The organism is Mesorhizobium sp. WSM4313 (genome assembly GCF_002294725.1).
Taxonomy (GTDB): Bacteria; Pseudomonadota; Alphaproteobacteria; order Rhizobiales; family Rhizobiaceae; genus Mesorhizobium.
In genome coordinates this window covers 113,359-157,914 of sequence record NZ_NSFT01000011.1, presented here as the reverse complement: position 1 = coordinate 157,914, position 44,556 = coordinate 113,359, and the positions used below count along the sequence as shown (strand labels likewise).

Annotated in this window: 40 protein-coding genes (1 of these 40 only partly in view); 8 read left to right on the top strand and 32 right to left on the bottom strand. The window is 64.8% G+C overall.

All coding sequences use genetic code 11. The annotated features are described in order from the left end of the window. The first annotated feature begins 376 nt into the window (after positions 1–376). Positions 377–1,849: an esterase-like activity of phytase family protein gene (locus CK219_RS22940; protein ID WP_095769023.1), complete on the top strand. Its 1,473-nt coding sequence runs from the start codon at positions 377–379 to the stop codon at positions 1,847–1,849. A 117-nt stretch (positions 1,850–1,966) separates the two neighbouring features. Beyond that, positions 1,967–3,439, top strand: coding sequence for an MATE family efflux transporter (locus CK219_RS22935; protein WP_095769038.1), 1,473 nt, complete (start codon positions 1,967–1,969; stop codon positions 3,437–3,439). A 31-nt stretch (positions 3,440–3,470) separates the two neighbouring features. Here CK219_RS22935 and CK219_RS22930 read toward each other — a convergent pair whose 3' ends face one another. Further along, complete coding sequence (locus tag CK219_RS22930; RefSeq protein ID WP_095769022.1) at positions 3,471–4,679, bottom strand: MFS transporter; 1,209 nt, start codon at positions 4,677–4,679, stop codon at positions 3,471–3,473. Positions 4,680–4,816: 137 nt separating this feature from the next. Here CK219_RS22930 and CK219_RS22925 point away from each other — a divergent pair, with 137 nt between their 5' ends. Continuing rightward, a complete protein-coding gene (locus CK219_RS22925; protein ID WP_095769021.1) occupies positions 4,817–5,392 on the top strand; it encodes a TMEM175 family protein in 576 nt (191 codons plus the stop codon). 3 nt (positions 5,393–5,395) lie between these two features. Here the strand turns inward: CK219_RS22925 and CK219_RS22920 are convergent, their stop codons facing one another. Further along, the gene (locus CK219_RS22920) at positions 5,396–5,677 is read right to left on the bottom strand and encodes a hypothetical protein (RefSeq protein WP_095769037.1); all 282 of its coding nucleotides are present in this window, start codon (positions 5,675–5,677) and stop codon (positions 5,396–5,398) included. A gap of 171 nt (positions 5,678–5,848) precedes the next feature. Here CK219_RS22920 and CK219_RS22915 point away from each other — a divergent pair, with 171 nt between their 5' ends. Further along, positions 5,849–6,715, top strand: a complete 867-nt coding sequence (locus tag CK219_RS22915; protein ID WP_095769036.1) for an SDR family NAD(P)-dependent oxidoreductase — start codon at positions 5,849–5,851, stop codon at positions 6,713–6,715. A gap of 8 nt (positions 6,716–6,723) precedes the next feature. Here CK219_RS22915 and CK219_RS22910 read toward each other — a convergent pair whose 3' ends face one another. The 3 genes from CK219_RS22910 to CK219_RS22900 all read right to left on the bottom strand — a co-directional run bounded on the left by CK219_RS22910 (position 6,724) and on the right by CK219_RS22900 (position 8,678). Continuing rightward, the gene (locus CK219_RS22910) at positions 6,724–7,218 is read right to left on the bottom strand and encodes a low affinity iron permease family protein (RefSeq protein WP_176477125.1); all 495 of its coding nucleotides are present in this window, start codon (positions 7,216–7,218) and stop codon (positions 6,724–6,726) included. Between the two features lie 298 nt (positions 7,219–7,516). Then, on the bottom strand, positions 7,517–8,185 hold the full coding sequence (locus tag CK219_RS22905; protein WP_095769020.1) for a DapH/DapD/GlmU-related protein: 669 nt from the start codon (positions 8,183–8,185) through the stop codon (positions 7,517–7,519). 64 nt (positions 8,186–8,249) lie between these two features. Next, positions 8,250–8,678, bottom strand: a complete 429-nt coding sequence (locus CK219_RS22900) for a CreA family protein (RefSeq protein ID WP_224600994.1) — start codon at positions 8,676–8,678, stop codon at positions 8,250–8,252. Between the two features lie 230 nt (positions 8,679–8,908). On the opposite strand from CK219_RS22900, the gene CK219_RS22895 reads away from it, so the two are divergent. The 3 genes from CK219_RS22895 (at position 8,909) to CK219_RS22885 (ending at position 12,308) form a co-directional block, all read left to right on the top strand. Then, positions 8,909–9,493 (top strand): SCO family protein, encoded by a 585-nt coding sequence (locus CK219_RS22895; protein ID WP_095769018.1) that lies wholly within the window; start codon positions 8,909–8,911, stop codon positions 9,491–9,493. After that, on the top strand, positions 9,493–10,365 hold the full coding sequence (locus CK219_RS22890; RefSeq protein ID WP_095769017.1) for a 50S ribosomal protein L11 methyltransferase: 873 nt from the start codon (positions 9,493–9,495) through the stop codon (positions 10,363–10,365). Before CK219_RS22895 ends, CK219_RS22890 begins: the two co-directional genes overlap by 1 nt. Before the next feature lie 98 nt (positions 10,366–10,463). After that, positions 10,464–12,308, top strand: a complete 1,845-nt coding sequence (locus CK219_RS22885) for an aminopeptidase P family protein (RefSeq protein ID WP_095769016.1) — start codon at positions 10,464–10,466, stop codon at positions 12,306–12,308. Positions 12,309–12,755: 447 nt separating this feature from the next. Here CK219_RS22885 and CK219_RS22880 read toward each other — a convergent pair whose 3' ends face one another. The 11 genes from CK219_RS22880 to CK219_RS22830 all read right to left on the bottom strand — a co-directional run bounded on the left by CK219_RS22880 (position 12,756) and on the right by CK219_RS22830 (position 23,101). Further along, entirely contained in the window at positions 12,756–13,052 is a 297-nt protein-coding gene (locus CK219_RS22880; protein ID WP_095769015.1) for an AzlD family protein, read from the bottom strand. Next, entirely contained in the window at positions 13,049–13,777 is a 729-nt protein-coding gene (locus CK219_RS22875) for an AzlC family ABC transporter permease (protein ID WP_095769034.1), read from the bottom strand. Before CK219_RS22875 ends, CK219_RS22880 begins: the two co-directional genes overlap by 4 nt. A gap of 224 nt (positions 13,778–14,001) precedes the next feature. Continuing rightward, positions 14,002–15,396 carry a glutamine synthetase family protein gene (locus CK219_RS22870; protein WP_095769014.1) on the bottom strand — a complete coding sequence of 465 codons (1,395 nt, stop codon included), beginning with the start codon at positions 15,394–15,396 and terminating at the stop codon, positions 14,002–14,004. A 22-nt stretch (positions 15,397–15,418) separates the two neighbouring features. After that, entirely contained in the window at positions 15,419–16,414 is a 996-nt protein-coding gene (locus tag CK219_RS22865; RefSeq protein WP_245340585.1) for a branched-chain amino acid ABC transporter permease, read from the bottom strand. A 117-nt stretch (positions 16,415–16,531) separates the two neighbouring features. Next, complete coding sequence (locus tag CK219_RS22860) at positions 16,532–17,431, bottom strand: branched-chain amino acid ABC transporter permease (protein WP_095769012.1); 900 nt, start codon at positions 17,429–17,431, stop codon at positions 16,532–16,534. A gap of 6 nt (positions 17,432–17,437) precedes the next feature. Beyond that, a complete protein-coding gene (locus tag CK219_RS22855) occupies positions 17,438–18,142 on the bottom strand; it encodes an ABC transporter ATP-binding protein (protein ID WP_095769011.1) in 705 nt (234 codons plus the stop codon). A gap of 16 nt (positions 18,143–18,158) precedes the next feature. After that, the gene (locus tag CK219_RS22850; RefSeq protein WP_095769010.1) at positions 18,159–19,313 is read right to left on the bottom strand and encodes an ABC transporter substrate-binding protein; all 1,155 of its coding nucleotides are present in this window, start codon (positions 19,311–19,313) and stop codon (positions 18,159–18,161) included. A gap of 41 nt (positions 19,314–19,354) precedes the next feature. After that, positions 19,355–20,080 (bottom strand): ABC transporter ATP-binding protein, encoded by a 726-nt coding sequence (locus CK219_RS22845; protein WP_095769009.1) that lies wholly within the window; start codon positions 20,078–20,080, stop codon positions 19,355–19,357. 138 nt (positions 20,081–20,218) lie between these two features. Continuing rightward, positions 20,219–20,803, bottom strand: coding sequence for an XRE family transcriptional regulator (locus CK219_RS22840; RefSeq protein ID WP_095769008.1), 585 nt, complete (start codon positions 20,801–20,803; stop codon positions 20,219–20,221). A gap of 71 nt (positions 20,804–20,874) precedes the next feature. Continuing rightward, positions 20,875–21,714 (bottom strand): N-formylglutamate amidohydrolase, encoded by an 840-nt coding sequence (locus CK219_RS22835; RefSeq protein WP_095769007.1) that lies wholly within the window; start codon positions 21,712–21,714, stop codon positions 20,875–20,877. Beyond that, positions 21,692–23,101, bottom strand: a complete 1,410-nt coding sequence (locus tag CK219_RS22830) for an aldehyde dehydrogenase family protein (RefSeq protein ID WP_095769033.1) — start codon at positions 23,099–23,101, stop codon at positions 21,692–21,694. Before CK219_RS22830 ends, CK219_RS22835 begins: the two co-directional genes overlap by 23 nt. Positions 23,102–23,279: 178 nt before the next feature. Between CK219_RS22830 and CK219_RS22825 the strand changes: the two genes are divergently transcribed. Continuing rightward, a complete protein-coding gene (locus tag CK219_RS22825) occupies positions 23,280–24,038 on the top strand; it encodes an SDR family oxidoreductase (RefSeq protein ID WP_095769006.1) in 759 nt (252 codons plus the stop codon). Positions 24,039–24,062: 24 nt separating this feature from the next. Here CK219_RS22825 and CK219_RS22820 read toward each other — a convergent pair whose 3' ends face one another. The 16 genes from CK219_RS22820 to CK219_RS22745 form a co-directional block, all read right to left on the bottom strand. Beyond that, positions 24,063–24,755, bottom strand: a complete 693-nt coding sequence (locus CK219_RS22820) for a TIGR02453 family protein (RefSeq protein ID WP_095769005.1) — start codon at positions 24,753–24,755, stop codon at positions 24,063–24,065. Beyond that, the gene (gene ligA / locus CK219_RS22815) at positions 24,755–26,962 is read right to left on the bottom strand and encodes an NAD-dependent DNA ligase LigA (protein WP_095769004.1); all 2,208 of its coding nucleotides are present in this window, start codon (positions 26,960–26,962) and stop codon (positions 24,755–24,757) included. Before ligA ends, CK219_RS22820 begins: the two co-directional genes overlap by 1 nt. 137 nt (positions 26,963–27,099) lie before the next feature. Continuing rightward, a complete protein-coding gene (recN, locus tag CK219_RS22810) occupies positions 27,100–28,773 on the bottom strand; it encodes a DNA repair protein RecN (protein ID WP_095769003.1) in 1,674 nt (557 codons plus the stop codon). A gap of 8 nt (positions 28,774–28,781) precedes the next feature. Beyond that, complete coding sequence (locus tag CK219_RS22805; protein ID WP_095769002.1) at positions 28,782–29,651, bottom strand: outer membrane protein assembly factor BamD; 870 nt, start codon at positions 29,649–29,651, stop codon at positions 28,782–28,784. A 202-nt stretch (positions 29,652–29,853) separates the two neighbouring features. Next, on the bottom strand, positions 29,854–30,801 hold the full coding sequence (lpxC, locus tag CK219_RS22800) for a UDP-3-O-acyl-N-acetylglucosamine deacetylase (protein ID WP_095769001.1): 948 nt from the start codon (positions 30,799–30,801) through the stop codon (positions 29,854–29,856). 356 nt (positions 30,802–31,157) lie between these two features. After that, on the bottom strand, positions 31,158–32,819 hold the full coding sequence (gene ftsZ / locus CK219_RS22795; RefSeq protein WP_095769000.1) for a cell division protein FtsZ: 1,662 nt from the start codon (positions 32,817–32,819) through the stop codon (positions 31,158–31,160). Between the two features lie 66 nt (positions 32,820–32,885). Further along, a complete protein-coding gene (gene ftsA / locus CK219_RS22790; protein WP_095768999.1) occupies positions 32,886–34,193 on the bottom strand; it encodes a cell division protein FtsA in 1,308 nt (435 codons plus the stop codon). After that, positions 34,190–35,134 carry a cell division protein FtsQ/DivIB gene (locus CK219_RS22785; protein WP_095768998.1) on the bottom strand — a complete coding sequence of 315 codons (945 nt, stop codon included), beginning with the start codon at positions 35,132–35,134 and terminating at the stop codon, positions 34,190–34,192. Before CK219_RS22785 ends, ftsA begins: the two co-directional genes overlap by 4 nt. Further along, a complete protein-coding gene (locus CK219_RS22780; RefSeq protein WP_095768997.1) occupies positions 35,122–36,048 on the bottom strand; it encodes a D-alanine--D-alanine ligase in 927 nt (308 codons plus the stop codon). Before CK219_RS22780 ends, CK219_RS22785 begins: the two co-directional genes overlap by 13 nt. A gap of 311 nt (positions 36,049–36,359) precedes the next feature. Further along, complete coding sequence (gene murB / locus CK219_RS22775) at positions 36,360–37,325, bottom strand: UDP-N-acetylmuramate dehydrogenase (RefSeq protein ID WP_095768996.1); 966 nt, start codon at positions 37,323–37,325, stop codon at positions 36,360–36,362. Next, positions 37,322–38,728 (bottom strand): UDP-N-acetylmuramate--L-alanine ligase, encoded by a 1,407-nt coding sequence (gene murC / locus CK219_RS22770; protein ID WP_095768995.1) that lies wholly within the window; start codon positions 38,726–38,728, stop codon positions 37,322–37,324. The genes murB and murC overlap by 4 nt, the downstream gene beginning before the upstream one ends. After that, positions 38,725–39,849: an undecaprenyldiphospho-muramoylpentapeptide beta-N-acetylglucosaminyltransferase gene (murG, locus tag CK219_RS22765; RefSeq protein WP_095768994.1), complete on the bottom strand. Its 1,125-nt coding sequence runs from the start codon at positions 39,847–39,849 to the stop codon at positions 38,725–38,727. Before murG ends, murC begins: the two co-directional genes overlap by 4 nt. Before the next feature lie 6 nt (positions 39,850–39,855). Beyond that, entirely contained in the window at positions 39,856–41,007 is a 1,152-nt protein-coding gene (gene ftsW / locus CK219_RS22760; protein ID WP_095768993.1) for a putative lipid II flippase FtsW, read from the bottom strand. Beyond that, positions 41,007–42,407 (bottom strand): UDP-N-acetylmuramoyl-L-alanine--D-glutamate ligase, encoded by a 1,401-nt coding sequence (murD, locus tag CK219_RS22755; RefSeq protein ID WP_095768992.1) that lies wholly within the window; start codon positions 42,405–42,407, stop codon positions 41,007–41,009. Before murD ends, ftsW begins: the two co-directional genes overlap by 1 nt. Positions 42,408–42,417: 10 nt before the next feature. Continuing rightward, on the bottom strand, positions 42,418–43,500 hold the full coding sequence (gene mraY, locus CK219_RS22750; RefSeq protein WP_095768991.1) for a phospho-N-acetylmuramoyl-pentapeptide-transferase: 1,083 nt from the start codon (positions 43,498–43,500) through the stop codon (positions 42,418–42,420). A gap of 26 nt (positions 43,501–43,526) precedes the next feature. After that, a protein-coding gene (locus tag CK219_RS22745; RefSeq protein WP_095768990.1) for a UDP-N-acetylmuramoylalanyl-D-glutamyl-2,6-diaminopimelate--D-alanyl-D-alanine ligase crosses the window boundary here: on the bottom strand, positions 43,527–44,556 show its 3' portion. The gene runs 404 nt beyond the window's last position; 1,030 of the gene's 1,434 nt are visible here — the last part of the coding sequence; its start codon lies beyond the right edge, outside the window; it ends in the stop codon at positions 43,527–43,529.

The following is a 44,556-nucleotide window of genomic DNA, read 5'->3' as shown; positions in this document are numbered from 1 at the left end:
TACCGGCCTAGGGGCCGCACCGCCACCATCAAACTCAACCCCAAGGCCAAATCGCCCACCAAGCACAACACACTTCGCGGTCAAAACCCCTCTGCGAGCCTGTTCTCGCTAACTGCGCAACAGGCCCCTTGTGGGAGAAGGTGTCGCCGAAGGCGACGGATGAGGGGTGCTCCAGACGGCACCAGCGTCTCACTCCGCTGGAGCACCCCTCATCCGTCTCGGCGCTACGCGCCGATCCACCTTCTCCCACAAGGGGAGAAGGAAACTGTCATGCAACCATCACGTTCACGTCCTAGACCGCTCGACGGGACCGGCTCGCCGCATCGCCGATGCGCGTTCCTTCCAGGCCGCTCTGCTCGTCAAGAAGGGGATATCGATGAAACATCTCAACCGAACCGTCGCGCTCGGCGCGGCACTTGCCTTGTTCACTTCCCTGACCCCGGCGCTCGCCGACGGCGTCGCTTACGTCAACAAGGGACTCGTCGGCATCGGCCGCATTCCGGCCAACCAGAAGGATAAGTTCGGCGAGACCTTCGGTTCAGGTTCCGGCATGGCGATCGACACCAAATCCTGGACGCGTGAAGGGGCCGCCTACAAGGGTTCGCTCTGGCTGCTGCCGGACCGCGGCTACAATGTCGTCGGAACCACAGATTATCGCCCGCGCCTCAACACCATCTCGGTCGAGCTGGCCCCGACCGCTCCTGGCGCGGCGCCCGCCGCCGGACAGGAACAGTCGGGCGTTAAGGCGACGCTCGCCGACACGATGCTTCTGACCGACGACAAGGGCGCCGACGCCACCGGCCTCGATCCGTTGAACGGCGTGCGCGCCGCCGCCGGCGACATGCCGATGCTGCCTGAGGCCAATGGCAAGCTGGCGCTCGATGACGAAGCGATCGTGCGGCTGCCGGACGGCACGATGTTCATCTCAGACGAATATGGTCCCAACATCTACCGCTTTTCGGCCGAAGGCCGTCTGATGTCGGCGACCCAACCGCCCGCGGCGCTGGTGCCGATGCGCCACGGCAAGCCGAACTTCGCGTCCGACAACCCGGGTCCGGGCGCTGCCGAGCCCGATCCGAAGGATCCCGAAACCGGCCGCCAGAACAACCAGGGCCTCGAAGGCATGTCGATGACGCCGGACGGCAGGTTCCTGATCGCCGTGCTGCAGTCGGCGCCCCGCCAGGACGGCGGCGATTCCGGCTCGACCCGCCAGAACACCCGCGCGCTGGTTTACGACGCTTCCGATCTCGCCCATCTCAAACTGGCGCATGAATATGTCGTGCCGCTGCCGGTATTCAAGGATGCCAAGGGCAAGACCAAGGTGGCCGCTCAGAGCGAGATCGTCGCACTCTCCGACAAGAGCTTTCTGATGCTGGCGCGCGACTCAGGCAACGGCCAGGGCGTTAAGGGCGACGAGTCGCTCTACCGCAAGATCGAGATCGTCGACCTCTCCGCCGCCACCGATATCGCCAACGGCCCGTTCGACGCCGCCGACAAGCCGGTCGCGCCGAAGGGCATGCTCGATGCGTCGGTGACGCCGGCCAAGCTGACGCCGTTCATCGACATCAACGACAAGGGCGAGCTCGGCCGTTTCGGCCTGCACAATGGCGCGCCGAACGACAGGGACAACCTCTCGGAGAAGTGGGAGGCGATGTCGCTGGCGCCGGTGCTCGATCCGAAGCTGCCCGACGACTATTTCCTGTTCGTCGCCAACGACAACGACTTCCTCACCCAGGACGGCTTCCAGGTCGGCGCTTCGTACAAAGCCGAGGACGGCGCCGATGTCGACACCACCTTCCTGGTCTATCAGGTCACACTCCCCGGCCTTTCTGGAAACACCACTCAGTAATGGGAGGCGGTCGGCTGCCCCGGCAGCCGACGCTTTCTGAAGGGATGCATGAGAATCAGGCCTGCGATAGCATCGCGGGCCTGATTCAGTTTCGGCCCCACCACCATGGATAACAACATGGATGACAAACAGCCCACCCGCCGGCGGACTCACGACCTGACCAGCGGCCCAATTCCGCGCACGCTGCTTTTGTTCGCCCTGCCGGTGCTGGGCTCCAACGTGCTGCAGTCGCTCAACGGCTCGATCAACGCGGTCTGGGTCGGCCGCTTCCTCGGCGAGGCGGCGCTGACGGCGACCTCCAACGCCAATCTGGTGCTGTTCCTCATCCTCGGCACCGTCTTCGGCATCGGCATGGCGGCGACCATTCTGGTGGCGCAGTCCGTCGGCGCCCGCGACCTCCCCGAGGCGAAGCGCATTGTCGGCACCAGCGCCACCTTCTTCTTCCTCGTCTCGGTCGTGTTCGCCGTCTGCGGCTGGATCTGGGTCGACGTCATCCTGACCGGGCTCGGCACGCCGGCCGATGCCTTGCCTTTGGCGCGCGCCTATTTGCGCATCATCTTCGTCGCGGTGCCGATGATGAACCTTTTGTCCTTTGTCATGACCGTGCTGCGCGGCGCCGGCGATTCGCGCACGCCGTTCGTCTTCATGGCGCTGGCGGTCGTGCTCGACGTCGTGCTCAATCCGCTGCTGATCCGCGGCATCGGCCCCTTCCCCGAGCTCGGCATTGCCGGTTCGGCAACGTCGACGCTCATAGGCCAGACGGTGAGCGTGATTGCCATCCTGATCGTGCTTTATGTGCGCAAACACCCGCTGCGGCTGGCGGGCAGAGATCTCTCGCTGCTGCGGCCCGATCCGAAATTGCTGCGCATCGTCGTCTTCAAGGGCATTCCGATGGGGCTGCAGATGATCGTCATCTCGGCCGCCGCGCTCACCGTGATGGGTATCGTCAATTCCTACGGCTCCCAGGTCGCCGCCGCTTACGGCATCGCCGCGCAGCTCTGGACCTACATCCAGATGCCGGCTCTGGCGATCGGCGCCGCCGTCTCCTCGATGGCGGCGCAGAATGTCGGCGCCGGGCGCTGGGACCGCATCGGCAGGGTCGCGGCGTCGGGCGTCGGCTTTAACCTGGTGCTGACCGGCGCGCTGGTGGCGCTGCTTTTCGTTTTCGACCGCGCAGTGCTCAGCCTCTTCCTCAGCACCGACAGCGCCGCGATCGACATCGCCGCCCACATCAACAAGGTGGCGTCCTGGTCGTTCATCCTGTTCGGCGTCACGATCGTGCTGTTCGCCACGGTGCGCGCCACCGGCGCTGTCATGCCGCCGCTGATCGTCCTGATCATCTCGGTGTTGATCATTCGCACCGGCTTTGCCTATTCCATGCGCAGCGTCATCGGCCAGGAGGCTCTGTGGTGGAGCTTTCCGGCAGGTTCGATCGCCTCGCTGGCGCTCGCCGCCGCCTATTACCGCTTCGGCCGCTGGCGCACGATGCACATGATCGAGGACCGGCCGGCCGCGGGCGAGCCGCCCGACACGGGCCTCGGCGTGCCGCGCCAGCGCGCGCAGCTCCTGCCGGAGACGCCGAACGGCTAAAATCCGCGACGACAGGAAACGTGAAAATCCGCTACCGCGCGTATTTGGCGCCGAAGCCAAGCGCCACCAGCGAGAAGACGACGATCATGCCGGCAAAGGCCAGGCTTGCGATGGTTGCGTTCGCCAAGCTCGACAGGATGCCGATGCCGATCACCGGCAGCGCGTTGCCGCAGAAGCAACAGATGAAGAAGGCCGAGACCACCTCGGCACGGCGGTCGGCGGGCGCGATCTGATTCACCACTTGCAGGCCGCCGCGATAGCCGAGCGCCGCCGCCACGCCGCAGACCGCCGTCGCAATGATCATCAGGACCATCGAGGCATAGACCTGCGCCGCCACGATCAGCGCCACGGTCGGGATCATCAGCACCAGCGCGGCAAGCATGGTGGAGCGGCTGGAGAGCCATGTGGTGGCGACGATGGTGATGGCCGCCACAATCGACAGCTCGAAGAAAAGCCCGCCGGCTTCGGCATGATTGGTCACATGCAGCTGCTGCGCCAGGATGCTGGGCGCCAGCGCCGCGTAGAAGCCGACCAGTGCCATGGCGCCGAAGCCGGTCACCGCCGGCGCCACGAATTGCGCGCGGATGTTGTCCGGCACCGAAAGCCGCGGCCTCAGCGAGACGTCGGAGAACCGTCCGGGCCTGGAGACGGTTTCCCGCGTGCGCCAGATCAGCAGTGTCACCAGCGCAAGCAGGACGAGATAGACGGCGAATGTCAGCCTGAGCGGCCAGGGCGCATATTGGGCGAGCAGCCCCGACATGAGCGCGCCGGCCCCGAGGCCGACAAAGTTGGTGCTGGTGGCGATGACGGCGGCGCGTGACTTGTCCTTGCCCTCGATCAGCTCGGCCAGCCAGGCGGTGCCCGCCCCCGCGCCGACACCGATGCCGAGCCCGCTGAGAATACGGGCGATGTCGAGCCAGGCGAGGTTTTCGGCGAAGAGGAAAAACAACGCGCTGACCACGGCAACGCCCATCGCCGCTAGCGCGGCGGGGCGGCGGCCGACGACATCCGACAGGCGGCCGAAAAACAGCAACGCCGCCAGATTGCCGACCACATAGACGGCGTAAACCAGCGTCAGCGTGACCTGCGAGAAGCCGAAGGCCTGCTTGTAGATCACATAAAGCGGCGTCAGCGCGGTGCTGCCGGCAAAAAGCGCTGCGATCATGGCGGCGACGACGGCCATTGCGGCGCCGCCGCCAAGCTCATTGTCACGCGTCATGGTTTGAGCGTAGCTGGTCATGGCAACCTCCGGGGGTTGCAAGCCCAACGCCTATATAATGGCGCTGTTCCAGCCACCGAACGTCCTCCTGACAATCCTGACAGGATGGTCTTGTGCGAAATCCTCGCGTAGCTTTTGTCGGCCGACGAGGAGGAACCATGGGCAAGGGACGGGTCGAGGCATTCACCGATGGCGTCGTCGCCATCATCATCACCATCATGGTGCTGGAGCTGAAAGTGCCGCATGGCGAAGATTTCTCAGCGCTTCTGCGGCTGTGGCCGGTCTTCTTCTGCTATGTGCTGTCCTTCATCAATGTCGGCATCTACTGGAACAACCTGCACAACATGTTCCACACCGTGCAGCGGGTCGATGGACGCGTGCTGTGGGCCAACCTGAACCTTTTGTTCTGGCTGTCGCTGATGCCGGTGACCACCGCGTTCATGGGAGAGAACCACTTCGCGCCCGTGCCGGTCGCCGTCTATGGCATCGACCTCGCGCTTTGCGCCGTCGCCTACACCATCCTGGTCCTCAAGCTGCGCCATCTGCACGGCGCCGACACGACCTTCGCCAAGGCCGTCGGCCGTGACAACAAAGGCAAGATCTCGCTGGCGCTCTATATCGCCGCAGTCCTGCTCAGCTTCCTCAACCAGTGGATCAGCGTGGCGATCTATGTGCTTGTAGCGACCATCTGGTTTGTGCCGGACAAGCGCTTCGAACGGTTGGTAGAGAAATAACGCTTACTTCCGCATGGTTTTCAGCTTTTCCGCCGCCGAAGCGGCAAGGTCGGCATAGCGCTCCTCCAGCCTCTCGGCCGCCTTGATGATCGGAAAGTCATGGCCGAATTTCTCCAGCGCCAGCGTTAGCTTCTCGGCGAAATCCGCCTGCTTCTCCAGCGCCGCAAACAGCGTCTTCACCTGCGTCTCGCTGATGTCGGGATTGGCGAGCATCTTCGGCACCTCGCGGCTCATCTGGTCGCCGTTGACGGTTTGCTCCTTCAGGATTCCGATCCAGTCGGTCAAATGCCGAACTCCTTTTTTGGACAACATGCGCGGCGTGCGCTGCGATGGTCAACCCGTTGCGGCCTTCGCCGTCAACCCGTTGCGGCTATTGCCGTAATCACCGGACGAACCGGCCTTGCCCCGGCGGCGCCTGGCGTTAAGTTCGGCCGGACCCGAACAAGGATGGAACTCATGACCAGCGACGCCCAGATCCAGACCGCCCTGCCCGCCTTCGCCTCCGGCAATGTCGCCGTCATCACCGGCGGCGCCAGCGGCATCGGCCTTGCCGCCGCAAAACGGTTCGTGGCAATGGGCATGAAGGTGGTGCTTGCCGACATCGGCGGCATGCGCCTCGACCAGGCGAAGCAGGCGGTCGCCGCGATCGGCGGCGAGGATGCCGTCCTCCCGATCCCGACCGATGTCTCCAGGGCGGAAGACGTCGACCGGCTCGCGGAGCTCGCTTACGGTGCCTTCGGTGCGGTGTCGGTGCTGATGAACAATGCCGGCGTCGGCAACAATCCGGGCAAGCCGTGGGAGAACCGCGACGCCTGGAAGCGGCTGCTGGACATCAATTTCTGGGGCGTCGTGCATGGCGTCGAAGCCTTCGCGCCGCGCATGCTCGCCGCCGGAAAGCCGGGCCTGATCATCAACACCGGGTCCAAGCAGGGCATCACCACGCCGCCCGGCAATCTCGCCTACAACGTCTCCAAGGCCGGCGTGAAGACCTTTACCGAAGGACTGGCGCATGCGCTGCGCAACGAGCCGGGAGCCAAGGTGTCGGCGCATCTGCTGATCCCGGGCTTCACCTATACCGGCCTGACCGAAGGCGCGACGGAAAAGCCCGCCGGCGCCTGGACCGGCGAACAGGTGATCGACTTCATGCTGACATCGCTGATGGAGGACGACTTCTACATACTCTGCCCGGACAACGAAGTGACGCGGCCGATCGACGAAAAGCGAATGGCCTGGGCGATGGGAGACATCATCGAGAACCGCCCTGCCCTGTCGCGCTGGCATCCCGATCACAAGGATGCCTTCGCGGCCTTCATGAACCGCTGACGGCCCTGTCAAGCCGCGGCTTTCTTCTTGGATGCGTTCTTCCCGGCCGCGGTCTTCTTTGTGGCCGCGCCGGCGGTCTTCGGCGCATGCCTGGTACCGTTCTTTCCGGCGATGGCCTTCTTGGCCGCCTTTTCGGCGATCTCGCTGTCATGCCGTTTTGCCGCCGCCTCGCATTTCGAGCGGATCTCCTCCACCTCTGACTCCGTCAGGTGTTCGATTCCGATGAAATGGTTATGGGCGCGGCTGACCCTGATCAGTTCGTCCAGCTTGGCCTGGATCGCCGCGCCATCGCGATTTTGCGTGTTCTGGATCAGGAACACCATCAGAAAGGTGATGATGGTGGTGCCGGTGTTGATGACCAATTGCCAGGTGTCCGAGAACCCGAAGAGCGGTCCACTCAACGCCCATACAACCACGATCGCCACACAGATGGCGAAGGTGGGCGGCAGCCCCGCCAGATGTGCCACCTGGTTAGCTATCCGCGTGAAAACCTTCTCGATCATGCAAGTCCCTCGAACCGTGGATGTGCTGGCATTTGCGAAGAAACAAGCTGCCGCCCGCTCCGGTTCCGCTGGATCGAATTTTGTGCCGACACGTGCACGCAATCGGCTACACGCAGAAAGCGCAGTTTCGCGAAAAAACACCTTATCCGTTTATTTGCAATAGTGCCGGTGCAGGCCGAAAGCCTGTTCCTTCCGCTTCACGGCGGTTTACCTCCTGCCCCTTCCGCTGCGCCACCCCCGCATGGCGGAAGGGGCATTTAGTTCCGAGAGTGGAAGGGGACCGGTCAGACAGCGCCGGTCATGTGCTCGACGGCGTTCCGCCCGTGTCGGTGAGCGTTTCTTGCCAACGATCGAGAAAGGCTTCGATCGGCATGGCCTGCATATCGGGGATTGCGCTCGCCAGTTTCTCGGGCGGCCAGTCCCACCAGGCAAGGGCTTCGACGCGCGACGCGACGGTGGCGGAGAACCGCCGGCGCAGCGGCTTTGCCGGAACGCCTGCGACGATCGTGTAGGGCGCGACGTCATGTGTCACCACCGCATTGGCGCCGATGATCGCGCCGTTGCCGATCGCGACACCCGGCATGATCACCGCGCCGTGTCCGATCCAGACATCATGGCCGATGATGACCGATTTTGCTTGCCGTCGCGCGCGAAAAGCCGTGTCGACGCCCAGCCAGCGAAAATACTCGTTCGGCCGGTAGCTGACCTTGTGCTGTGTCAGCCGCTCGATCGGATGCTCGAGCGCGTTGATGCGGCTGTTCGCAGCGATCGAGCAGAACTTGCCGATCGTCGTGTAGATCGCCTCGCAATGGCGTTCGAAATAGGAAAAGTCGCCGACGCTCACCTCGCGCAGGATCACCCGCTCGCCGATCGAGGCATAGCGGCCGAGCTTGCATGCCTTCAGCTCCGCGGTCGGATGGATGCGCGGCTCGGGATCCTTGAGGACGAGGGTTTCAGGACGATCCATGAGAGGCCTTTACGCCGGCGGTGACGGCCCCGCAAGCGCGGCCTGCCCCCGCCAAGCCTATCGCCTATTGCGGCTTGCCCTTGGTCCACACCACGTTCTGGCCGTAAAGCGGCACGGTCGTGACCGACATCTTCGCCGAGCCGTTCTGCACCTGGCGCGAATGCGACAGATAGATCAGCGTCTCGTTCTTCTTGTCGTAGATGCGGTTCACCACCTGCTTTTTCCAGATCAGGCTGAGGCCCTGCTTGAACACCTCCTCGCCGCCCTCGCCCATGTCGATGTCGCCGATGGTGATCGGCCCGGTCTGGCGGCAGGAGATCGACGAATCGGAAGGATCCTCGAACCAGTTGCCCTTATGCAGCCGGTCGATGATGCTGCGGTCGAAATAGGCGACATGGCAGGTGACGCCGTCGACCTTCGGGTCCTTGATCGCGTCGACCATGATGTCGTTGCCGACCCAGTCGACACCCACTTTACCCACTTCGTCAGCCATGGCCGCGCCGGAGCTCAGGGCAAGACAGGCGGCGAACAAGCCGATCAGTTTTCGCAAGGAAGCCTCCTCGGTTCACGTTTGCCGACGTCAGGTGGGACAGGATCGTGGCGTTTGCAAGCCGATCGGCCCGCCCGGCGGCTTGCGGCAACGCGACATCTTTGCGCGCCCGGCGCCGACCCGCTAAGACTGTCGCCGAACTGGCTTCCAGCCAAAGCAACGGACATTCACTAATGATGCGCTCAATCCTGGTCGGCATTCTCGTCCTGATGGCGGCGGGCATCGGCTGGCTGACATTCGACTGGTACCGGGGCCACTATGGCGGCGAGCCCTTCGGCGCGCCCTTCACGCTGGTCGACCAGAAAGGCGCGCCGATCACCGAAGCCGCCTTCAGGGGACACCCCAGCGTCGTGTTCTTCGGCTTCACCCATTGCCCTGAAGTCTGCCCGACGACACTGTTTGAGCTCGCCGGCTGGCTGAAGACGATGGGCGACAGCGGCAAGGACCTCAACGCCTATTTCGTCACCGTCGATCCCGAACGCGACACGCCGGAGACGATGAACACCTATGTCAGCAACTTCTCCGACCGGATCACCGGCATCACCGGCGATCCGGACAAGGTGCACGCCATGGCCAAGGCCTTCGGTATCTATTGGAAGAAGGTCGACACCGGCGACGGCGACTACACGATGGACCACACGGCCTCGGTGCTGCTGCTCAACGCCAAGGGCGATTTCGCCGGCACCATCGCCTATGGGGAGAGCGCCGACACCGCGATAGCCAAGCTGAAGCGGCTGGCTGCGGGTGGGCAAACCTGATGGGCCAGACTAGGCTCCACTTCACCGCCAACAAGCTCGAGGCCGACCGCATCTTTGCCGCACTGGACGCCGCCTTCGAGGAGGACGGCCTGCCCATCGCCGTGCTGGAGCTCGACGAGGAAAAAGATATCCACGAAGTGTCGCTCTACGCCGATGGCGACGTCGATCCTGTCGAGGTCCGAGTCAGGGATGTCCTCGCCGGTCTCGGCCTGCCGAAGCCTGTCGAGCGTGAGGTCCTTCCCGACGTCGACTGGGTGTCGCGCTCGCTGGAAGGCTTGAAGCCGGTCCGCGCCGGACGCTTCTTCGTCCACGGCTCGCACGACCGGGCCAAGCGTCGCAGCGGCGATCTCGCCATCGAGATCGAGGCGGGCCTTGCCTTCGGCACCGGACACCACGGCACCACCGCCGGCTGCCTCGAAGTTCTGGAGCAGGTGGTGCTGCGCGAGCGGCCGCGCAACGCGCTCGACCTCGGCACCGGCAGCGCCGTGCTTGCGATTGCGCTGGCCAAGCTCGCGCATATCCCGGTGCTGGCGACCGACATCGATCCAGTCGCCGTCCGCGTCGCCGCCGCCAATGCCCGCCTCAACCACGTCAAGGCGCTGGTCGAGACGGTGACGGCGCCCGGCTTCCATCATCCGATCTTCGCCAGGCGCGCACCTTTCGACCTCATCGTCGCCAACATCCTGGCCCGGCCGCTGATGCGGCTCGCGCCCGAAATGGCCAAGCACATCAGGCTCGGCGGCTCGCTGGTGCTCTCCGGCATCCTCGACCGGCAGCGCGACGCGGTGATCTCGGCCTATGTCGGACAGGCTTTCCGCCACGTGCGCACCTTGCATCGCGAGGGCTGGGTGACCATCCACCTCAAGCGCTGAGGCCGGGTTGCATCCAGCCGATCTGGCCCTGCCGAAATCGATTCCGATTTCCGGGGTCATGCGCTACCCTCGCAACAAGCATCGAAGAGAGGCCAAAAATGTTCCAGACCTTTGATTCCGCTGGTGATCCTGCCGTCGGTAAGCCGCGTGTGGCGCAGCTGCGGCAATGGCTGGCCGAGAATGGTTTGGATGGCTTCCTTGTTCCCCGCGCGGACGAGCACCAGGGCGAATATGTCGCCGACCGCTCGGCGCGGCTGAAGTGGCTGACTGGCTTTTCCGGTTCGGCCGGCGTCGCGATCGTGCTGCGCGACCGCGCCTTCATCTTCGTCGACGGCCGCTACACGCTGCAGGTGCGCAATGAGGTCGACCTGTCGATCTTCACCGTCGAAAGCCTTGTCGACAATCCGCCGGCCAGTTGGATCAAGGACAATCTCGGCAAGGGCGCAAGGCTCGGCTTCGACCCCTGGCTGCACACGATCGGCGAGATCAAGGCGCTGAAGGCATCGGCCGAGCAATCCGGCGCGACATTGGTGCCGCTCGACAGGAATCCCGTCGACATCATCTGGACGGATCAGCCGGAACCGCCCCGCGCGGCTGTCGAGATCCATCCGCAAAACCTTGCCGGCGAGCTCGCCAAGGACAAGCTCAAGCGGCTGGCAGGCGCGATCGAAAAGGACGGCGCCACCCATGCGGTGCTGACCGATCCGTCCTCGATCGCCTGGGCTTTCAACATCCGTGGCGGCGACGTGCCGCATACGCCGCTGGCGCTGGGCTTCGCCATCCTCGCCGCCGACGGCAAGCATCAGCTGTTCATGGACCAGCGTAAATTCCCGCGCCAGGTCGCAGCCTATCTCACCCAGCTTGCCGATCCGCATGATCCGGGCGAGTTCGAAGCCGCCATCGTCGCGCTAGCCAAGGACGGCGCCAAGATCGCGCTCGATCCGGTGCTGGCGGCGGAGAAGCTCCGCATGCTGGTCGAGGACAATGGCGGCACGGTCGTCTTGGCGGCCGACCCGGCGCGTATCCCCCGCGCGACCAAGAACCAGGCCGAGATCGCCGGCAGCCGCGCCGCGCATCGCCGCGACGGCGCCGCGGTCGCCAAGTTGCTGTGCTGGCTCGACCGCCAGAAGCCCGGCACGCTGGACGAAATCGCCGTCGTCACCAAGCTTGAGGAGGTGCGCCGGCAGACCGGCGAGGAAACGCAGATGCCGCTGCGCGACGTCTCCTTCGACACGATTTCCGGCGCCGGCCCGAACGGCGCCATCATGCACTACCGCGTCTCGCGCGCCACCAGCCGCAAGCTTGAAAGCGGCGAGCTGTTCCTGCTCGATTCCGGCGGCCAGTATCAGGACGGCACGACCGACATCACCCGCACCGTGCCGATCGGCCAGCCGAGCGAGGAGATGCGCGAGCGCTTCACCCTCGTGCTGAAGGGCATGATCGGCATCTCGACGCTGCGCTTCCCCGCCGGCACGCGCGGTTCGGAGATCGACGCCGTTGCCCGCGTGGCGCTGTGGAAGCATGGCTGCGACTTCGCCCACGGCACCGGCCACGGGGTCGGCTCCTACCTCGCCGTGCATGAAGGGCCGCAGCGCATCGCCCGCACCGGCACAGAAAAGCTGCTTGCCGGCATGATGCTGTCCAACGAACCGGGCTACTACAAGGAAGGCGCCTACGGCATCCGCATCGAGAACCTGCTCCTGGTCACGCCGGCAGAGCAGATCGAGGGCGGCGACATCGCCATGCACGGCTTCGAGACGCTGACGCTGGCGCCGATCGACAAGCGGCTGATCCGCACCGACCTGCTGCATCGGGACGAGTTGCAGTGGCTGGACCGCTATCACGCCCGGGTGCTGTCCGAGATCGGCCCGATGGTCGACGGCGAAACGCTGGCCTGGCTGGAGAAAGCTACCGCGCCGCTGCCCCACGACGCCAAGATTTGATGTGAGCTTCTGTCTCCCGGTTCGACGGCTACGCCATGCACACATCTTCTGTGACTGGCGCGACTGATCAGGCCGAAGCCTTGATTGCCACGTGGTTCCCCCAATCCGTCGCTGCTTCGCAGCGCCACCTTTCCCCCTCCGGAGGGAAAGGAAGGGAGCCTTGCTGGACGAGCGTTGGCGGCAAAAAGCTCGGCGCCTTTCCTCTCCCCCGTCGATCGGGGGAGAGGTGGCTCGGCGAAGCCGAGACGGAGTGGGGGTCGACCAGCGCAGCGTAAGACAATGCATGCGCCAAGCTGCTATGCACGCTATCGTCCAAAAACCAGCCGCTTGGGAAATGTGTGCATCCCCTAGCGCTCCACAGCGAGAAATGCCCAGTTCATCCTCCGAAGCTGCTGCGGAGGACGGGCAGGACAATGAGGGGCAGCGCCAGCCATTCAGGATGGAAAGCTATCCGACGAACTGCCTCGCCAGAATCAGGACAGCGGCCCCAGCCAGAAACATCGCCATCAGGCCGCCGCGCAGCGACACCAGCACAGTGACGATCAGCGCCGCCCATTCGGCCGGCCCGGCATGCAGCAGTTCCGGCGCGACGAGCGTCGTCAGCACCGCGGCCGGCACGGCGTTCAACCCGGCCTCGACGCGCGGATGGATGTTCTCAAAGCGCGAGATGACGAGGTGGCCGCCGACACGGGTCAGATAGGTGGCGACGGCGCCGGCCAGGATGATCCAGAAGGTCGTGCTCATGGCCGCTTGCCCACGCCGCTGTGATGCGGCGGCAGGATCACCGCCAGGACGATGCCGGCGACCGCGCCGATCGAGACATGCCAGGGTGAGCCCACGGTTCGATAGGCGATGATCGAGGCGACGGCGCTGGCGGCGACGACGGGCGCCCAGAGCGGCCGTTTGCGAAAGCCGAGCACCAGGCCCAGGAAATAGATCGGCAAAAGGAAATCGATGCCCAGCGCATGCGTGTCGGGGATCAGCTTGCCGAACACCGCACCCAATCCGCTTTCGATAACCCAGAACACATAGACCGGCAGGCCTAGCCCCAGATACCAGACGAAGCCGACGGGACGGCCGGACTCCGCCCTCGCCTCGGCGATGGCGAATTGCGGATCCGTCAGGATGAAATAGCCGAGCGCCTGCTGCAGCACCGGCCAATGCGCGATGCGCCTGCCGATGCCGGCCGAATAGAGCACGTGGCGAAAGTTCACCGCGAAGATCGACAGCACAATCAGCCATGGCGCGACATGCTGGCCGAACAGTTCGATGCCGACCATCTGGCTGGCGCCGCCATAGATCATGGCGCTCATCAGGAAGGCTTCGAGGACGGAAAACCCATTGTCGACGGCGATCGTGCCGAACAGGATCGCGAACGGCGCGGAGGCGACGACCACCGGCATTGAAAGCCGCACGCCGTCCCAGAAATCGCCGCCCGTTCTGCCTTCAGAGATTGCTTCCGCTGCCATGCGCCGCTCCTCGTGCATGTCGCCCAGAAGTGCGCAGCGGTTCTGGGACAACGACATGCATCAACAAAAGACTTAAAGCGCGTCGCCTGGATTCGTTCAGCGCACGCGCTTTGAGAGCGGCTTGATTTAGAGAGCGTCGCCTCCAATGTCACACCAATTCGCTTGACCCAGCGATCAGCGGAACTGATCGCCGGGTTGCGAAACGTTGGAAATCTTCAGGCAGCTCAGCTGACGAAATAGCGCTGCCACTCGAAGTCCGTGATATGCGAGGCCTGCCAGGCATCGAAGGCCGCCTGCTCGGCGCGGCGGCTTTCGGCGTAGTTGTCGCGGAACGCTTCGCCGAACGCCTCGGCGCAGAAATCGGATGCGGCGAAGGCTTCAATAGAAGCATTCAGCGTGCGCGGCAGCTTCGGCTTGTCGAGATTGGCGAGGTTGCTCGTCACCGGCGCCTCGAGCGGTAAATCCTTCTCGATGCCTTCGCAGCCGGCCGCCAGGATCGCGGCGATCGAGAGATAGGGATTGACGTCGGCGCCAGGCGCCCGGTGCTCGAACCGGCACGCGGCATCGTTTGGCGTGGTGATGGCGCGGATCGGCGCGGTGCGGTTCTCGAAGCCCCAGGCGACGTCTTCCGGCGACCACGCGCCGCGATCGAAGCGGCGGTAGGAGTTGACCGTCGGCCGGAAGAAAATATGGGTCTCCTGCATGCGGTTGAGCACGCCGGCGAGGAATTTCTCGCCGACCGGCGTCAGCCGGTTCGGTCCAGCCGCGAAGGCCGGCTTGCCGTCCCGCCACAGGCTGACATGATGGTGCGCGCCGCAGGCGCTTTCCTTGCCCGGCGGCTGGAAGCGCGTCATGAAGGTCGCCACCAAGCCACGCTCGGCGCACAGCTCGCGCAGATGCAGCTTGGCGCGCATCGCGGCATCCGCCGCCGCCAACGCGCTCTTCGGCGTTAGCGCGTATTCATACATGCCGTAGCCATATTCGGTCACCAGCGAGGCGACGCCGATGTCGATGCTCTTCATGCGCGTAATGAACTCGGCGGCGAAATCCTGGTATTCGCCGCTGCGCACGAGGTCGTAGTTGATCAGCGAATGGCCCCATGGCTTCAGCTCGCGATAGCGGCCGGCGCGCATCAGATCATGGTCGGCGTGGAAAATGCCGAACTCGTATTCGAGCGCGAATTTCGGCTCATAGCCAAGCGCCCGCGCACGCTCCTCGACGCGCGCCAGAACGCCGCGCGGATCATACGGGCAGATCGAGCCGTCCAGCATGTAGGAGCGCGTGATGGCGGAGGCGAATTTCGGCTTCCAGCCATGCTGCACCACTGTGTCCGGATCGATGATACCCTTGATATTAGGAAAGCCGTTCTCCTCATTGGCGCTCGGCGAGGCGAAGGCGACGTCGCCCATCGGCTGGCCGTCGCCATGCGTGACGCAATAGAGGATGGCATTGATCGACTCACCGGCTGTGGAGAGCTTCAGCGGCGCGATCTTGGAGCGTACGACGCCCGAGGTGTCGACCGTATGCACCTCGACGAATTCGACGCCGCGCGATGCAAGCTCGGCCTGCAGCGCCTCGAGCTTCGGCGCATACGCCGCCACCCTGTCCTCAAATTCCACGTTCAACCTCCACCAGGAAAAGCTATTTGGCGCTGCGCCGCAAAAGAAGCGAGAGCAGCTCGTCGAGCTCGTGCCGTCCGCTGATGCCGCTCGGCCGGAACGCCATGCAAAGCACGATGACAACGCCGAGCGCCACGCCCGACAGGCCGAGCAGCTGCGGCATCTGGATACCCGCGACCGTCACGCCGGACTCGATGCTGCGGATGAATTCCAGCCCGATCGAAAGCACGATGACGCCGGTGACCGCCCCAGTCACCGTTGCCATGCCGCCGAGGATCAGCATCGCCAGCGTGTTGAAGATCATCTGGAAATAGAACAGTTTTGGGCTGATCGTGCCGGCGAAATAGGCGTAGAGCACGCCGGCGAGCCCGCAGATCAGCGCCGACAGCACCCATGACATGAGCCGCAGTTTCTTCGCATCGATGCCGAGCGCAGCCGCAGCCTGAGGGCTCTGCGCGCTGGCCCGCAGCTGCAAACCCCAGCGGCTGTCCTTGAACAGTCGCGCCGCCACGATCGCCAGCACCGCGAAGACCAGCATCCACGGCAGGCCGACCACTTTCGGAATGCCGAAGAAAGCCTGGTTGCCCTTGAACAGATTGGTCCAGTTGATGAAAACCGAATGGACGATGATGAGCAGCGCCAGGCTGACGATGGTCGCAGCGACCCCCGACAGCCGGCTGATCACCTTGCCGCTGACCAGCGCCACGATGCCGATCACCAAGAGCGCAATGAGCGCCGACGAAACCGGATCGAGCTCCAGCGTCGCAAAGCCGAACGGCGCGTGGGGGATCGACAGCTTCTTCATGGCAAGCGGCGTCGACAGGATGGCGACGCCATAGGCGCCAAGCCCGACGAAGGCGCTGTGGCCGAGATTGGCGATGTTGGAATTGCCCATGAACACTTGCAGCCCGACCACGACGATCAGGTTCACGAAGGCGCCGAGCGCCAGGAAAGTGTAGTAGGTCGGCGCGAAGTTCAGCACCAGGAGCCCGATCGCCAGCACCGGCAGCGCTGTCACCAGCCCGCCGATCAGCGAGCGGAGGATCGCGTTGCCGGGCTACGCGGTGGCGGCCGGCGCCGCCATCTGTTCGACCGCTTGCGAGAGTTCGGAGCCTGCCACGTCAGATCTCCCGCCCTAAATCTCTTTGTCGCCGAGTTCGATGCGCTGGCCAAGCAGGCCTTCCGGCCGGTAGACAAGCAGCGCGACGATGATGGCGTAGGTGAGCGCGTCCCGGAAGCCCGCATATTCCTGCGGCAGCGCGACGAGCAGGCCGACTTCGATGAAGCCGAGCAGCATGCCGCCGACCGCAGCACCCGGCAGCGAGCCGAAGCCGCCGATGACGCAGGCGACAAAGGCCTTCAGCACCAGGCCGAAGCCGAGATCGGGTGAGACGCTGCCGCGCCGCGCCAGGATGAAGACGGCGGCGATGCCCGCCAGCGCGCCCGAAATCGCAAACGCCGTGGCAATCACCCGGTTTGCCTTGATCCCCATCAGCCGCACGGTGGCGAAGTCGCGCGCGGCAGCGCGAATGGCGAGCCCGAGCGTCGAGCGGTTGAGGAAGAGCACGAGCGCAAGGATGGTCAGGCCCGACACGATCAGTTCCATCACTTGCAGCGAGGAGACGGCGAAGGGGCCGAAGAACCACATCTGGTTCAAGCCGTTGAGGATCGAGACCGACTGCGGCTTTGGCGAGATCAAAAGCATGAAAAGGTTCTGCACCACGATCGACACGCCGAAGGCGGTGAGCAGCCCGGTGGTGGTAGGCGCATAGCGCACCGGCCGGAAGGCGACGCGTTCGAACACCACCGCCGCCAGCGCCGCCATGCCGACGGCAAGCAGCACCGCGACGAAGGGCGAGGTCAGCCCGAGCGCGGCAGCCAGGAACACGCTGTAGGCCGAGACCCCGATGATCTCGCCATGGGCGAAATTCACCAGCCCCATGATCGAGAAGACGACGGCGAGCCCGAGCGCCACCAGGGAATATTCCGCACCGAAGGCGAGCGCGTTGAGGAGTTGCTGCAAGGCGTAATCCATCGCCGCCTACCCGCCGATATAAAGGTTGAACAGGCCGTGCTCGTCGGCGAGTCTGGCCGGCGGTCCGTCATAGCGCAGCGTGCCCGAACTCACGACATAGACGCGGTCGGCGAAGCGCAGCGCCTGTTTGGCGTTCTGCTCGACCACCAGCAGCGTCAGCCCTTGCGCCTTGAGCTCGCCGATGAAATCGAAGATGCGCGCCACGATCTTGGGCGCGAGCCCCAGCGACGGCTCGTCGAGCAGCAGCAGCTTCGGCCGCGACATCAGCGAACGGGCGATCGCCAGCATCTGCTGCTCGCCGCCCGAAAGCGTGCCGGCCGCCTGGCCGAAGCGTTCGGACAGCACCGGGAACAGCGACAGGAACCGCTCGATATCCTGGCGCACGCCGGCGGGGTCGCGCCTTGTCGCGGCTCCAAGCCGCAGGTTCTCGCCGACGCTCAGGTTGGAGAAGATGTGCCGGCCTTCCGGCGTCGCGGTCAGTCCGGCACGGATGCGGTCCTCGGTGCGGACATGCGAGATGTCCTTGCCGTCGAGCACGATGCGCCCTGAAGCTGGCGTCACCAGACCGGTCAGCGCGTTGATGGTCGAGCTCTTGCCGGCGCCGTTGGGCCCGAGCAGGGCGACAAGCTCGCCCTGCCCCACCTCGAGCGACAACTCGCGCACCGCCGTGACGGCGCCATAGCGCACGACAAGCTTCTCAACCTTCAGCACGTGTTCCCGGCCCCGCTTAGTTCAGCGCCGGAACGAAGGTCGGCGGCGTGTCGGTGATCAGCACCCGCTTGCCGTCGGCAAAGCCCATCACCGGCACGGCTTTGACCGGATAGCCCTTCTTCTCGGCGAAGGAGATCGTCGGCGCGGTGGTGCCCGGATAGCCGCCAGGCGCGCGGATCGCCTCGCGTAAGGCGGCGGGGTCGACGGTGCCGGCCTTTTTCGCCGCTTCGTAGCTGATCTGCACCATGTCGGCGCCGAGCGCGTCGAAGATGCCGTTGATCTTGTAGCCGTCGGCCTTGCACTGGGCGAGGAACTTGTCGATCGGGCCGTCGACGCCGGTCGCGCCATGGGTCGCGAACATCACCTTTTCCAGCGACTTCGGATCGCCGACCGTGCCTTCCAGCGACTTGTCGTCGAAGGCATCGCAGCCCGCCACCCACCCCTCGTAGCCGTTGGCGCGCAATTGCCGGATCAGGATGCCGACATCGGGCAGCACTGCGCAGATATGGATCGCGTCCGGCTTCTGCGGCAACGCCTTGATCGAGGCGATCTGCGGGGACCAGTCGGTGGTGCCGTAGGAATAGTTGAACTTGCCGACCACCTTGCCACCGAGATGCTCGAACACCTCGCCGAACCACTCCGGCAGCTTCTCCGAGTAGGACCCGGCATCGGGTGACACCATCAGCGCGACGGTCCGCGCGCCCTTGCCGTAAAGCGCGTTGGCGGTGGCCGAGGCATTGATCGGATCGGGCACGGCGCCGGCGATGAAGTTGTCGAGCCCAGCCTGCTGCATCTCGAGCTGCGTGTTCGGAGCCGAGAACACGGTTGCGCCATAAGGCTGCGCGGTCTGCGCCATCGGGATCAGCGCATCGGGAAACGGCACGCCGGTGATCACCTGCGCGCCGGCATCGAGGAATTTCTGGCCGAGCGAGACCGAAAGCTGCGGATCGGAGCGGTTGTCCTCGATCATCAGCTCGACCTTGGGATCGTTCGCGCTTGCGGCCTTGTTCAGCCTGTCGGCCATGCAGCGCGCGCCCTCGGCCTCGCTATAGGGCGCGTAGGCGCCGGTCATGGCGACCGCAAGCCCGATCTTCAGATCGGCGGCGCCTGCATGCCCGGCCTGCAGCAGTCCCGCGGTCAGCACCGCGGCTCCCAGCAAAATCTTTTCCATTCTACCCTCCTTCCTCTCATTGCGGTTGTTCTTCCGGGCCTTCAGGCCGTCTCTGACTGCCCGACATAGACCTCAATGACGCGCGGATCGCGCCACACGTCTTCCGTCTCGCCCGAGGCGATCACCTGGCCCTGGTCCATCACGCAAAGCCGGTCGCAGAGCCGGTTGATGAAGCGCAGGTCGTGATCGATGACGATGGTCGCGCAGCCGACGTCGCGGCGAATGCCTTCGATGGCGATGGCCAGCGTCTCCGACTCGGCCTCGTTGAGACCGGCGGCCGGTTCGTCGAGCAACAACAGCGACGGCCCAAGCGCCAGCGCGCGTGCGATCTCGAGCCGGCGCTGGCTGCCATAGGGCAGCGTTCCGGCCGGGCTGTCGGCGAAGCCTGCGAGCTCATATTGCTGCAGAAGCTGATCGACGCCGATGCGCATGGCGGCATCGGAGCGCACGGCCCGACAATTGATATGCGCGACCTCGACATTCTGCCGCACAGTCAGGTCCTTGAATAATCTGATGGTCTGGAAGGTGCGGCCAATCCCTGCCCGCGCGCAATGCTCCGGGCTCCGGCCGGTGATCTCTTCGCCCGCGAGGCGCACGCTGCCGCTGTCCGGCTTGAGCACGCCCGAAATGGCGTTGACGAGGGTGGATTTGCCGGCGCCGTTCGGACCAATGAGACCGAGGATCTCGCCCGCCTCGCAGGTCAGCGAGGCGCTGCGCAACGCCTGCACGCCGCCGAATGTCTTGCTGACTGCCCCAACCGACAGCATCGGTCATCTCTCCCATTCCCGGCCGCTGGCTGTTCTCCTGTCGGCCGGTCAAAGGATGCTAGTCCTCCGACTTTTCCATAACAAGTATTTTTTTCCATTCTAGAAAAATTCTTGAGCGGAAGGGCTGAGGCCCGTCGGTCAGACGCCTGCTCCCGGCGGCAGCCCGTCGCGCGGTACCGTGTTCGACATCAGCATGATGACGGGCTCGTCGCCGAGCGCCACATAGGCGTGCTGCATTTCGCCGTCGAACAGGATGCTGTCGCCGGGCTGCAGGACGCTCGGGTCGTAGTGGAGCGTGTGGAGCTGCAGGCTGCCGCTCAGCACATGGATGAACTCCTCACCCGAATGGCTGCGCCAGCCGCCGTTTTCCTCGAAGGTTCTGGCGCGCAGCGTCACGCGCCAGAAAATATTGGTCTTGTCGCGGAAATCGCTGCACAGGACCTCGAATTCCATGGCGTTGCCTTCATGCAGGATGCCGCTGCCGGCGCGCGTGATCGAGCGGCGCGCCTGCGGTCCGGGCTTCGGGCTGAACAGGAAGGAGGCCACCGGCACATGCAGCACGCCGGCGATCATCAGCGCGATGTCGACGGTCAGCCTCGCCTTGCCGTTCTCGAGCTTCGACAGCTGCGAAACGGAAAGGCCGGAGCGCTCACTGAGATCGCGCAAGGTGATGTTCTGCTGCTTGCGCGCGTCGCGGATCTTGCTGCCCACATTGCCTTGCATCGTCCACGCCCTTGGCTGCCGTGTTTCCAATTCGACAAGCTCTAGCGTTCCGATATTTGAGCGTCCAGCCTTCAGACGGCTACGGCTGATTGCGGCCATAGGGATATCGCGATGGTGGCAAAGGCAGCCTCCAGGAGGCGGCTGACGCGTTCGAAAGTTTCCGGATCGGCAAGCAAGTCGTTGCGCAGCTCGAGGTAGAGGCAGGGCCGGCCCTGCTGCAGCCCGTGCCGGTTCAAGGTGTAGCCGACAGCCTGGCGCCAGTCGTAAGGTTCGTTATCGCCGATTCTGAAGCCTGCTTCCGGGCCGTGGGCCCTGAGCGTTTTTAGCACCGAGGCGACGAAGGGCGACTGTTCCCGCCACAGCACGCCGATATCCACATTGCGCTTCACGCCGCCCATCACCGGCGTGAAGGAGTGCACCGAAATCAGCGCCCGCCTGCCGACAGCGGCTTCGATGATTGCCCGTTCAACCGGCGCCCAGGCGACGAGCTTGCGCAGCCTCGCATCCGCCGCGTCCACAGCGAGATTGCCCGGCAGCGGGATGCCGCCGAGGTCGGGACGCATGAAGTCCCACTCCTCGGCGGGGCGGTTATAGTCGAGGAACAGCCGTGAATAGCGCGCGATCACCGCCGGCGCCCGCAGCGTTCGCGAGAGCCGGCGCGTCAGCGCGTCGACGCCGATGTCCACCGCGAAATGCGTGCCGAGATAAGGCTCCGCCAGGCCAAGGTCGCGCCACGGCGCCGGCACGACGTTGCCGGCATGCTCGGCAATCAGAAGATAGGGGCTGGTCGCATCCGGCAGCAATCGTTCCACCCCGGCCCCGGCGAGCGCCGCGACGGCCGCGTCGCCAAGCTTTTCAAGATCGCGCACGGCCGGATGCCGCTGGCGGTCAGGCGATGACGGAGCGGACATGATAAGCCTTCGCCGCCGTCGCCTCGATCAGCCCGGCACGCCCATTGGTGCGGCCGAGGCCGGAATTCTTGATGCCGCCCCAGGGCAGATAGAGGTCGGCGTGATCGCAACGGTTGAGATAGACCGTGCCTGCCTCGACCTCGTCGAGCAAGGCCACGCCACGCTCGACATCGCGCGTCCAGATCGAGGCGCTCAAGCCATAGTCGCTGTCATTCATCAGCCGGATCGCCTCGTCGTCGCCGCCGACGGCCTGAACGCAGGCCACCGGCCCGAACAGCTCGTCGCGCATGATCGGCATGCTGTGGTCGACGCCGGTCAGCACCTCCGGCGCGACATAGGCGGTCCCGAGGCTTGCCGCCTTGCGCGCGCCATCCTGCGGCATCAGGCGCTTCGCCCCTGCTCGCACCGCGCCTTCGGTCAGGTCGCGGATGGTGTCGGCCGCGACCGCGCGCACCACCGGGCCGACCATCGGCTTTTCAGCGATCGGATGGCCGATCGACCACTTCACCGTCTCGGCGACCAGCGCCTCGACGAAACGGTCGTGAATCAGGCGGTCGACATAGATTCGCTCCACCGAGCAGCAGGACTGGCCGGCATTGGAATAGCTGCCCTCTGCGATCAGCGGAACCGCCGCCTCGAGGTCGGCGTCGGAGCGCACATAGGTCGGATCCTTGCCGCCAAGCTCGAGATGGACTTGGGTGAAGGTGCCGGCCGCCGCCGCATGCACGCGCCGGCCGCCATTGACCGAACCGATGAAATTGACGGCGTTGAAGACGCCGGAAGCGATCAGCCGCTCCGCATCCGGATGATCGAGATGCAGGCACTGGAAGACCCCTTCCGGCCCGCCGGCCGCGCGAAAAGCCTCCTCGGCGAGCTCCGCGATCAGCGGCGTCTGCGGCGAATGCTTGAAGATCACCACATTGCCCGCGGCAAGCGGCGACGTGACCAGATAGCCGAGCATGGCGGTCGGGTAATTCCAGGCGCAGATCGAAAGATGTAGGCCGCCGGCCACCGGCTTGGCATAGCGGCGGATGTTCTCGTCCGACGGATAGGGCGTGTCGGCCAGCGTCTCGGGCGCGGCACCGGCAAGCAATTCGCCGATCAGCGCCAGGCGCGGCGTCTCGTCGGCTTGCCACAAGGGCCTGCCGATCTGCCACGCCACCGCCTCGGCCAGCGGAGCGGCGCGCGCCTTCATCTCCTCGCCGAAGCGCAGAAGGATCGCCAGGCGCTCGGCCAGCGGCGTCCGCCGCCAGCCCGGCAGCGCCGCGCGAGCGCGGGCGACGGCCGCCTCGATCGCGGCCCCGTCCGCATAGTTGCGCTTGGCATAGATCGAGCCGTCGACAGGAGAGGTCACCGAGAAGGTCCGCGCGCCGGAATGCAGGGTCATGGTCTTGGAATCCACCCAAAAGGAAGCTGTCAGCCACGGCACGATATCGCGATTTTCTATTTTGGCAAATTTTTTCGAATACGGCTTGATGGATTTTTTGTCGGCCCCTATTGTCCCGCCATCGCGCCTTGGCGCAGAGATAGCGCCGCGCCTTGCAGCAAGAACCGAGGGGGGATGAATGGTCGTCTATGATTTCACGGGCCGGCATGCGGTCGTCACCGGAGCTGGCGGCGGGATGGGCGAAGCGATCGCGCTGGCGCTGCTCGATGCCGGCGCCTCCGTCACCGCCATCGACATCAAGCCGCGTCCGGCCTCCCTCGCCTCGTATGACGACCGGCTCACCTTCGCCCAGGGCGATTTGACCGACGCGGCCTTCGTGGAACGGACCATCGGTGCGGCGGGCCGCGAGCGTGGCGGCATCGACTATCTCGCCAATGTCGCCGGCGTATTGTGGTTCGGCCGCGACAAATCGGCGCTCGAAATGGATCTCGATGTCTGGGATCAGGTCTTCAACATCAACTTGAAATCCTTCGTGCACACCGCACGCGCGGTCGTTCCGCAGATGCGCGCCGGCGGCCGCGGCGGCGCCATGGTGCATTTCTCGACCATTCAATGGTATCGCGGCGACCCGAAGCCTCAGGATGCCTATCAGGCCTCGAAGGCAGGCGTCTGCGCGCTGTCGAAGTCGCTTGCCATGCAGCTTGCCGGCGACGGCATCCGCTCCAACGCGATCTGCCCCGGCATGGCACTAACGCCGCTGCAGGCGCGCTGGGACACCGAAGAAAAGCGCGCCGCCGTGGCGAATTATACGCCGCTCGGCCGCATCGGCACGCCGCAGGACATGGCAAACGCCGCGCTCTTCCTGCTCTCGGACGCCGCGAGCTATATCACCGGCATAGAGCTTGCCGTCGACGGCGGCCTGCTGATGCGGATGTAAGCCCGGCGACAGTCGGAGGCGGCGTCAGGCCGCGACAGCCGTCCCCTGGATCGCCCGGCCCCAGTCGAGCAGCGGCTTGGCGCCAAGCGTGAAGCCGACGAGATCGTCGACCAGCGCCGGCGAATGGATCGTCGCCGGATCGATGTCGTGCCGGACCACGAAATGCCGGTTGCGCACCGCCTGGGCGAGATCCTCGTCACCGAGATCCTCGAAACCGCGCGGCACCCGCTTCAGGCGGTCTTCCGCATCGAGCTCCAGGCCGGCCTTCTTGAGCGATGCGACCATGCCGCGGAACGCGGCCGGCTTGGTCACGATCGCCTTGCGCATCGCCTGCAGCAATTCAGGCGCCGGCTGCCACCAGGCCACACCCGCGAAGCAGCGCTCGAGCCCGATATGCACGTAGAAGACGCCCTGCTCCATCTTGGTGCCGTCGGGCGACAGAATCGCCGAGAGATGCCGATTGTAGGGCCGCTTGTCCTTGGAAAAGCGCACGTCGCGATTGATGCGGAACAGCGATTTCTTGCGGTCGCCGCGCAAGCCGAGCTTGGCCGCCTCGAAACGCTCTGTGAGCGTCTCGACCAGATCGCAGAACGGCCCATGCAGCTCGCTGTCGTAAAGGTCGCGGTTTTCCTGGAACCACTCACGGCTCTGGTGGAAGTCGAGCGCCTTCAGGAACGGAATGGCCTTCGGCCCAAAACCCTTGAACGCGCCAGTCATTAGCCGCCCCTGCCGATGCGCTGCAGCCATGTGTCCTCGTCGATCACCTCGATGCCGAGATCGCTCGCAACTTTCAGCTTCGAGCCGGCGCCGGGACCCGCCACCACCAGGTCTGTCTTGGCCGAAACCGAGCCCGCGACCTTGGCGCCGAGCCGCTCCGCCATCGCCTTGGCTTCGGATCGCGTCATCTTTTCCAGCGAGCCGGTGAACACCACCGTCTTGCCCGAGACTTCGCTGCCGGCCGAGATTTCCATGACGTAGGGTTTCGGATGAACCTGCGCCAGCAATGCGTCCAGCACGTCGTCATTGCGCTCATTGCCGAAGAAGTCGCGCAACGCGTTGATCACCGTATCGCCGATGCCGTTGATCGATGGGAACACGCTGTGCGGATCCTCGGCCTTCGCCGTCTCCTTGCCGATACGGATCAGCTCCTCGATGGTCGAGAATTGGCGGGCAAGCACGGCCGCCGTCGTCTCGCCGATATGGCGGATGCCGAGCGCGAAGATGAAACGGTCGAGCTCCGGCTCGCGGCGCGCGTCGATGGCCGAAAACAACTTGTCGAGACCTTCATAATTACGCTCCTCGACGCTGCGAACATTCTTGCGCGCCTTGCCCGAGGCTTCCTCGCGCAGCCTCGCCTGCTCCTCCCGTCGCTCGGCTAGCGCCCTGGTGACGGCGGGCCTTCGGTCCTTCAGCGTGAAGATATCGGCGGCGGTCTTCACCAGCCCAGAATTGAAGAACAGGTCGATGTTTTCGGCACCGAGGCCTTCGATGTCGAGCGCGCCGCGCGACACGAAGTGACGCAGCCTTTCGACCGCCTGCGCGGCGCAGATCATCTCGCCGGTGCAGCGCCGCCGCGAATCCTCCTTGCCCGTCTTCTCGTTGATCTCGCGCGTCGCCGGCGAGCCGCAGACCGGGCAGGTATGCGGGAATCCATAAGGCACGGCATTGGCCGGCCGCTTGTCGATGACGACGCTGACGATCTGCGGGATGACGTCCCCTGCCCGCTGGATCACCACCATGTCGCCGATGCGCACATCGATGCCGTCGCGGATCGGCTGGCCGTTGCTGTCGAAACCCTTGATGTAGTCTTCATTATGCAGCGTGACATTCTCGACCACCACGCCGCCGACCGTGACCGGCGCAAGCCGCGCCACCGGCGCCAGCGTGCCGGTACGGCCGACCTGGATGTCGATCCTCTCGACGGTCGTCATCGCCTGCTCGGCCGGAAATTTGTGGGCGACCGCCCAGCGCGGCTCGCCGGTGACGAAACCCCAGCGGCGCTGCAGCTCGAGCTGGTCGACCTTGTAGACGACGCCGTCTATGTCGTAGCCGAGCGAGGAGCGCTGCTCCTCGATGCGGTGGTAATGCGCGATCAGGTCGTCGATGGACTTCGCCCGCACCATCAGCGGGCTGACCTTGAAGCCCCATTCCTTGAACTTCTGTACGGAATCGAACTGCGTCGGCGCTGGGTCCGCTGTCGTATAGCCCCAGGCATAGGCGAAGAATTTCAGATTGCGGCTGGCGGTGACCGATGGATCCTTCTGGCGCAGCGACCCTGCAGCCGTGTTGCGCGGATTGACGTAATCCTGGCCGCCGACCGCCGCTGAACGCTGCTTCAAAGCCTCGAATTCGGCATAGGTCATGTAGACCTCGCCGCGGATCTCGATGATTTCCGGCCAGCCCGAACCCTGCAACTTCTTCGGGATGTCGGCAATCGTTTTCAAATTGGCGGTGATGTCCTCGCCGACCGTGCCGTCGCCACGCGTCGCGCCCTGCACGAACACGCCGCTCTCGTAGCGCAACGAGGCCGACAGCCCGTCGATCTTCGGTTCGGCGGTGAAGGCGATGTCGAGGTCCTTGTCGCGGTCGAAGAAACGCCTTCCGCGCTCGATGAAATCGGCGACATCCTGGTCGGTATAGGCCTTGGCGAGGCTCAGCATCGGCACCGCGTGCCGCACCTTGGTAAAGCCCTCCGCGGGCGGGGCGCCGACCCGTCGCGTCGGCGAATCCTCGCGCACGAGATCGGGGAAGCGCTCTTCGATGGCGAGGTTGCGCCGGCGCAGCGCATCATACTCGGCATCGGTGATCGTCGGCGCGTCCTCGGTGTGATAACGCCGGTCATGCTCGGCAATCTCCGCCGCCAGTTGCTTCAGCTCATCCGCGGCTTCGCCTTCGCTCAACGAATCGACGGGTTTTTCCGACATGCATCAGTCCTTGGATTGTGGCGCGCCACTATAAATCAGGATTTGACGGCAGGGAGTGGGCTTGCGCAAAAATCATTGCTGAACAGCACGATGCAGCCATCTGCTGACTCGGATTGGAATCGACGAGGCCCAACCTTCTATGCGGCAGCCGTATTCTCGCGCAGCAACCGCTCCGCTGCCGCGCGCGCTTCGTCGGTGATGGCGGCGCCGGCCAGCATGCGCGCGATTTCTTCCTGGCGCGCCGCGCGGTCCATTTCGGCAATGCCGGTGGCGACGCGGTCCTTGCCGCCGGATTTGGAGATCAGGAAATGCGTGGCGGCGCGTGCCGCAACCTGCGGCGCATGCGTCACGGAAAGCACCTGTACCCGCTTTGACAACCGCGCCAGCCGCTGGCCGATGGCGTCGGCCACCGCGCCGCCGACGCCGGTGTCGATCTCGTCGAACACCAGGGTCGGCGCCGAGCCGCGATCGGCCAGCGCCACCTTCAGCGCCAAAAGGAAGCGCGAGAGCTCGCCACCGGAAGCGACCTTCATCATCGGTCCCGGCCGGGTGCCCGGATTGGTGCGCACCCAGAATTCGACCTGGTCGATGCCTTCTTCCATGCGGCTTTCGGCATCGCTTCCCATCTCGACGATGAACTCGGCCCGTTCGAGCTTGAGCGCCGGCAGTTCCGCCATAACAGCCTTGGTCAGACCCGCCGCCGCCGCATGGCGCAGCGACGACAGCTGCGCCGCGGAAATATCGTAGGCCTCGCGCGCCGCGGCGGCCTGCTTGGCCAGCGCGTGCAGCCGCTCCTCGCCGGCATCGAGGTCGGCAAGATCGGCCACCATCGTGTCGCGCAGCTGCGCCAGATCGTCGACCGCGACACTGTGCTTGCGCGAGGCGGCGCGCAGCGCAAACAGACGCTCTTCCGCCTTCTCCAGACGCTGCGGATCATATTCGGTGGCGCGAAGTGCTGCTTCCACGCCGGACTGCGCGGCGTCGAGCGAGATCATCGCTTCGTCGAGCGATTTCACCACGTCGTCGAGCAGGCCGGGGGCTTCGCTGGACTTGCGCTGCAGCCGCCGCAACAGGCTGGCGAGTTGCGGCAAGGGCGAGGACGGCCCCGACAGCACATCCTGCGCATCATGGATCTCGGCGGCGATCTTTTCGACGCGCATCATCGTCGCGCGCAATTCCGCAAGCTCCGTTTCCTCGCCCGGCTGCGGGTCGAGTCTTGCGAGCTCGGCCACGGAAGCGCGCAGATAATCGGCTTCGCGCGCCGCCGCCTCGACCTTGGCGCGATGCCGGGAAAGCTCCTGCTCGCAGTTTCGCCAGTACCGCCAGGCTTCGCCCGTGCCTCGCACGGCGCCCAGATGGCCGCCGAAACTGTCCAGTAATTCGCGATGCGCGCCGGGATCGACCAGCGCCCGCTCGTCATGCTGGCCATGGATCTCGACCAGCGCGCGGCCGACATCGCGCATCAGGGTGACGCTGGAGGGCTGGTCGTTGACGAAGACGCGGGTGCGGCCATCGGCGGTCTGTACGCGGCGCAGGATGATGTCGCCATCGTCCTCGATGTCGTTTCCGGCGAGCAACGCGCGTGCCGGATGGTTGCGCGGCACATCGAACACCGCGATGACCTGGCCTTGCGCGGCGCCATGGCGGACGAGCGAGGCATCGCCGCGCGCCCCAAGCGCCAGCGACAACGCATCGAGCAGGATGGATTTACCGGCGCCGGTTTCGCCGGTCAGCACCGAAAGCCCAGGCAGGAAGTCGATGTCCAGCTTCTCGATCAGGACGATATCGCGGATCGACAGTCTGGACAGCATCGCAAGCTTCAGGCGCCGGTGATCAGCTTCCCGGCCTTGGAAATCCACGATCCGGCATTTTCGCGGGGTTCAAGCCCGTTGCTCTGCAGGAGCTTGTAGGAATCCTTGTACCACGGGCTGTCCGGATAATTGTGACCAAGCACCGCCGCGGCCGTCTGCGCTTCCGAGGTCAGGCCCATCGCATAATAGGACTCGGTCAGGCGCGCGAGCGCCTCCTCGACATGGCGGGTGTTGGAATAGTTCTCGACCACGGTGCGGAAACGCTTCACGGCGGCGATGTATTCGCGGCGCTCGAGATAGTAGCGGCCGACCTGCATCTCCTTGCCGGCGAGCTGGTCGCTGGCGAAGCGGATCTTGTCCTTGGCGTCGCCGACATATTCGGAGTTCGGCCAGCGCGTCACCAGATCCTGCATGGTCTGGATGGTCTGGCGCGCTTCCTTCTGGTCTTGGGTGACGTCCTTGATCTGCCGATAGTAGGAGAGGCCGATGATGTACTGCGCGTAAGCCGCGTCGTCTGTCGAGGGATAGAGGGTCAGGTAGCGTTTGGCCGAACCGATCGCCTCGTCGTAATTGCCAGCGCGATAATCGGCGAAAGCGCCCATCACCATCGATTTGCGGGCGAATTCCGAATAGGGATGCTGGCGGTCGACCGCGTCGAACTTCTTGCTCGCCTCATCGAGGCGGCCGGCATTCATGTTGGCCAGGCCCTGGTTGTAGAGAACGTCGGCCGGCTCGGTCTGGTCGACATAGGTCGCCAGGTTGACATCCTTCTCGGAGGACATGCAGGCCGACAGCACGAGCGCGGGAGCAACCACCGACAGCGCCAGCAAAACACCCCGACGCGGCGTTACCGATTGACCAACTCGCGAAAAAAACATGTTTGGATTCCGCCCCTTCGGCGTCGTTTCGGTCCCGGGCCGAAGCCATAAACCATTATCCCCTTGCCCGGCAACGCTATGTCCGGCCAATCGCACATTTTTGTGGCAGGCCGACGCGATGATCAAAGCCGCGCGTTTTGACGACCCGGTGATGCAGCCATGCAACACAAGCCTGACCACAAAGCCAGAAAACGGTTAAGAATCAGATCACCCAAGGTGCGTAGACCGGCCGGCTGACAGCGATCATCTCGGCGACGCGGCCGCGCTCTCGGCGCCTCGTCTCGACAATCTCGAAGGCCGTGTGGTCGGAAAGCAGCCGGCGCAACGCAGACGCGTTCATCCGGTGGCCGCCGCGATAGGAACGGAAACAGCCGATGAAGCGCGCGCCGGCCAGCGCCAGATCGCCCATCGCATCGAGCGTCTTGTGACGGGCGAATTCGTTGGGATAGCGCAGCCCGCCGACATTGATGACGCGGTTGTCGTCGCCGATGACAAGCGAGTTTTCGAGCGACGAGCCGAGCGCGTAGCCGGCGGCCCAAAGCCTCTCGACGTCCTTCATGAAGCCGAATGTGCGAGCGCGCGCGATGTCGCGGCGGAAGATGTCGGGATTGATGTCGGAGGCGAATTGCTGGCGGCCGATCGCCGGGCTCTCGAAATCGATCTCGACCTCGAACCGCGTGCCGTCATAGGGGCGGAACTCCGCCCAGGACGCGCCGGCTTCCACGCGCACCGGCTTGACGACACGGATGTAGCGACGCCTCACCGCCAGCGTCTCGATGCCGGCCTGGTCGATGGCCTCGACGAAGGCCATGGCGCTGCCGTCGAGAATGGGGACTTCCGAACCGTCGATCTCGATGATCAAATTGTCTATGCCGAGACCGAACACCGTGGCCATCAGATGCTCGACGGTGCCGATATGATCGCCGGCCGGATCGCCAAGCATGGTGCAGAGATCGGTGGCGCCGACTTCCGCGACCAGGGCGCGGAGCTCCCGGGCTTCGCCGCCATTCGAAAGATGAAAGACGATGCCCGTATCGGCATCGGCCGGCAGGAAGTGAACGGTCACGGTTTTGCCGCTATGGACGCCGATCCCAGCCAGCGTCACGCGCGATTTCACTGTCGTCTGATAGTCGTGCAAGAGTAACCCCATACGCCCTGAATGCCTGCGTCCGCTCCATCGGCCTTGGGTATCTTGCAGTCAGACTGATGGTCTGACGCTCGCGCAAAGGCGGCAAAATAAGCAAGAGCACGCGGCTCTGTATAATCGGCAAGCAGGGCTACTCCCCGAATCCCGGCAAACCGACTTTAGTCCGTGGCGAAGATAATGGCCCGCCCTGGAGACTCCAAATCACGGTTTCTTACCCCGTGTAACCACGGAAACGCATCAGAAACAGCTCGTAAAGCCTTGTTTTAAATGTCTTTTGCAAAAGCAACAGGCAGACGATTTCTCGTCTGCCTGTTAACAACTGTTATATACCGTTAACGATTGGCGGTCCGCCGTATCGATCAGTTGGCCTGACGGCGCAGGAAGGCCGGGATTTCCAGCTGGTCGTCTTCCTGAACCGTGCGGGCCTGCGGCGTCAGCCGGCCCTGGTCGTCGAGCTGGCCGCGGCGCGGCGCATAGAGCGCAGGATCCTGGCTGGCGAGACGGCGCATCTCGGGCGCGGCCTGACGCAGCTTCGGCTCGCGCGGCTGCGCCGGCTGGAGCCGGGCCGGCTCTTCCTCGCGGCGGGTAAGGCCGTTGGTCAGCCGCTTGATCAGCCCCATCGGACCGCTGTTCTCATGGTCCGCCGGCCGGCTCTTGGCTTCGACTTCAGCCCTTACCACCGGCGGAAAGTCTTCCACGCGCGGCATACGCTGCGGCGCCGCGGCCACCGGCTGCGGCATCTCGCGCTGCGGCGCAGGCTGCTGCATGACCTGCTGCGGCACCACCGGCTGCGGCTGCGGCTGCGCAGGCGGGGCTTGGAAGATCTTGCTCTGCGGCCGGAAGTCGTCCATCGGCACGGCGCGCGGCTGCGCCATGGCGGCGGCATTTGCCTCGGCAAGCTGGATCGCCTCCGCGACCGGATCGGCCGCGCGCGGCTCATAGGCCTGCGGCTGAACCGGAGCGGGGCGGATTTCTGCCACCGGAGCCGCCGCCGGGCGGGCGGCCGGCTTCTGCGGCGCGCGGATCGAGATCGGCGCAGCCGCTATTTCGGCCGCCGACTTGTCGATGCCGGTGGCGACGACCGACACGCGGATCACGCCTTCCAGCTCTTCGTCGAAGGTGGCGCCCAGGATGATGTTGGCGTCCTGGTCGACTTCCTCGCGGATGCGGGTCGCGGCCTCGTCCACCTCGAACAGGGTGAGATCGCGGCCGCCGGTGATCGAGATCAGCAGGCCCTTGGCGCCCTTCATCGAGGTCTCGTCGAGCAGCGGGTTGGCGATGGCGGCTTCAGCGGCGGCCATCGCGCGGCCCTCGCCCGAAGCTTCGCCCGTGCCCATCATCGCCTTGCCCATCTCGCGCATCACCGAGCGGACGTCGGCGAAGTCGAGATTGATCAGGCCTTCCTTGACCATCAGGTCGGTGATGCAGGCGACGCCCGAGTAGAGCACCTGGTCGGCCATTGCGAAGGCATCGGCGAAGGTGGTCTTGTCATTGGCCAGCCGGAACAGGTTCTGGTTGGGGATGACGATCAGCGTATCAACACATTTCTGCAGTTCCTCGATGCCCATGTCGGCCGTCTTCATGCGGCGCTGGCCCTCGAAATGGAACGGCTTGGTGACGACGCCGACGGTGAGGATGCCCTTCTCGCGCGCCGCGCGGGCAACGACCGGAGCGGCGCCCGTGCCGGTGCCGCCGCCCATGCCGGCGGTTACGAAGCACATATGGGTGTTGGAGAGATGATCGATGATCTCGTCGATGCACTCTTCCGCCGCCGCGCGGCCGACTTCCGGCTGCGAGCCGGCGCCGAGGCCTTCGGTGACATGCGCGCCGAGCTGGATCAGCCGCTCGGCCTTGGACATCGTCAGCGCCTGCGCGTCGGTGTTGGCCACCACGAACTCGACGCCGCGCAGGCCGGCTGTGATCATGTTGTTCACGGCATTGCCGCCGCCGCCGCCGACACCGAACACGGTGATGCGTGGCTTGAGCTCGGTGATGTCCGGCTTCTGCAGATTGATGGTCATTGTCTCCGTCCTTTGCCTTTCCCGCCGCCTCGCCGCTGCGGCCGCCTATGGGGCTGTCCCCGTCAATTAAAAACTGTCTCTCAACCACTGACTCATGCGATGCAGTTTTCCGCCCGTTCCGGTCATCCTGAAACCGGAAAGTCCTTTCGCCGAATGGCTCTCGAAGCTCGCCATCTGCGGATAGATCATCAGTCCGACCGGGGTCGAGAACGCCGGTCCCTTGGCCGCCTCCGGCAGGCCTGCGACGCCGAGCGGCCGGCCGATGCGCACATTGCGCCCGAGAATGCGGCGCGCCGCTTCCGGCAGGCCGGCGAGCTGGCTTGCGCCGCCGGTGAGCACCACCCGCTTGCCGACGGCATTGCCGTAGCCGGACTTGTTCAGCCGGTCGCGCAGAAGCTCCAGCGTCTCGTCGATACGGGCGCGGATGATGCGCGTCATTACCGAGCGCGGGATCTGCAGCGGCACATCGCCTTCCTCGCCGATCGGCTGGATCGAGACGAGGTCGCGGTCGTCGGCGCTGCCGGGCAGCGCCGAGCCATGCATCACCTTCAGCCGTTCCGCGGCATCGAGCGAGGTCGACAGGCCCTTGGCCATGTCGAGCGTCACATGGTTGCCGCCGATGGCGATCGCGTCGCCATGGACGAACTTGCCCTCCGAGAAGACCGAGATGGTCGTCGTCCCGCCGCCCATGTCGATACAGGCTGCGCCCATTTCGAGCTCGTCGTCGACCAGTGAGGCAAGCCCGCTGGCATAGGGCGTCGCCACCATGCGCTCGACCGACAGATGCGAGCGGTTGATGCAAAGCTCCAGATTTCGCATCGGGGCCGCGTCGCCCGTCAGCACATGCATGTCGACGCCAAGCGCATCGCCCATCATGCCGCGCGGGTCGCGCATGCCGCGCTCGCCGTCGAGCGAGAAACCGACGGGCAGCGAATGGATCACCTCGCGCTCCGCCCTGAGCGCCTGTTTGGCGCCGGCGGCGAGCACGCGCTTGATGTCGACTTCCTCGACCTGATGGCCGCCGAGATTGATCGTCGCTGAGAAGGCTTCGCTCTTCAGCCGGCCAGCCGTCATGTTGACGATGAGGGAATCGACGGTGAGCCCGGCCATGCGCTCGGCCGCATCGACGGCAAGCCGGATGGCATGCTCGGCGCGATCGAGATCGACCACCACGCCGGACTTCACACCTTGCGATTTCTGGTGGCCGATGCCGATCACCTGGATGCGATGCGAACGTCCGCGCAGCAGCTTGCCGTCCTCGTTCGGCTTCAGCTTCGCCACGACGCAGCAAACCTTGCTGGAGCCGACATCGAGCACCGTGAGCGTGCCCGACCGGCGCGAAGAAGCGTCGCTGCCGCCGCCAAGCCAGCTCATATCTTTCTCTCCACCTTGCGCTTGGCCAGGGACTTCGTCTTGTCGCTGAGCGCTGCTTCGCGCTGTGTCGCCGCCTCCGGCGACAGCTCCACGACCAGCCGGTCAGAAAGCCGCATGTCGACGGCGGCGATGTCGCGGGTCAGCAATCCGTTGTCATGGTCGATCTTGACGAGTTCGGCGATCGCCTGGTCCTCGCCGTCTTCCGGCAGCTTGATCGTGATGCCGTTTTCCAGCCTCAGGTCCCAGCGCCGTTCGCCGACCCGAATGTAGCCTTTGACCCGCGCCGCAAGCTCGGGATAGCGGTCGATCTTGGCGAGGAAGGCCGGCGCCATGGCCGGCGCGCCGGTGCCGATGATCAGCGGCAGCAGCACCTGCTTGCCGCCCGAGAACGGCGCGATCACCTCGCCCGACCGCTCGATGACCGAGACCGAGGTGCCCTGCTGCCAAAGCGCGAAGGGTTGGCGCTCCTCTATGCGCACTTCCAGCGTATGCGGGTAGATCTTGCGCACCGCGGCTCCCTCGACCCACGGCAGCGTCGCGATGCGCTCGCGCGCGGCCTCGGCATCGAAGCCGATCAGCGAGGTCCAGCCGTCGAGGCCGAGCCGGTCGAGCACATCGATCTCGGAGGTCTGGCGGTTGCCGACCACCTTGATCTGGTCGACAGCAAAGCCGGTGCGCGCCGTGATGCCTTGCACGATGCTGTCGCCGTAGCCGCCGAGATAGGCGCCGTAGGCGCTGCTCGACGCGATCAGCGCGGCGGAAAGGATCGCCGCCGAAAAGCGCGGCGCCTCATACTCGCCGCCGCACAGGCGCGCCAGCACGCGCATCGGCCGGCGAAGCTGACGCGGCAAAACGAAACGGTCGAATGACAGCGACATGCCGAACAGCGCGAGACCAGCCGCGCCGACGCCATTACCCTGCCCCAACCTCAACGCAGACACGAAGCGTCCTCCACCATCCAACTCAACAAATCGCCGAACGAATGTCCCGCTTGCGCGGCGATTTCAGGCACCAGAGACGTCGGCGTCATGCCCGGCTGAGTGTTGACCTCGAGCCAGACAACCTCGCCGTTTTCGGAGTGGCGATCGTCGTAACGGAAGTCCGATCGGGAGACGCCCCGGCAACCAATGGCAAGATGAGCCTTGAGGGCCAGTGTCTGTATTTTTTGGTAAATATTCGGTGAAATTTTAGCAGGGATTTCGTGTTTTGATCCGCCGGGAACGTATTTTGAATCGTAATCGTAGAAGGAATGCCCGGTCGGGATGATCTCGCAGACGCCGAGCGCCACGTCGCCCATCACCGCGCAGGTCAATTCGCGGCCATGAATGTAGCGCTCGACCATGACGATCTCGCCATATTGCCATTCCGTGGAGCCGATCACCTGCGGCGGATGCGACTGCCCCTCATGCACGATGACCACGCCGAAGCTCGACCCCTCATTGACCGGCTTGACCACATAAGGCGGCTTCATCGGATGCTTGTTCTGGACGGCGAAACGGTTGACCACCTTCGACTCCGCGACCGGAATGCCGGACGCCTTGGCAATCTTCTTGGCCTGTTCCTTGTTCATGGCGAGCGCCGAAGCGAGCACACCCGAATGGGTGTAGGGAATTGCGAGATATTCGAGAATTCCCTGGATGGTGCCGTCCTCGCCGAACGGACCGTGCAGCGCGTTGAAAGCGACATCAGGCTTGAGCTCGGCAAGCACAGACCCGACATCGCGCGAAACATCGACCCGGGTGACCTGATAGCCTTCATTCTCGAGCGCATCCGCACACGCCTTCCCCGAGGACAGAGACACGGGCCGCTCCGAGGAGAATCCACCCAGGAGGACAGCCACATGCTTCTTCTTCATCCCGTCATCCCCTCTCACGCCGGGCCTGCAACCGATATTCCCGCACCGCATTTCCAAACATTGAGTCCGAGCCCTCCGGCAGGTTGCCCCCCAGACGGAAAACGCGGCTTAACGCGTCGAACGACTCAAATCAGGAAACGCTTTAGGGCAGAGAATCAGAGAGTTGATTCGCTGGCAAGTACCTATGATTCCGAGAGATTCACTTTCCGCGAAAACAGCCGCAAAAAGTGAATTGTGAGTCTTTGAGGCAACGGTTCTACGGCTGTTTCAGATCACTGGAACTTCAAGCATCACATGAACTTAAGCCTAAGCTAAAGAAGCTGCCCGAGAAACTCCTGCACCGCATGGCCGGGCCTGAAATTGCCGAGGCGCTTGATCTCCCAGTGCAGCCGGATGCCCGAATTCTCGAGCACCCGCGCCCGCACCGTCTCGCCCAGATATTCGAGATCGTAGCCGGTGGCCGTGCCGGTGTTGATCATGAAGTTGCAATGCATCGGCGACATCTGCGCGCCGCCGATCATCAGCCCGCGGCAGCCGGCCTTGTCGATCTCCTTCCACGCCGAGGTGCCTTCCGGATTCTGGAAGGTCGAGCCGCCGGTCTTCTCCCTGATCGGCTGCACCGTCTCGCGATGGTTCTGCACGGCATCCATTGCCGCCTTGATCGCCGCCTTGTCTTCCGCAAACCCTTCGAAAATGGCCGAGGTGAAGATCAGTCCTGCAGGCGCGGACGAATGGCGATAGGCATAGCCCATATCGGCATTGCTCAGCGTATGGAGATTGCCCCTGCGGTCCAGGGCCCTCACCTCGACGACCCGCTCACGCGTCTCGACGCCGTTGGCGCCGGCATTCATCCTGAGCGCGCCGCCGACAGCGCCAGGAATGCCGTGATAGAAATGGAAGCCGCCAATGCCGGCTTCATACGCGACCGCCGCGAGGCGCTTGTCCGGCGTCGCCGCGCCGGCTTTGATCGTGGTCGGCCCGGTGGTCTCGGCCTCGCCGAAACCCTTGGCCGAGAGCCTGACTACAAAACCCGGAATGCCGCCGTCGCGCACCAGAAGGTTCGAGCCGACGCCGACCACCACGACCGGTATCTCTTCCGGCACCGCGCGCAGGAAGGCCGCGAGGTCCTCCTCGTCGGCCGGCTGGAACAGCGCCTCGGCGAGGCCGCCGGCCCGGAACCAGGTGATCTTGTCCATCTCGGCGTTCGGCGTGATACGGCCACGCAGGCCGGCAAGCTTGTCGCCGAGTTTATCGATCAGGTCCTGGCCGCGCATCATGAGGGCGTCCCACCAAGTTCCTTGGGCAGCGCATAGGCCCATTGCGTGATGTTGCCGGCGCCGAGGAAGACGACGAAATCGCCGGGCTTGGCAAGCTCGCGAATGGCGGGCGCGATTGCTGCCTGACCATCGATATAGCGTGCGTCGCGGTGGCCGCCGGAGCGGATGCGCGACACCAACGCGTCGGAAGTCACGCCTTCGATGGGTTCCTCGCCGGCCGCGTAGACCGGCGCCACCATGACCGTGTCGGCGTCGTTGAAGCAGACCGAGAATTCCTCGAAGAGATCGTGCAGCCGGGTGAAGCGATGCGGCTGCGCGATGGCGATGACACGCCCCTTGGTCGCGCTGCGCGCGGCCTTCAGCACCGCCGCGATCTCGACCGGGTGGTGGCCGTAATCGTCGAACACCTCGACACCGTTCCACGAGCCCGTACGGGTGAAGCGCCGCTTGACGCCCGCGAAGGACGAAAGGCCCTTCTTGATCGCGTCGGCCGAGAGGCCAAGCTCATGCGCCACCGCGATGGCCGCCGTCGCGTTGGAGACGTTATGGCGGCCAGGCATCGGCAGGCGCAGGTCCTTTATCGAGGTCGTGCCCCGCCCCTTGCGATCGCGGATCACGACATCGAATTCGGAGATCGCACCTTGCATGCGGTGGTTGCTGAAGCGCACGTCGGCCTGCGCGTTCTCGCCATAGGTGATGACGCGCCGATCCTCGATGCGGCCGACCAGCGCCTGCACTTCCGGATGGTCGGTGCACATCACGCCGAAACCGTAGAACGGCACGTTCTCGACGAACTGGCGGAACGCCTCGCGCACCTTGTCGAAGCTGCCATAGTGGTCGAGATGCTCGGGATCGATGTTGGTGACGACGGCGATGTCGGCCGGCAGTTTCAGGAAGGTGCCGTCGCTCTCGTCGGCTTCGACCACCATCCACTCGCCGTCGCCCATGCGGGCATTGGTGCCGTAGGCGTTGATGATGCCGCCATTGATGACGGTCGGGTCGAGCCCGCCGGCCTCGAGCAGCGTCGCCACCATCGAGGTGGTCGTCGTCTTGCCATGCGTGCCGCCGATGGCGACCGCCTGGCGGAAACGCATCAGTTCGGCCAGCATCTCGGCGCGGCGGACAATGGGGAGCAACTTCTCCCGCGCGGCCTTGAGCTCCGGGTTGGATTTCTTGATCGCGGTCGAAACAACCACGACTTCGGCATCGCCGACATTCTCGGCCTTGTGACCGACGAAGCATTCGATGCCCTTGTCGCGCAACCGCTGCACATTGGCGCCGTCGGCCTGGTCGGACCCTTGCACCTTGTAGCCCAGATTGTGCAGCACCTCGGCGATGCCGCTCATGCCGATGCCGCCGATGCCGATGAAATGCACAAGGCCGATCGTCTGCGGCATCTTCATGGGCGCGTCCTCCTGTAGTCCGAAACCGTTTTGCCGGACGCAATAGCCTCTGTCAGATCGGCGAGCAACCGCGCCGCGTTCGGTTTCCCGGCCGAGCGGGCGGCGGCGGCCATGGTCGCCAGCCGGTTCGGGTCCTTGACCAGCCCGCCGACCAGCTCGGCGATGCGCGCCGCCGACAGCGTCGACTGCGGATGGAGCTCGGCTCCCCCGGCGGCGGCAAGGGCTGCCGCATTCGCCGCCTGATCGTGGTCGAGCGCGTGCGGATAAGGCACCAGCAGTGCCGGCCGGCCGATGACGGCGATTTCCGAAACCGTCGAGGCGCCAGAACGCGACATCACCAGATGCGCCGCCGCCATGCGCGCCGCCATGTCGGTGAAGAAGGGCGAGACCTGCATGTCGACCCCGAGATCGGCATAGGCGGCCTTCACCCGCGCCACATCCTCGGCGCGCGCCTGCTGGGTGATGACCAGCCGCTTGCGCAGGTCTTGCGGCAGCAGCGCGATCGCCGCCGGCACGGCATCGGAAAAGAACTGCGCGCCCTGACTGCCGCCGAACACCAGGAAGCGGAACGGCTCGCCCTCGTTCGAAACCACGTAAGGCGTTTTCGCCGCATCGAGGACCTGCGGCCTGACCGGATTGCCGGTGGTCACCGTCTTTGCGCCGTCAGCGCTTGCGCCTTCCGGCAGGAAACCGCCGGCAATCGCATCCACGCGGCCGGCAAGCGCCCTGTTGGCGCGGCCCATGACGGCGTTCTGCTCATGGATCAGCGTCGGCACTTTTCGCCTTGTCGCGGCATAGAGCGGCGGCAGCGTCGGATAGCCGCCGAAGCCGACGACAGCCTCCGGCTTGATCCTGGCGATTACACGACCGGCCTCCCGCACGCCCTGCCAGATCTTCCAGAAGGCCGAGAGCATGGCGACCGGGTTCTTCGAACCCAGCGTTGCCGAGGGGATGGTGTGAATGTCGGCTGCCGGGAAATGGCGGGAATAGCGCTCGGCGCGATTGTCGGTGGCAAGATGCACCTTCCAGCCGCGCTCGATCAGCTCATGCGCCAGCGCCTCGGCCGGAAACAGATGTCCGCCCGTTCCGCCGGCCGCAAGCAGGATGACACCCTTCGCCATCCTGCCTCATTCCGCCGGCATTGCGCGCTGCGAAAGGACGAAGCCCATCTGCTTGCGCTTTTCCGGACGCTTGCGCGTCAAGGCGAGCACCATGCCCATCGAGACGGCGATGGCGATCTGCGAGGAGCCGCCATAGGAGATGAAGGGCAGCGTCATGCCCTTGGCCGGCATCAGCTGCAGGTTCACGCACATGTTGATGGCCGATTGCAGGCCGAAGACGGTGACGAGGCCGCCCACCGCATAGCGGGTGAAATCGTCCTGTTCCTTGAGCGCGATGCTCAGGCCGCGCAGCACGATGAAGGCGAAGATCGACATGATGAAGAAGCACATTATGAGGCCGAACTCCTCGCCGGCGACCGAGAAGACGAAGTCGGCGTGGCTGTCGGGGATGACCCGCTTCACCGTGCCCTCGCCCGGGCCGACGCCAAACCAGCCGCCATTGATCAGCGCCTCGCGGCCCATATCGACCTGGAAGGTGTCGCCTTCGCCGGTCATGAACTTGTCGATGCGCGCGGCGACGTGCGGAAACACCGTATAGGCCGCGAACACGCCGCCGACCCCGGCAGCCCCCAGCGCGACGATCCAGAACCAGGGCAGGCCGGCCATGAAGAACATCACGCCCCAGGTGCCCAGCACCAGCATGGTCTGGCCGAGATCGGGCTGAGCCACCAGAAGCGAGATGACCAGCGCCAGCAAAAGCATGGCGAACAGATTGCCGGGAATGTCGGGCTGGCGCCTGTGCTCCGCAAACAGCCAGGCGCAGATGACGACGAAGGCCGGTTTCAGGAACTCGGACGGCTGGATGGAAAGACCGGCGAGCGATACCCAGCGACGCGCCCCCTTCACCTCGACGCCGATGTAGAGCACCGCCACCATCAGCACCAGCATGATGCAGATCATCACCAGCGACATGCGCCTTATCTGCCGCGCCTCCAGGAAAGAGACTGCCAGCATCACGATAAGCGCCGGGATGGTGAAGATGATCTGGCGTGTGGCGAAGTGGAAGCTGTCGAGGCCGATGCGCTCGGCCACCGCCGGGCTTGCGGCGAAAGACAGCACGATGCCCAGTCCCATCAGCGACAGGAATGCCGCCAGGAACCAGCGATCGATCGTCCACCACCAGGTGGCGACAGGACTTTTGTCGAGACGGCTTTGCATCAACGTGGCCCTCCGATGGATTTCACCCCATCAATAGCAGTCGCAGCTTGCCTGAAGGCTTCGCCACGAACTTCGAAATTCTTGAACTGGTCGAAACTGGCGCAAGCCGGCGAAAGCAGCACCACGGCCTCGCCGCCGGTGTCCTTTGCTGCGTCGTTGGCGGCATGCTCGACCGCCGCCGCCAGCGTTCCGGATATTTCGTAGGGTACTGCCTCGCCGAGCGTCGCCGAGAAGGCTGGCGCCGCCTCGCCGATCAGATAGGCCTTGGCGATGCGCGGAAAGAAGCCGCGCAGCGGCTCGATGCCGCCTTCCTTGGGCAGGCCGCCGGCGATCCAGTAGACGCGGTTGAAGCTCGACAGCGCGGGTGCGGCCGCATCGGCATTGGTCGCCTTGGAATCGTTGACGAACAGCACATGGTCCTTGCGGCCGACCTGCTCCATGCGATGCGCCAGTCCGGGGAAGCTTTCGAGCCCGGCCTGGATCTCGCCGAGATCGAGCCCGATCCTCAGGCACGCGGCGACGGCGGCCAGCGCGTTCTGCGCGTTGTGCTGGCCGCGCAACGACCCGATGCCTTCGAGGAAGGCGACGCGGCTGTAGCGGCCGTGCACGGCTTCCATCAGATTGGTGCCGTCGGCGAAATAGCCGTCGGTCAAAGGCAGGCGCTTGGAAATGCGGATGACCTGCCGGCCGGCGCGCTCCAGCCGGTCGGCGATCTGGGCGCACCAGGAATCGTCGACGCCGACGATCGCGGTGTCGCTGCCGGCGACCAGCCTTTCCTTGATCGAGGCGTAGTGCGCCATCGTGCCGTGCCGGTCGAGATGGTCTGGCGTCAGGTTGAGCAGGATGCCGGCGGTCGGATTGATGGAGGGCGCGAGATCGATCTGGTAGGACGAGCACTCTACGACATAGTGCCGCGTCGGCTCGGGCGGATCGAGCGTCATGACGGCACGGCCGATATTGCCGCCCATCTGCGTGTCGCGGCCTGCCGACTTCAGGATATGCGCCGTCAGCGCCGTCGTCGTCGACTTGCCGTTGGTCCCGGTAATCGCGATGAAGGGTGCTGCCGGCGCGTGGCTGTTGCGTTCGCGGCAGAACAGCTCGATATCGCCGATCACCTCGACACCGGCGCCGCGCGCCAGCTCCACCGTCCAATGCGGCTTGGGATGCGTCAGCGGCACCCCCGGCGACAGCACGAAGGCGGCGAAACGCGGCCAGTCGGCCGCGCGCAGATCTCCGGTCGTAATCCCCGCCGCCGCTGCCTTGGCGACGCTGTCCGGATTGTCGTCCCAGGCCAGCACCTCGGCGCCGCCGGCGATCAGCGCATGCGCGGTGGCGATCCCCGAGCCGCCAAGCCCGAAGAGCGAAATGCGTTTGCCTGAAAAGGAAGCAGCGGGGATCAAGCAGCGAGTCCTATCTGAGCTTAAGGGTGGACAGGCCGACCAGCGCCAGGATGACGGCAATGATCCAGAAGCGTATCACTACCTGGCTTTCGGTCCAGCCGAGCTTTTCGAAATGGTGATGGATCGGCGCCATCAGGAAGACGCGCTTGCCGGTCATCTTGAAATAGCCGACCTGGATGATGACCGACAGGATCTCGACCACGAACAGGCCGCCGACGATCACCAGCACGATCTCGTGCTTGGTAGCGACCGCGATGGTGCCGATCAGCCCGCCCATCGCCAGCGAGCCGGTGTCGCCCATGAAGATCGCGGCCGGCGGCGCGTTGAACCAAAGGAAGCCGAGGCCCGCGCCGATCACCGCGCCGAGCACGACGGCGAGCTCGCCGGTGCCGGGAACGAAATGGATCTGCAGATACTCGGCGAACACTGCGTTGCCCGACAAATAGGCGATGACGCCGAAGGACGCCGCCGCGATCATGATCGGCACGATCGCCAGGCCGTCGAGGCCGTCGGTCAGGTTCACCGCATTGCCGGCGCCGACGATCACGAAGCAGGAGAACGGCACGAAGAACCAGCCGAGATTGATCAGGAATTCCTTGGCGAAAGGGAACGTCAGCGACGACGAGAATGGCGCCTGGCCATTGTGCATGATCACCCAGGCCGCGATGGCGGCGATGACGAACTCGATCGCCAGGCGGGCCTTGCCGGAGAAGCCCAGATGCGACTGCTTGGTGACCTTGAGATAGTCGTCGTAGAAGCCGATCGAGCCGAAGCCGACGGTGACCAGCAACACGACCCAGACATAGATGCTGGACAGGTTTGCCCATAAGAGCGACGAACCGATGATGCCGGACAGGATCATCAGCCCGCCCATGGTCGGCGTTCCGGCCTTCTTGAAATGCGTCTGCGGGCCGTCGGCGCGGATCGGCTGGCCCTTGCCTTGCCGCAGACGCAGCGAATTGATGATCGTCGGCCCAAAGATGAAGACGATCAGCGCCGACGTGATCAGCGCGCCGCCTGTACGAAAAGTGATGTAGCGGAAGACGTTGAAGAACGAGATCTTGTCCGCGAAATCGACGAGCAGTGTGAACATGGTCCTTCCGTCCCCCGGAGCCCGACCTAGGCCGGCTTAATGTTTGTGGCTTCCGCCGGAAATTTGCCGAGCAATGCCTCGACCAGCTTTGAAAACCCGATGCCCTTCGACGACTTGACCATCACCACGTCGCCGGGCCTGAGCGCGGCGATCACGATCGGCTTCAGTTCTTCCGCTCCCGATCGATACTCGGTTGCAATGTCTGACGGCAGGGCCTCGGCCAGCGCCTGCATTTCCGGCCCGCCGAGAAAGACGTTGCGCGTGCCCGTGCCGACGATCAGCTTGGCAAGCGCTGCGTGGAGATCTGCCGAATGGCTGCCGAGCTCCAGCATGTCGCCGAGCACGGCGATGCGCCGGCCCTCGCCCGCGACCGGCGTGGCGTTGAGCAGCGCCATTGCCGCCGCCATCGACGCCGGATTGGCGTTGTAGCTCTCGTCGATCAGCGTGATCGGCCCGTTGGGATGATGCAGAATATGGCGCCGGCCCCGCCCGCGCTCGGCCGAAAGATCTGCCAGTGCTGCCGCGACCTTGTCGAGGTCGGCGCCGACCAGCTGCGCGGCGCCCAGCACCGCCAGCACGTTCTGCACGATATGGCGGCCGGGCGCCCCGACACGAGCCGTCAGGTCTTTCTTGCCGATCTTGACGGCGATGTCGGAATGGTCGGCATGAAGCTCGCAGCCGACAAGGCGGAACGCCGAGCGGACATTTTCGCCGAAGCCGAAGACATGCTCGACGCCCGCCTCTTTCGCCATTTTGCCGAGCAGCTTCCAGCGTGGATCGTCGCGGTTGAGCAGCGCGGCGCCACCTGGCTCGATCCCCTCGAAAATCTCGGCCTTGGCCATGGCAATCTCGTCGAGATTCTTGAAGAAGCCGAGATGAGCGGCGGCAATGATCGTCACGATGGCGACATGCGGCCTGACCATCTTGACCAGCGGCCGGATCTCGCCCGGATGGTTCATGCCGATCTCGAAGACGGCATAGTCGCAGTCCTGCGGCATGCGCGCCAGCGTCAGCGGCACGCCCCAATGGTTGTTGAACGACTGCGCAGAAGCGTGC

What these genes read in the sequence shown, in the direction of transcription:
- ftsW (WP_095768993.1), bottom strand. Translation starts at nt 41,007, where the DNA reads ATGCAAAGCCGTCTCGACAAAAGTCCTGTCGCCACCTGGTGGTGGACG.
- CK219_RS22860 (WP_095769012.1), bottom strand. Translation starts at nt 17,431, where the DNA reads ATGGATTACGCCTTGCAGCAACTCCTCAACGCGCTCGCCTTCGGTGCG.
- CK219_RS22925 (WP_095769021.1), top strand. Translation starts at nt 4,817, where the DNA reads ATGGGCAAGGGACGGGTCGAGGCATTCACCGATGGCGTCGTCGCCATC.
- CK219_RS22935 (WP_095769038.1), top strand. Translation starts at nt 1,967, where the DNA reads ATGGATGACAAACAGCCCACCCGCCGGCGGACTCACGACCTGACCAGC.
- CK219_RS22895 (WP_095769018.1), top strand. Translation starts at nt 8,909, where the DNA reads ATGATGCGCTCAATCCTGGTCGGCATTCTCGTCCTGATGGCGGCGGGC.
- CK219_RS22915 (WP_095769036.1), top strand. Translation starts at nt 5,849, where the DNA reads ATGACCAGCGACGCCCAGATCCAGACCGCCCTGCCCGCCTTCGCCTCC.
- CK219_RS22910 (WP_176477125.1), bottom strand. Translation starts at nt 7,218, where the DNA reads ATGATCGAGAAGGTTTTCACGCGGATAGCTAACCAGGTGGCACATCTG.
- ligA (WP_095769004.1), bottom strand. Translation starts at nt 26,962, where the DNA reads ATGTCGGAAAAACCCGTCGATTCGTTGAGCGAAGGCGAAGCCGCGGAT.
- lpxC (WP_095769001.1), bottom strand. Translation starts at nt 30,801, where the DNA reads ATGGGGTTACTCTTGCACGACTATCAGACGACAGTGAAATCGCGCGTG.
- CK219_RS22930 (WP_095769022.1), bottom strand. Translation starts at nt 4,679, where the DNA reads ATGACCAGCTACGCTCAAACCATGACGCGTGACAATGAGCTTGGCGGC.
- CK219_RS22825 (WP_095769006.1), top strand. Translation starts at nt 23,280, where the DNA reads ATGGTCGTCTATGATTTCACGGGCCGGCATGCGGTCGTCACCGGAGCT.
- CK219_RS22890 (WP_095769017.1), top strand. Translation starts at nt 9,493, where the DNA reads ATGGGCCAGACTAGGCTCCACTTCACCGCCAACAAGCTCGAGGCCGAC.
- recN (WP_095769003.1), bottom strand. Translation starts at nt 28,773, where the DNA reads ATGCTGTCCAGACTGTCGATCCGCGATATCGTCCTGATCGAGAAGCTG.
- murB (WP_095768996.1), bottom strand. Translation starts at nt 37,325, where the DNA reads ATGATGCGCGGCCAGGACCTGATCGATAAACTCGGCGACAAGCTTGCC.
- CK219_RS22780 (WP_095768997.1), bottom strand. Translation starts at nt 36,048, where the DNA reads ATGAAGAAGAAGCATGTGGCTGTCCTCCTGGGTGGATTCTCCTCGGAG.
- CK219_RS22875 (WP_095769034.1), bottom strand. Translation starts at nt 13,777, where the DNA reads ATGGCAGCGGAAGCAATCTCTGAAGGCAGAACGGGCGGCGATTTCTGG.
- mraY (WP_095768991.1), bottom strand. Translation starts at nt 43,500, where the DNA reads ATGTTCACACTGCTCGTCGATTTCGCGGACAAGATCTCGTTCTTCAAC.
- CK219_RS22805 (WP_095769002.1), bottom strand. Translation starts at nt 29,651, where the DNA reads ATGTTTTTTTCGCGAGTTGGTCAATCGGTAACGCCGCGTCGGGGTGTT.
- CK219_RS22940 (WP_095769023.1), top strand. Translation starts at nt 377, where the DNA reads ATGAAACATCTCAACCGAACCGTCGCGCTCGGCGCGGCACTTGCCTTG.
- CK219_RS22905 (WP_095769020.1), bottom strand. Translation starts at nt 8,185, where the DNA reads ATGGATCGTCCTGAAACCCTCGTCCTCAAGGATCCCGAGCCGCGCATC.
- CK219_RS22830 (WP_095769033.1), bottom strand. Translation starts at nt 23,101, where the DNA reads ATGACCCTGCATTCCGGCGCGCGGACCTTCTCGGTGACCTCTCCTGTC.
- CK219_RS22850 (WP_095769010.1), bottom strand. Translation starts at nt 19,313, where the DNA reads ATGGAAAAGATTTTGCTGGGAGCCGCGGTGCTGACCGCGGGACTGCTG.
- CK219_RS22885 (WP_095769016.1), top strand. Translation starts at nt 10,464, where the DNA reads ATGTTCCAGACCTTTGATTCCGCTGGTGATCCTGCCGTCGGTAAGCCG.
- CK219_RS22880 (WP_095769015.1), bottom strand. Translation starts at nt 13,052, where the DNA reads ATGAGCACGACCTTCTGGATCATCCTGGCCGGCGCCGTCGCCACCTAT.
- murG (WP_095768994.1), bottom strand. Translation starts at nt 39,849, where the DNA reads ATGGCGAAGGGTGTCATCCTGCTTGCGGCCGGCGGAACGGGCGGACAT.
- CK219_RS22835 (WP_095769007.1), bottom strand. Translation starts at nt 21,714, where the DNA reads ATGTCCGCTCCGTCATCGCCTGACCGCCAGCGGCATCCGGCCGTGCGC.
- murC (WP_095768995.1), bottom strand. Translation starts at nt 38,728, where the DNA reads ATGAAGATGCCGCAGACGATCGGCCTTGTGCATTTCATCGGCATCGGC.
- CK219_RS22820 (WP_095769005.1), bottom strand. Translation starts at nt 24,755, where the DNA reads ATGACTGGCGCGTTCAAGGGTTTTGGGCCGAAGGCCATTCCGTTCCTG.
- CK219_RS22900 (WP_224600994.1), bottom strand. Translation starts at nt 8,678, where the DNA reads ATGGCTGACGAAGTGGGTAAAGTGGGTGTCGACTGGGTCGGCAACGAC.
- CK219_RS22840 (WP_095769008.1), bottom strand. Translation starts at nt 20,803, where the DNA reads ATGCAAGGCAATGTGGGCAGCAAGATCCGCGACGCGCGCAAGCAGCAG.
- CK219_RS22845 (WP_095769009.1), bottom strand. Translation starts at nt 20,080, where the DNA reads ATGCTGTCGGTTGGGGCAGTCAGCAAGACATTCGGCGGCGTGCAGGCG.
- ftsZ (WP_095769000.1), bottom strand. Translation starts at nt 32,819, where the DNA reads ATGACCATCAATCTGCAGAAGCCGGACATCACCGAGCTCAAGCCACGC.
- ftsA (WP_095768999.1), bottom strand. Translation starts at nt 34,193, where the DNA reads ATGAGCTGGCTTGGCGGCGGCAGCGACGCTTCTTCGCGCCGGTCGGGC.